43 protein-coding genes and 6 pseudogenes (2 of these 49 only partly in view) are annotated in these 57,671 nt (G+C 59.6%); 28 read left to right on the top strand and 21 right to left on the bottom strand.

Annotated features, from left to right (window positions below; genetic code table 11):
* From P6U29_RS33170 to P6U29_RS33155, 4 genes are all read left to right on the top strand, one after another.
* On the top strand, nt 1-194 hold the end of the coding sequence (locus P6U29_RS33170; RefSeq protein ID WP_407114505.1) for an enoyl-CoA hydratase/isomerase family protein. Its footprint begins 571 nt before the window's first position; 194 of the gene's 765 nt are visible here — the last part of the coding sequence; its start codon lies off the left edge, out of view; its stop codon occupies nt 192-194.
* Nucleotides 195-243: 49 nt separating this feature from the next.
* Complete coding sequence (locus tag P6U29_RS33165) at nt 244-1,029, top strand: enoyl-CoA hydratase-related protein (protein ID WP_407114504.1); 786 nt, start codon at nt 244-246, stop codon at nt 1,027-1,029.
* Between the two features lie 117 nt (nt 1,030-1,146).
* On the top strand, nt 1,147-2,493 hold the full coding sequence (locus P6U29_RS33160) for an MFS transporter (RefSeq protein ID WP_407114503.1): 1,347 nt from the start codon (nt 1,147-1,149) through the stop codon (nt 2,491-2,493).
* Nucleotides 2,494-2,558: 65 nt separating this feature from the next.
* Complete coding sequence (locus P6U29_RS33155) at nt 2,559-3,710, top strand: hypothetical protein (protein WP_407114502.1); 1,152 nt, start codon at nt 2,559-2,561, stop codon at nt 3,708-3,710.
* A gap of 401 nt (nt 3,711-4,111) precedes the next feature.
* Here the strand turns inward: P6U29_RS33155 and P6U29_RS33150 are convergent, their stop codons facing one another.
* The 5 genes from P6U29_RS33150 to P6U29_RS33130 all read right to left on the bottom strand — a co-directional run bounded on the left by P6U29_RS33150 (nt 4,112) and on the right by P6U29_RS33130 (nt 9,986).
* Nucleotides 4,112-4,453, bottom strand: a complete 342-nt coding sequence (locus P6U29_RS33150) for a hypothetical protein (RefSeq protein WP_407114501.1) — start codon at nt 4,451-4,453, stop codon at nt 4,112-4,114.
* A 178-nt stretch (nt 4,454-4,631) separates the two neighbouring features.
* The gene (locus tag P6U29_RS33145) at nt 4,632-5,948 is read right to left on the bottom strand and encodes a hypothetical protein (RefSeq protein ID WP_407114500.1); all 1,317 of its coding nucleotides are present in this window, start codon (nt 5,946-5,948) and stop codon (nt 4,632-4,634) included.
* 24 nt (nt 5,949-5,972) lie between these two features.
* Nucleotides 5,973-7,124, bottom strand: coding sequence for a cupin domain-containing protein (locus tag P6U29_RS33140; protein ID WP_407114499.1), 1,152 nt, complete (start codon nt 7,122-7,124; stop codon nt 5,973-5,975).
* Between the two features lie 7 nt (nt 7,125-7,131).
* Nucleotides 7,132-8,943 carry a GMC oxidoreductase gene (locus P6U29_RS33135; protein ID WP_407114498.1) on the bottom strand — a complete coding sequence of 604 codons (1,812 nt, stop codon included), beginning with the start codon at nt 8,941-8,943 and terminating at the stop codon, nt 7,132-7,134.
* A gap of 2 nt (nt 8,944-8,945) precedes the next feature.
* Nucleotides 8,946-9,986 carry a hypothetical protein gene (locus tag P6U29_RS33130; protein ID WP_407114497.1) on the bottom strand — a complete coding sequence of 347 codons (1,041 nt, stop codon included), beginning with the start codon at nt 9,984-9,986 and terminating at the stop codon, nt 8,946-8,948.
* Nucleotides 9,987-10,082: 96 nt separating this feature from the next.
* Between P6U29_RS33130 and P6U29_RS33125 the strand changes: the two genes are divergently transcribed.
* The gene (locus P6U29_RS33125; protein ID WP_407114496.1) at nt 10,083-12,023 is read left to right on the top strand and encodes an alpha amylase C-terminal domain-containing protein; all 1,941 of its coding nucleotides are present in this window, start codon (nt 10,083-10,085) and stop codon (nt 12,021-12,023) included.
* A 91-nt stretch (nt 12,024-12,114) separates the two neighbouring features.
* Here the strand turns inward: P6U29_RS33125 and P6U29_RS33120 are convergent, their stop codons facing one another.
* The 5 genes from P6U29_RS33120 to P6U29_RS33100 form a co-directional block, all read right to left on the bottom strand.
* Nucleotides 12,115-13,185 carry a ferritin-like domain-containing protein gene (locus tag P6U29_RS33120; protein WP_407114495.1) on the bottom strand — a complete coding sequence of 357 codons (1,071 nt, stop codon included), beginning with the start codon at nt 13,183-13,185 and terminating at the stop codon, nt 12,115-12,117.
* A gap of 212 nt (nt 13,186-13,397) precedes the next feature.
* Nucleotides 13,398-14,144 carry a DUF2182 domain-containing protein gene (locus P6U29_RS33115; RefSeq protein WP_407119475.1) on the bottom strand — a complete coding sequence of 249 codons (747 nt, stop codon included), beginning with the start codon at nt 14,142-14,144 and terminating at the stop codon, nt 13,398-13,400.
* Nucleotides 14,145-14,177: 33 nt separating this feature from the next.
* A complete protein-coding gene (locus P6U29_RS33110) occupies nt 14,178-15,746 on the bottom strand; it encodes a tyrosinase family protein (protein ID WP_407114494.1) in 1,569 nt (522 codons plus the stop codon).
* A gap of 51 nt (nt 15,747-15,797) precedes the next feature.
* Nucleotides 15,798-16,442, bottom strand: a complete 645-nt coding sequence (locus P6U29_RS33105; protein WP_407114493.1) for a hypothetical protein — start codon at nt 16,440-16,442, stop codon at nt 15,798-15,800.
* A gap of 41 nt (nt 16,443-16,483) precedes the next feature.
* Nucleotides 16,484-17,719, bottom strand: a complete 1,236-nt coding sequence (locus tag P6U29_RS33100; RefSeq protein ID WP_407114492.1) for a hypothetical protein — start codon at nt 17,717-17,719, stop codon at nt 16,484-16,486.
* Nucleotides 17,720-17,966: 247 nt separating this feature from the next.
* Here P6U29_RS33100 and P6U29_RS33095 point away from each other — a divergent pair, with 247 nt between their 5' ends.
* Nucleotides 17,967-18,965, top strand: a complete 999-nt coding sequence (locus tag P6U29_RS33095) for a hypothetical protein (RefSeq protein ID WP_407114491.1) — start codon at nt 17,967-17,969, stop codon at nt 18,963-18,965.
* Nucleotides 18,966-19,281: 316 nt separating this feature from the next.
* On the opposite strand, the pseudogene istA reads toward P6U29_RS33095, so the two are convergent.
* From istA to P6U29_RS33075, 4 genes and pseudogenes are all read right to left on the bottom strand, one after another.
* A pseudogene (gene istA / locus P6U29_RS33090) lies at nt 19,282-20,551 on the bottom strand (IS21 family transposase); the annotation flags it as partial.
* A gap of 186 nt (nt 20,552-20,737) precedes the next feature.
* Entirely contained in the window at nt 20,738-22,432 is a 1,695-nt protein-coding gene (locus tag P6U29_RS33085; protein ID WP_407114490.1) for an outer membrane beta-barrel protein, read from the bottom strand.
* A 925-nt stretch (nt 22,433-23,357) separates the two neighbouring features.
* A complete protein-coding gene (locus tag P6U29_RS33080) occupies nt 23,358-25,055 on the bottom strand; it encodes an outer membrane beta-barrel protein (RefSeq protein ID WP_407114489.1) in 1,698 nt (565 codons plus the stop codon).
* A 1,900-nt stretch (nt 25,056-26,955) separates the two neighbouring features.
* On the bottom strand, nt 26,956-27,771 hold the full coding sequence (locus tag P6U29_RS33075) for a YopT-type cysteine protease domain-containing protein (protein ID WP_407114488.1): 816 nt from the start codon (nt 27,769-27,771) through the stop codon (nt 26,956-26,958).
* A 327-nt stretch (nt 27,772-28,098) separates the two neighbouring features.
* On the opposite strand from P6U29_RS33075, the gene P6U29_RS33070 reads away from it, so the two are divergent.
* From P6U29_RS33070 to P6U29_RS33060, 3 genes are all read left to right on the top strand, one after another.
* Nucleotides 28,099-28,512 (top strand): hypothetical protein, encoded by a 414-nt coding sequence (locus tag P6U29_RS33070; protein WP_407114487.1) that lies wholly within the window; start codon nt 28,099-28,101, stop codon nt 28,510-28,512.
* Nucleotides 28,513-28,567: 55 nt separating this feature from the next.
* Entirely contained in the window at nt 28,568-29,119 is a 552-nt protein-coding gene (locus P6U29_RS33065; RefSeq protein ID WP_407114486.1) for a prolyl oligopeptidase family serine peptidase, read from the top strand.
* A gap of 208 nt (nt 29,120-29,327) precedes the next feature.
* A protein-coding gene (locus P6U29_RS33060) for an IS630 family transposase (RefSeq protein WP_407114485.1) occupies nt 29,328-30,267 on the top strand; the annotation gives its coding sequence in 2 pieces (ribosomal slippage) (nt 29,328-29,663 and nt 29,665-30,267; 939 coding nt in all).
* Between the two features lie 12 nt (nt 30,268-30,279).
* Here P6U29_RS33060 and P6U29_RS33055 read toward each other — a convergent pair.
* The gene (locus P6U29_RS33055; RefSeq protein ID WP_407114484.1) at nt 30,280-30,744 is read right to left on the bottom strand and encodes an Lrp/AsnC family transcriptional regulator; all 465 of its coding nucleotides are present in this window, start codon (nt 30,742-30,744) and stop codon (nt 30,280-30,282) included.
* 190 nt (nt 30,745-30,934) lie between these two features.
* Between P6U29_RS33055 and P6U29_RS33050 the strand changes: the two genes are divergently transcribed.
* The 4 genes from P6U29_RS33050 (at nt 30,935) to P6U29_RS33035 (ending at nt 36,786) form a co-directional block, all read left to right on the top strand.
* Nucleotides 30,935-31,639: an aspartate/glutamate racemase family protein gene (locus tag P6U29_RS33050; RefSeq protein ID WP_407119474.1), complete on the top strand. Its 705-nt coding sequence runs from the start codon at nt 30,935-30,937 to the stop codon at nt 31,637-31,639.
* Between the two features lie 1,480 nt (nt 31,640-33,119).
* Nucleotides 33,120-33,416, top strand: coding sequence for a hypothetical protein (locus tag P6U29_RS33045; RefSeq protein ID WP_407114483.1), 297 nt, complete (start codon nt 33,120-33,122; stop codon nt 33,414-33,416).
* 795 nt (nt 33,417-34,211) lie between these two features.
* Nucleotides 34,212-35,510 carry a glycoside hydrolase family 28 protein gene (locus tag P6U29_RS33040; protein ID WP_407114482.1) on the top strand — a complete coding sequence of 433 codons (1,299 nt, stop codon included), beginning with the start codon at nt 34,212-34,214 and terminating at the stop codon, nt 35,508-35,510.
* A 238-nt stretch (nt 35,511-35,748) separates the two neighbouring features.
* On the top strand, nt 35,749-36,786 hold the full coding sequence (locus P6U29_RS33035; RefSeq protein ID WP_407114481.1) for a pectinesterase family protein: 1,038 nt from the start codon (nt 35,749-35,751) through the stop codon (nt 36,784-36,786).
* Nucleotides 36,787-37,141: 355 nt separating this feature from the next.
* Here the strand turns inward: P6U29_RS33035 and P6U29_RS33030 are convergent, their stop codons facing one another.
* Both P6U29_RS33030 and P6U29_RS33025 read right to left on the bottom strand, forming a co-directional pair.
* Nucleotides 37,142-38,404: a type II toxin-antitoxin system HipA family toxin gene (locus P6U29_RS33030; RefSeq protein WP_407114480.1), complete on the bottom strand. Its 1,263-nt coding sequence runs from the start codon at nt 38,402-38,404 to the stop codon at nt 37,142-37,144.
* Nucleotides 38,394-38,750: an XRE family transcriptional regulator gene (locus P6U29_RS33025; RefSeq protein WP_407114479.1), complete on the bottom strand. Its 357-nt coding sequence runs from the start codon at nt 38,748-38,750 to the stop codon at nt 38,394-38,396. Before P6U29_RS33025 ends, P6U29_RS33030 begins: the two co-directional genes overlap by 11 nt.
* 305 nt (nt 38,751-39,055) lie before the next feature.
* On the opposite strand from P6U29_RS33025, the gene P6U29_RS33020 reads away from it, so the two are divergent.
* On the top strand, nt 39,056-39,256 hold the full coding sequence (locus P6U29_RS33020; protein ID WP_407114478.1) for a hypothetical protein: 201 nt from the start codon (nt 39,056-39,058) through the stop codon (nt 39,254-39,256).
* 167 nt (nt 39,257-39,423) lie between these two features.
* Here P6U29_RS33020 and P6U29_RS33015 read toward each other — a convergent pair whose 3' ends face one another.
* Nucleotides 39,424-39,657, bottom strand: coding sequence for a hypothetical protein (locus tag P6U29_RS33015; RefSeq protein ID WP_407114477.1), 234 nt, complete (start codon nt 39,655-39,657; stop codon nt 39,424-39,426).
* 812 nt (nt 39,658-40,469) lie between these two features.
* Between P6U29_RS33015 and P6U29_RS33010 the strand changes: the two genes are divergently transcribed.
* The 6 genes and pseudogenes from P6U29_RS33010 to P6U29_RS32985 all read left to right on the top strand — a co-directional run bounded on the left by P6U29_RS33010 (nt 40,470) and on the right by P6U29_RS32985 (nt 46,929).
* Nucleotides 40,470-42,362 (top strand): NEL-type E3 ubiquitin ligase domain-containing protein, encoded by a 1,893-nt coding sequence (locus P6U29_RS33010; RefSeq protein ID WP_407119473.1) that lies wholly within the window; start codon nt 40,470-40,472, stop codon nt 42,360-42,362.
* 438 nt (nt 42,363-42,800) lie between these two features.
* Nucleotides 42,801-43,195: pseudogene (locus P6U29_RS33005) on the top strand (SDR family NAD(P)-dependent oxidoreductase); the annotation flags it as partial.
* A gap of 83 nt (nt 43,196-43,278) precedes the next feature.
* Nucleotides 43,279-43,485 (top strand): hypothetical protein, encoded by a 207-nt coding sequence (locus P6U29_RS33000; protein WP_407114476.1) that lies wholly within the window; start codon nt 43,279-43,281, stop codon nt 43,483-43,485.
* 247 nt (nt 43,486-43,732) lie between these two features.
* On the top strand, nt 43,733-43,999 hold the full coding sequence (locus P6U29_RS32995; protein ID WP_407119472.1) for a hypothetical protein: 267 nt from the start codon (nt 43,733-43,735) through the stop codon (nt 43,997-43,999).
* A pseudogene (locus P6U29_RS32990) lies at nt 43,999-44,807 on the top strand (ATP-binding protein). The gene P6U29_RS32995 and the pseudogene P6U29_RS32990 overlap by 1 nt, the downstream one beginning before the upstream one ends.
* Nucleotides 44,808-45,438: 631 nt before the next feature.
* On the top strand, nt 45,439-46,929 hold the full coding sequence (locus P6U29_RS32985) for an NEL-type E3 ubiquitin ligase domain-containing protein (protein WP_407119471.1): 1,491 nt from the start codon (nt 45,439-45,441) through the stop codon (nt 46,927-46,929).
* A gap of 166 nt (nt 46,930-47,095) precedes the next feature.
* Here the strand turns inward: P6U29_RS32985 and P6U29_RS32980 are convergent, their stop codons facing one another.
* Nucleotides 47,096-48,196 carry an IS4 family transposase gene (locus P6U29_RS32980; RefSeq protein ID WP_407112594.1) on the bottom strand — a complete coding sequence of 367 codons (1,101 nt, stop codon included), beginning with the start codon at nt 48,194-48,196 and terminating at the stop codon, nt 47,096-47,098.
* 56 nt (nt 48,197-48,252) lie between these two features.
* Here P6U29_RS32980 and P6U29_RS32975 point away from each other — a divergent pair.
* The 7 genes and pseudogenes from P6U29_RS32975 to P6U29_RS32945 form a co-directional block, all read left to right on the top strand.
* Nucleotides 48,253-48,498: pseudogene (locus P6U29_RS32975) on the top strand (E3 ubiquitin--protein ligase); the annotation flags it as partial.
* Between the two features lie 407 nt (nt 48,499-48,905).
* Complete coding sequence (tnpA, locus tag P6U29_RS32970; RefSeq protein WP_407114475.1) at nt 48,906-49,307, top strand: IS66-like element accessory protein TnpA; 402 nt, start codon at nt 48,906-48,908, stop codon at nt 49,305-49,307.
* Entirely contained in the window at nt 49,304-49,651 is a 348-nt protein-coding gene (gene tnpB / locus P6U29_RS32965) for an IS66 family insertion sequence element accessory protein TnpB (RefSeq protein WP_407114474.1), read from the top strand. The genes tnpA and tnpB overlap by 4 nt, the downstream gene beginning before the upstream one ends.
* 47 nt (nt 49,652-49,698) lie before the next feature.
* Entirely contained in the window at nt 49,699-51,372 is a 1,674-nt protein-coding gene (gene tnpC / locus P6U29_RS32960) for an IS66 family transposase (protein WP_407114473.1), read from the top strand.
* 693 nt (nt 51,373-52,065) lie between these two features.
* Nucleotides 52,066-52,188, top strand: coding sequence for a hypothetical protein (locus tag P6U29_RS32955; RefSeq protein ID WP_407114472.1), 123 nt, complete (start codon nt 52,066-52,068; stop codon nt 52,186-52,188).
* 303 nt (nt 52,189-52,491) lie between these two features.
* Nucleotides 52,492-54,741: a hypothetical protein gene (locus P6U29_RS32950; RefSeq protein WP_407114471.1), complete on the top strand. Its 2,250-nt coding sequence runs from the start codon at nt 52,492-52,494 to the stop codon at nt 54,739-54,741.
* A gap of 670 nt (nt 54,742-55,411) precedes the next feature.
* Entirely contained in the window at nt 55,412-55,789 is a 378-nt protein-coding gene (locus tag P6U29_RS32945; protein ID WP_407119470.1) for a TIGR02301 family protein, read from the top strand.
* Between the two features lie 320 nt (nt 55,790-56,109).
* Here P6U29_RS32945 and P6U29_RS32940 read toward each other — a convergent pair.
* A pseudogene (locus tag P6U29_RS32940) lies at nt 56,110-56,371 on the bottom strand (ISNCY family transposase); the annotation flags it as partial.
* Nucleotides 56,372-56,516: 145 nt separating this feature from the next.
* On the bottom strand, nt 56,517-57,314 hold the full coding sequence (gene istB, locus P6U29_RS32935) for an IS21-like element helper ATPase IstB (protein WP_407114470.1): 798 nt from the start codon (nt 57,312-57,314) through the stop codon (nt 56,517-56,519).
* Nucleotides 57,315-57,362: 48 nt separating this feature from the next.
* On the opposite strand from istB, the pseudogene P6U29_RS32930 reads away from it, so the two are divergent.
* Nucleotides 57,363-57,671, top strand: a pseudogene (locus tag P6U29_RS32930) (IS21 family transposase); its annotated part runs 42 nt beyond the window's last position; the annotation flags it as partial.

Below are 57,671 nucleotides of genomic sequence, written 5' to 3'. Positions count from 1 at the left end.
GCTACGCCAAAGGCCTAGCGGCAATGCCGCCTCATGCCGTGCTGACCACGAAACAATTTTTCTCCACTTCGGTAACCGCGAGGGCAGAAGTCATGGATGATCTGGCAAACCGCTACTTTGCCCAGGACATCCTTCACGAGACCGCACGAGCAAATATGCAACGCTTCCTTCCGAAGCAGGCCGCCGGCGCCTAGCCTCCAGGACCGGAAAGGCGCTTTTCGCGGATCGTTTTCAGGGAATGATATGAACCACCTCAACCGATCCCTCGTCGTCGTTGAGCGGCCTGACCCAGCCATACTCCTGCTACGGCTCAACCGTCCGAGACAACGAAATGCGCTGAGTGCAGCCCTGCTGGGGCAGCTTGCCGATGCGCTTGGTGCGGCTCGTTCCGATGATTCTGTGCGATGCGTCGTTCTCAGTGGCGATGAACGCGCCTTTTCCGCTGGTGCTGACATCAAGGAGATGCAGCAGCACGGCTTCGAGGCGCTGAGCGATCCCACACGGCAGGATGCATGGAATGTCATCGCCACCTTCCCCAAGCCGCTCATTGCGGCCGTGCGAGGCGTGTGTCTGGGCGGCGGCCTCGAACTCGCGATGCTCGCTGACATCTTGCTGGTGGCGGAAGACAGCGTACTCGCGCAGCCGGAAATCACGATCGGGATCATGCCTGGAGACGGCGCTACCCAACGGTTGACGCGGATTGTTGGCAAGTCCCTGGCCATGCAGATGGTATTGACTGGTGAGCCAATCAGCGCGGAACGGGCAGTGGCTGCGGGACTCGCATCCGAAATACTGCCCGCCTCCGAGTTGATGGGACGCGCGCTTGCGATAGCGCGCGTCATCTCGAACCGTGCGCCGATCGCTGCCCAGTTAGCCAAGGAATCGATTCAGGCAGCTTACGAAACCCCATTGTCGGCCGGCTTGGCGATTGAGCGGCGCGCGATCCGATACGCGTTCACCACTGATGATCAAAAGGAGGGCATGGCTGCCTTCGTCGAAAAGCGGCAGCCCGTATTCTCCGGACGTTGACGGGAGAAACTAAGATCCCCTCGTGACTTAGCGGTCGCCCGCAATGCGGCAGTACTCAAGCGGTGCTGCCGCGCGGAAATGTAAACGTTTTCATCATAAACACAACGGAGGGAATGAATGACGACTATTATTGAACCCATCGCTCCAGCCACGCCGCAAGCCATGGCGCCAGCCGCGTCCCATGAAAAACAAGTTGCCACTAAGAGCATGACCATAGCTTTAGGCGGTGGCGTAGCTCTTGAGTGGTACGACTGGACTGTCTACGGAATGATGGCTTCTTTTCTGTCGCCACTCTTCTTTCCTTCCACTGACCCGACGACGTCCCTGCTCGCCGCACTTGCCGTGTACGGCGCGGGCTTCTTCGCACGACCGGTAGGCGCAGCGATACTCGGTCCTATTGCCGATCGCATCAGCCACAAGCGGGTGATGATGATCTCCGTCACCGCGATGGCATTGTGCTCCCTGCTGATTTCCGTCTTGCCGGGTTACAAGGAGCTTGGCGTTGCGGCGGCCGTGATATTGCTGCTCGTCCGGCTCATCCAAGGGCTCGCCACAGGCGCTGAAGCGGGTGTCGCCAATGCCATTGCAATCGAACTTGCACCGCCCCGCCAGGAGGGGCGATACCTTGGTCTGATCAGTGGCACATTCATCCAGCTCGGTGTCTTCGCATCCAGTCTAGTTGCCTTTTTCGTGAGTGCGTCGGTCGCTCCCGAGACAATGCACGAATGGGCTTGGCGGCTGCCCTTTGCCGTCGGCGGAGCGCTCGGCCTGCTGATCATCTATTTGCGCAGCAAACTGCCAGAGACCTTAATCAAGAACGTCATGCATCGCGATGAACTGTCGCGCACTCAGGAGACCACAGGCGGCGTGTGGAAGACGCTCTGGGGCGTACGGCTTTCGCTGCTCGCGGTCATCCTGGTCGTCGGAGCGGTGCAGATCGCGAACTACGCCTGGAATGCTGGTTTACCCAACCTGGCGAACGGCGTGTTCAAGGAGAACAGCACGTGGGTGTACGGGATTACGACTCTTATGGGCGTGATCTGGATCGTCACGGCGCCCTTCGTGGGCGCCTTCGCAGACAAGATCAGACCTTCGCGCGCATTTACGTTGCTCCGGCTGCTGCTCGTGGCGTGCTTCTTCCTCACGTTGGTTTATTCCGAGAAGAGCATTTCCACGTTCTTCTTTGTGATGGTGTTCGGAGGCGCGGTCGTCGGCTTCAACATGGCTCTCTACAACTTCATCGCAACCACCCTAATGCCGCGCGCGGTGCGTACGACGGGTATCGCTGTCGGATATGCGCTCGGGGTATCACTGTTTGGCGGGACGTCACCCTATTTGCTGGTGTGGTTGCAGCATGCTCAGATGGCCTGGATGTTTCCCGTGTATGGATCTCTGATCGCGGTGCTGAGCGTGGTCGTTTATCATGTCGCAAAGAAGCGCGGTCACGTCTACATCGGCGACTGACGCCAAAGCCCTGTCGCTACACAACTCTGGTCGCTTGGAGCCCAAAAGCTTTCTTGGGAGAAAACATGTCGAGCAATGACTTCTTCGCCGCGCGCGAGCGCATGCTGATGCGCATTGCGCAAACGCGGGATGTTTCCGTAGCTGGCCTGCCACATTGGGCTCGCGCCGAGGATGGAAACTGGACGTTGACGTCGGATGGTGATTGGACCGGCGGAGCCTTCGTCGGCGAACTCTGGCTCGCCCATCTCGTCGATCCGCAGCGCTTCCCGATATCTGACGCGCATGCCGGGCTGGCCCGGATGCTGCCTCGAGCCCAACTCCGGACGGCATTCAAGGGGTTTGGCTTCTACCACGGTGCGGCGCTCGGAAGCATCCTCTTCGGGGATGAAATGGCACGCGACGCTGCGCTCACGGCAGCGAGGTCGCTGGCGCAGATGTTCGACCCGAGACTGGGCTTAATCCCGCTAGGCCAGGATGCCGAGGAGGCTAACGCTGTCGGTGCAGCCGAAAGCAGTATCGACTCCCTCCAAGCCACCGGCCTGCTTTACTGGGCCGCGGACCGGCTGGGTGACTCGTACCTGGAGGAGGTCGCTAACTCCCACATGCGGAGGGTATTGGAAATCCATGTGCGAGCCGATAACTCGGTGATCCAATCATCCACACTCGACCCGCAAACCGGTAAGGTGCTGAGAACGCACACGCATAAAGGATACAGCGATGTGAGCACTTGGGGACGTGCGCAGGGTTGGGCGATGCTCTATACCGCTCATGCGGCAATGGTTCGTCCGAAGGAGCCGTTGTGGCGCGAATATGCGGTGCGCGTGCTCGACTGGTGGATCGACCACGTCCCCACGGACTTGGTTGCGTACTGGGACTTTGATGATCCTGCAATTCCGAGTACCAGCAGGGACACCGCGGCCACTGCTATCGCCGCGGCAGCATCCTTGCGGCTCGCGTCCGCACTCGGCTGCACTGGTGGGGCCAAGTATCAAGACTTCGCGGAACGCACCGCAACCCAGCTGGTCTCGCGCTACCTGACGCCCACCGACCCAGGCGATCTGCGTCCGATCGGAATGCTCACCGGAGGATGCTTCACCCGAAAAGCCGTGGCACGGGACATCGACACAGTGCAAGATGCAGAACTGATATTTGGTAGTTACTTCCTGTTTGAGTGTCTTGTGATTCTCACCGGCCTCATGACCGTGGGTCGGATCTGACCCTATGTTCGCCCTTGAGGAACCTGGCGCGCGCCGAATGAGTCGCGCGGAGCCCGAGGCTGGGAAACGCTGTCAATCGGCCTGCAAATATTGCAGGCCGAATGACAGCGTACGGCTGGTTTACATCTTGGGGCCGGACGGCCCCTCCCGTTCGCCCGGGATCAATCAGCAGACGCGATCGGAACGAAACCGATTTGAAATCCGAAATGCGCGCCCGATCGTGGCGAAGGTCTCGCCGTCGGATTTGCAGCACCGCGCTCGATGTCGTCGACCTGGCGAGTCGTCGGATTGTATTTCGCAAACTCGACTTGAGTGAGGCCGAAATCTCTGGTGGCCATTGGCAAAGCCGGCTCGATGTCAGGGCTTCAGTCCGAAAGGGCTTCAGTCCGAAGATCCTCGCTCTACGACGAAAACGAAATTAGGAAATTTCTTCTACGGGAAATGGGATCCGCCAACAGGATCTCAGGCGCGTCGGGCATCGTCGTCTGAAATTGGATGGAGATCTCTTGGTCTGGATTGTTGACGGTCGACTCCCATTCAAAATCGACCTCGAAGCTCGTGCCGTTCCGGGTCAGTGGGAAATCCGCTTGCTTAGCGACCATGCCCGAGTAGCGGAATCGTTCGGTGATGTGCAACGTCGCGCCTGTTATCCGCGAAGCATCGGGAGGATGAACCACGACCTTCACAGGGGCCGCCTTGTAGAAGCCTGCCCGCGATCCGAGAAAATGGAAGGTCCAGTCCATTTGGATCGTGGTCCCGTCAGTCCAAGAGCTGGTTCCCCCCGAAACGAGAGACGCGGACCGCTCCTTTGTGATCACATCTCCCGAACTCATCACTGAAGACCTTCGGCTAGGCTCGGCGTCTTCGCCGATTGTATGGTCGCGGGCGCCGGCCGGCTTGAACGTGTGCTTGGAAATTCGCCTAGTCGTAGCCGCCGAACATGAAGAGCAGCAAGTTCTCGTCAAGAAGATTGACGAGAGCGTGAAACTGCCCTGGCTTCACCAAGGACAGATCGCCCGGCCTCATGATCCGGAGCTCGACGGCACGGTCGCGAGACGGGAATTGCTCCCAATCACCCATCACCATGAGCCCTCGACCCTCCATCAGCAGAAAGACTTCCTGGTTGTCGCGATGCCGATGCATTCCGATGATCGCAGCACGCTTCAGTATATGGAGATCCATATAGTCGACGGCGAAGAAATCTTCGCGGCCCTTTTTCGAAGGCTTTTGATGGTCGGCATCGAACTGCCAGTCTCTCATCACCCGACCGAGTTCTGGGGTCCATGAGGCGCCCAATTCCCCCCTCCGCTGGCTCTCGTGACCGAAATAGTTCGAATAGAGATTCCGGTATTCCAGACCGCCAACGCCGCCATGGGGGTTTTGACTTTCACCGATCGCGAAATAGCTACCCCACCCGCGAATAGCCATCGAGAATTCGTAGACGTAGTTTCTGCCCTTCGCGTTGTCCCACTTCGCGGCTGCGGCATCTGTCCAAGCCAGCTCAAGTCGCAACGGCCGGACGGGATGCATCGTGTGATTGGGAGAGCGGGCCATCATGTCTACGCCTTGCCCGGCAGCCTGAGCGGTTGCGCGGGCCTGGTCAAACAGGGGGCCGACGAATTCGTTGAGTTCTCCGTGCACTAGATCGGGACGCGCGACAAGGGAGCCGCGGGCGATGGCATCTTTTCCGCGCGGTCCCAGTTGCGCTGCCAAGTCTCCCCCGGCGTAGCCCCACAGCTCGATTTCATAGCGAGCGGATTCGATGTTGTAGGGAACGATTAAATAGTCGGATCCGGTCTCGCTCTCCCCGACTCTAAGATAGAGCCGCACGGAATCGCCCGGGAAAACGCCGTCCGGACCGACCAACGGCGCACGCGGAACGTAAGCGATGCGAAGAAAACTGCCGATCCAATTGCCGGCTTGCGCGAAGCCGCGCGTTATCTCGGTACCCGTTAACACGAAGTCGTAGAGGTTCTGCTTTTGAAAGTCCTCTTTGACGTCCTGCAAACGAGGGTCCTTATGGTCCCTATCATCTCCGGAGGGGCCAAGAAGAGCCAAGCTTTCCAGTCCGAACAGGTGCTGGAGCGTTTCCGGAAGATAGTGCTCGCGGTCGGCCTGAGGGTTGACGGCCTCGAGGATCTTTACGAGTTTCCAGATAGGATTGTTTTGATCGTAATTGGGCCGGACGTTTGGTGGAAACGTCCTTACGTTGGCGATTTCCTCATCGACAATGGACATGATCCGGCAATCTCCGAACTTCAATCATGTACTATGATAAAGGAAGGCGACGAACCGAAGTGGTTCGTCGTAAGGATTCTCGATCCCGTGAATGCCGCCGCTCTTGGTGTAGATCACGCTCCCCGGAGCTACATCTAGCTTCTTGCATGGCCTCGGATCGAGGCCGAAGATCTTACGTTCTACAACAGGGATGGTCGGATCGTCGGCAAGTGCCGGGTCGTCTCCGGCTCCCATGTACGCGATACCGCGGCCCTCGAACACGTAGTAGAGCTCTTCGCTCCCGATATGCTGATGAGTACCCTCGACTGTGTGCGGAGGGATCGTTACTTCGTGGAAGAAAACGACGGTGCCGCCAAATTCCTGCTGTAGCACCCACCTCATTTCGATGATGTTGGCTTCTCCCGCGTCCGGATTTCCCGCTTCCATCATGCCATTGCGGTACCGAACAGGCGGTATGTCGCGAACTTTTTTTACAAACCAGCCGCGTTGGAAGTCGACGCCGTAGCGGTCCTGGCGCACGGTATTTTGGTCGCTGCTCGGCTGTTGGGTGTTGGGCACCTGGACATTTCGTTGATAATAGTTGTCCCAGGCGACATCGGCGTCCGGAATGGTAGACCGGGACGGGTACGTGACATCGTTTTCGCGGAAAGCCAGGTCTACCCGTTTGAGTTTGTCGAGATCGGCAAGTGCGTCCGCGAACTTCGGTACTTTGGTGATGGGGCCATGATAACCCATCATGTCCAGCACCTGGTAGTCATGCTGCTTGCCGGCCGGCGCGTCGAGAGTTTCCCACAACTCAACCTGGAAGGCGTGAATCCACGGACAGAAATGCATCCGTACCAGCGCGTCTACCCTATTGTCGTCGACCGTCGTGAGACCGACATTGGCCATGATGTCCGGGCCCATGAACCGCCCTTTCTCCCGGACGACTTCGGCTAGGCGCCCGCCGCGAGCCTCGATCCGCAGGAAATTGCAGATCTGTAGTCCGTCAATGAATACGAAGCCTTTTAAGATGTTGCTCTCGGACTTTCCGCGTACCTCCTGCACGACATAACGATAGCGACTGCTTCGCGTCGCGTTCAGATACTGCGCGTGGTAGACGCGATCCGGAAAAAATACGACCTCGAAGATCGAATTAGTCGGATCGGCGGCGATATCGTTGAATCTCGGGTCCATCCGATCCTCAGATCGTCTTCAAATGGGAAGCTACACGGAATGCGTTTGCCTGGATCGTCAACGTTGGATTGGCGCCCCCCGATGTCGGCATGAACGAGCCGTCGGTGACATAGAGATTATCGGCATCCCAGACCCGACAATTCGGATCTAGCACTCCAAGCTCTCGGCTCGAGGCGAACCGGGCGCCGCCTAGGATGTGATTGGCGATGCGAACTGCATTGCCATAAACCGATCCCCACCCGAGTTCGGTGTACTCGGGCACGCCCTTGACCATGATCTGGTGACATACCTCGGCGAACGACTTCATCACCTGCTCGTCGTGCGGGTGAAAATTCTTGATGATGTGCCCGCACTTCCGGTTCCACTTATCCCGGACGTCCGAATGAAGCTCTATCCGATTTTCGAAGCGAGGTATCTGGTTGGCCATGAAAGCTGCAGACAGACGCGAGCCGAAGGCTCCGTTGAGCCATTGTAGTGCGGCCTCCGACGTGTGGTCCTGGGCACCCATGAACCCGCCCCAAAAGAAGTCGAGATCGGTATCGCCCTCGGTTCGCGCCATCGTGATGGGTAGGCACTGGTCAGAGGTATTGTTGTAGATGGCGCCTCCGGCCCACAATCCGTGTTCGGCCAGAAAGGCCTCCGAAGCACAAGAGTCGGTCGCGTAATCGCTATCCAGCGAGATCGACTTGTCGAACCTTTGCCCTTTGATTTGCACCTCAGCTCCGCCGAAGGCGTGTGTGAGAAAGAAGCGGCCGAGAAGGCTGCCATCCTCCTGGTAACGTACGAGTGGTGCGAAATTGTCTCGATTTTCCTCGGCCGAAAGCATCAGAAGCCGAACCGACTCGATTGCGGAGCAGGCGACGATCACGATCTTGCCGCTGACGGTGCGGAGGTCGCCGCTCGGATCGCGGTAATGGACCTTCGAGATGGTACGGCCGCTGGCTTCCAGATGAGTGACCACACAATTTGGACGAAGCTCGAGATCGTGACCTTCACGTATCGTAGGCCGGAGCAACGAGACCCAAGTATTCGATTTGTATCCGAGAGGGTCCCCGTAACGATTGACGTAGCCTACCTTAGGGTCCCCGGCCGTGCGCCCGCTGGGCGCATGGTTCTCGGTGATCACCGCGAGTGGCGTGCGATAAGTCTGTAGTCCAAGCCTCTCCATTCCCAGCCGCGCGAACTCGCTGATGGGATTGGGCGGTCGGGGAGTCTGATAGTTATCTCGGGAAAACTTCTTTGCCTGTCCAGCCACCGTGCCGTTTATGCCGATGAGATACTCGGCCTTTACATAAAAAGGCTCCAGGGCGTCGTAGTCGAATGGCCAATCGATCACGTGCTTGAGGGCGTCGCTGCCCGGATCGCCCTTGAGCTCCCGACCCTCGTTCGCCGTATTGAGCTTGAAGTCTCGTTCGGCAAAACGCAGGGAAACCGCACCGTATAATTGCGTTCCGCCGCCGACGACTTGGGCGGTGTAACCTTCGATCGTGATCTTGGACCCGTCTTCCGGACGATCTACGTTCGTGAAGACGTGAGGTTCATCGTTGAGATCGGGTTCGACGTGACTGGTGAAGAAACTTGCGCCGGTGTTGACCATGCCCGGTGTAGTGATGATCCGTTCCGGGCCGGCATTGAACATCTCGTCGCGCTTGAAATCGCTCAGCCTGCCGGGACCGCGTTCGTCCTGAGTACGTAGGAGGGGACCCTTTTCGAGCACCAGAACTGATCTGTTCGCCCTTGCGAGTTCGTAAGCGATCGGCGCGCCGCCGGCGCCGCTGCCGATCACCACCACGTCGAATTGATCGCGTAACTCGGCCATGTCTAGCCTCGATATTCGCCGCTGCTGCCCAAGGGCTTCTCGATTGCGCGAGCCCAATCGAACGCGGAGACGGTCGGATCGGCGGTGGTACGATAGGTCTCACCCAAGAATGCCCAGCCGAGGCCTCCCGGATTCCCGCCGTATTTCGGATGCGAAAACGCCCCGGTCCAGGTATGCCGCCGAAGGATATAGAGAAAGTAACCTGGGTTGCCGTACGTGCTCAGATCCCAACCGTCCTTAGCTAGGTCGGGTGAGTTGCTCTTCATGTCGTCGAAGAGCTTTTTGTAGCTCGGATCGTTGACGTCGGCCGGTTCGATATTGGGATAACGTCGTTTGATGACCCTATAAATCATCGGCAGGCATAACTTGTATGAATGAAGATGGTGACGCTCTTCACGCGCTAGAATATTGTCGATGTAATTGGCGACGCCGACCGGAATGTCCAACCGGAAGAAGTGCGCCACGTTGCCGTCGTTCAGGCCTCGTTCGATGAGATTGCGCGTCTCTCGCCCTTGAAAGGGTAACAGCGCCGAGGTCATGCGGCCGATCAGCGCCATTTCCCAGCGCTCGAGGTTGATCGGTTCGTTGTAGGTCCATGTCCAAAAGCACGACCACGACTCGTTTTGAGGGGTGGTCATGACCTGCGGATTGATCGGGTCGAGTTGCGCTTGATTGCCAACGATGAACCGATAGCGGTGTCGGCGCCCCCTTGGCACTCTTATCGTCAAAGAAAGATAGTCGCTGTCGCCGACAGGCTTTAGCGCCGTCGGCATATGTAGACCAAGACAGGGGGTCAGAAGCCGGACGGTAACGTCCCGCCCTCGATATACAAAAGTGACATGATTGTGCTCGGAGGCATCCTTGTCGCCGCTATCGTCCGCGTCGACGATCGGAAAGCGCCAGGATTCGCTTATGCGGGCTCTGGGAAGTCCCGCATCCAAACCGAAGAAGCTGTGGCGGTCGTCGATGTTGTCCCGTGCCAGGTATTTGGCGCAGTGGTTGAGAACCCAGTCGGACTCTTTGTCGACGACAATGGCCAGCATGATCTCATCTCCGCCGAAAATAATCACACAATGTTTGGTTCTCGTCTAGGTAGCGAATTTGTGTAAGACTAAATACTCTTCCGAGTGGAGGCCGTGATGACAGCGAGCCAGATGCACATCGGTCCGGGTACGCCGATGGGGTCTACTTTGGTCGGCGGGGGATGCGCCTTCCGCATTTGGGCACCGCGCGCTCGAGAAGTTTACGTGCTCGGCGATTTCAATGACTGGCAGAAATCGGACGCCGCTTTGCTCGTCAATAATCAAGGCCATTGGACCGGCTTCCTCCCCAACGCGCGGAAAGGCCAACATTATAAGTATTGGGTCGTAGGCCCGGGCTCCACGGGGTTCAAGCGAGATCCCTATGCGCGCGAACTCGAAGGAGTCTTCTGGAACTGTGTGATTTGCGATCCGCTGGACTATCCATGGCATGATGCCGGATTTCGGCCTCCCGCGTTCGAAGAGCTGATCATCTATCAGTTTCATGTCGGGACGTACTACGCGACCAACGAGCATCGTGTTGATGCGAGGGCGGGCAGGGGAGCTCGTTTCCTAGACGTGCTCGACCGGGTGGAATATCTGGCCGAGCTTGGCGTGACTGCAGTGCAGCCTCTGCCCATCGTTGAATTCGTGACGAGATTTAGCCAGGGGTACAACGGCACCGACTACTTCTCTCCCGAATTTGCCTACAGCGTCGCCGACGACGAATTGGACCGGTATTTGGCGATCGCGAATAAGTTGTTGGCGGCGCGTGGGAAATCGCCGTTGAAGCGTGAAAACCTTGAAGGAGGCGCCAGCCAGCTCCGTGTGCTGGTCGATGTTCTGCATGTGTACGGCATCGCCGTGATTTTGGACGTCGTCTATAACCATGCCGGCGGTGAGTTTGGCGACGAGAGCTTGTTTTTCGTCGATCGGCTTCCCTATGGAGACAACAACAACAGCCTCTATTTCACGGATCAGGGGTGGGCCGGCGGCCTGGTTTTCGCGTACTGGAACGACGGTGTCAGGCAATTCCTGATCGACAATGCCAGGTTCTTCATGGAGGAATTCCATATCGACGGCTTCCGTTACGATGAGGTGAGCGTCATCGATCGGTTTGGAGGCTGGTCATTCTGCCAATCGCTGACTCAGACATTGAAGTTCGCAAAGCCATCGGCGATCCAGATCGCCGAGTTCTGGAACCCGCACAAGGAGTTTGCGGTAAAGTCCGTGGGGGACGGCGGCGCGGGCTTCGACTTGGTCTGGGATGATCGGATTCGCGACGCCGTGCGCTCCGCGCTGGGACAGGCCACTGCGGGGCGGGACGCGCCGTTTTCCTGGTCGGACGTCGCGGCGGCTCTCGCGTCCGCACCGGGCTTCGACCACCCCTGGCGAGCCGTGGCTATGATCGAGAACCACGACCTTCTGCTGGCGTCCCACTCGGAGGGAGACAAAAAGCCGAGGATTGCGGCGACCGCCGATCCCAGTAATTCCCGATCTTGGTACGCTCGCAGCCGGGCCCGGGTGGCAGCGGGACTACTCATGACTGGGCCGGGCGTCCCGATGCTCTTCATGGGGCAGGAATTTCTGGAAGACAAATATTGGAGCGACTCCACGGAGCAGCCCAATCTTCTAATCTGGTGGGACGGCCTGGCGGCGGATCGGGCCATGTCGGACTATCTGCGCTTCATGCGGGACCTGATCGCTCAGCGGCGACACGAGGTCGCACTTCGGCGGGGCCGGATAAATGTCTATCACTCCTCTGATGCGACCCGCGTTCTCGCCTTTCATCGATGGATAGATGGTTCGGGCGAGGACGTGGTGGTGGTAGCCTCCCTGAGCGAGGTCACCTACTACCGCTACAAGGTGGGTTTTCCACGGGCCGGCCGCTGGACCGAAACCTTCAATTCCGACGTTTACGACGGCTGGGTCAATCCGATGACGGCGGGCAATGGAGGCGCCATCGAAGCATATGATGGTGGCATGCACGGTCTGCCCGCCAGCGCCGATCTCGTGGTGCCGGCCAATGGATTTCTTATCTTCAGGTTCTCCGCGGCCTGACCCTGCGCTAAACTGGCCACTCACCGCTGAGCCGACTTGGATTTTCCGAGCAGAAAGTTTTGATCAGCGTGAGCGAGGACCGCTGGTCGCTTCAACACAAGGTACATGGACCGGTGTCGAACTGCTTGCACGCGGGAGCGCCTTGATACCAGGGATCCTTCGGTACCTCGCGGGTTGGGTCAGGGTTCTGTTTGAAGGCGGAGTAAAGAGTAACGAACCTGTCAAAGTGCGCATCATTGCCCGCGCCGAAACCCTCTCCCTGCGATGTCAGATCGGCGATGCCCTTCAGCGCTTCTTCCCGGGTTGTGACGGACCCAACCAAAACGTCCGACAACTGATTTTTCCAGGGCTCCCCACCTTCGCGGTCGGCCGGATTGGTCACCGGAAATGGCCGGACGTGCCAATCCTTCGGGCATTCCTTGATGACGTCTTCGAAGGGAAAGTCGCGCCACGGCTCATTCGGAAGCGGCTCGTCGGTCGGGCGCAGTAGCCAATAGATCTTCGTATACAACAATCCGACCCGCGCGGGTGTCACGCCGGCCGACTTGCGAGCCGCATCGAGTATTTCCGGGAGCAAGGGCCGCTCCTCGGGATCGACGTGTTCGTCGTCCGGCCTTTCGCAGGCGGTGAATTTGGCGATTACCTCAGCGGTGACTTTTTCGAGCTTGAAAGGAAAGGGATCGAACAATCGGTCGAGATTGGCGTCGTAACGGCCCAAGTGAATAGGAGCATCGAGAGCCGTCAGCAGATTGAGCACCGTCAGGAGGTGTCCCATCTCCTCGATCGCGATCGAACTCAATTCGTCCCGAGATTTCTTTGCTTCGTAGGAAGCATAGAGATACTGAACCATCAAGCCGTGCTCGACGGTGACGGCGAACTTGACCAATCCTTTCAGGTCGTCGAGAGGTGTCTTCGCGCCGACGATGCTCGGAAGTCCCAGTAAACGAATTGCTTCTTTAAGTGAGTATGTCTCCGGGACGGCAGCGGGCTCGACCGAGAACGTCCGTGGCTGGACTTCCGCTGGAAGCGGGCGGCCGGCCATGGGACGAAAATCGAGCGTCAAGGCGGAAGATAGGCGGTCGGCGAATGTCGGTTCGCGGAGCTGGGGACGGCGCCACGCCGATTGCACGTTGTTACGATAAAGCTCGCGATCTTCATCCATTCAACCGATAGTAGAGCGGGTGTGGCTCGCTTGTCCAGAAAGGCGGCCATCCGAAAACAATGCGTTTGCTGCGTCCAGATGCCGCGGCGCACAAGCAGCGTTGGTTTTGCAGTGCATCGCCTTCGAAAAATTGGACCCTGTCCCAACATCCCGGAGTTGAGAAAGGCCGGAGATCGGCGCGTCGCAGGTACACGCTTGTGGCGCGGACTCGCTTAGCCGTAGGTGTGCGGCGCGCCCGAGGCGCCGGCGGCGAGCCTATATCTAAGTAGGCGAAAGAATGCCGATGGCAATCGGACGGTCCATATGGGCTCTTGAGGCCTATTCAGGCGCTCAGCGTACAAGAATACGCTGAGCACCGCCATTGCTACGATATGTTCGGTCTGTACGGCCAAAGAGATCATCATTATGGCCCAGCAGGCTCCGCAGCACCAAATGCCCTGCATGACCCCGAATCTGAAAACGGATAGATCTGCAGCTACGCCGTTCGGGACGAGCGGCGGTTGAGTGTGGCAGCCGTTTAGACAAAGTTGTTTCGCCGGCGAGCATTGCCAAGTGAAAGCGATGACTAACACGATCGCGACGGTCACATTCGGCGTGGAGAATGCGGTACGGATAGCGACTATTGTCGCTGCGATAGGCAATCCGAAGACGATCCAAACCAAGCAATAACCGATCAGGAAGACCGCGACCGCGCGGAGGCGTCGGTACGGGAGGCTTCTTGCTCTCACGTGAGCAGTCGGCCCGCCAAGCATCGGCGCCATCATAGCTACCACCATCAATACCCATTCCCAGAGAAGGGCAGGAAAACCGGCCGCGGCTGCGACCGAGAAGCGATCTAGCGAAAACGCCGACCAAGTCGCAGCGCTGCAGATTTCTAGAATGTCTGAGGGGCGGGATCCCAACAAAAGGATCGCCCAGGCAACAATCGATGCGATGACTAGCGGGATGCGGGACCGCATCCGCTCCCGAGCCGCAGGCGTCACGGCAGCCCCTCATTCCCCTTGTCGCACGATACTTATCCGGCCTACCTTTACTTCGGCCGAAGCTTTGACCGGAGCGACAGGCTCCAGGCGAACGCCAATCTTGGTAAGATCGGTGTCGACCGAACTAGCGGCCTCTGAAAAGGCCTTTGTGATGTTCAGAACATAAGAGAGACCATTGCCGACGTGTCCGGCCTCCGGCTCAGTTGCTTTCGTGACTCCGAACAATCCGATACTGCCGACAGGCCGCTCGATGGCGGTTGTGCCGCTCTTCGCCGGAAATTGAACGTACACCTGCAGGACAGTCGCGTCCGAATAGCCCCTGACATTCTCCAAATTGAGCAAGACCTTCTCGGCCTTCGCTCCGGGCGCCGGACCGGCAGCCAATTTTCCGGCCACCTTTGCACCCATGGTGGGGTCAAGGTCGACCGATGTCTCTGCTCCGCTCCCGGTAACAGGAAGCGGCAGTTGGCTGGCACCTACAAGTTCGACCGAGCCTCGGCTGCTTCCTTTGGACTGCGCCATTGCACCCGCTCCCGTAGCACCGCCGCCACCGGGTGGCGGCCCACCGGCAGGACCAGCCGCCATGCCGGCAGTCCCTCCGGCAGGCGCGCCTGCCGGTGTAAAGTCGTCGTAAGTATACTCCAATTCCTGGAAGTCTGACATTTCGCCGGGCGTAAATTCCCACGGCGTACCGTCCGGACGCGGCACGACGAAAGCGTGTTGTCCCAAACTAGCTGGACCATCTCGCCAACTCGCCTCTTCTGGATCTTGGTTGTTGGGGTCTGTGCGCCTCCAAACCTCCCACAGCCGATCGATGTTGGCGTGATGCAGCCAAAATATAGGGTCGAGACCCGCCGTCTGCGGCGCAGACATTAGCCCTGGCAGAGGTCTGGGGTTCCCCGGGAATTCCTTCTCGCCTCCGACGAGGCCGTGAACCTGGTCGTGCGGTTGACCCTCGAGATCGCCGTGTACGTCGCCGTTATGCTCGAAACCCGTATCGACCCCACCAAAGCCAGGATCGCCGCCGCTTGCCACGCCGGTGAACTCGGAAATCGTGAGCGCATCCAAATTGACTGCTTGAAGCGGGATGAAGACTCTTCCCGGGTGCCGCGGATCGGGGCCCCAACGTTGCTCCACGAACAGCGGGTTTGTTCCGTTCCCATCTGGCCAGTTGGGACTAGCGAATGCGGGCGGAAGGTTGTTCTGGCCGGGTTTAAAGTAATTCCAGTAAGGCAAAGTCCAATCTTCGGGACCACCAAGCCCTTTGATGGTGGCTCTGATGAGCTGCTCGAAGCCGATCAGATAACCGCGGTGCCACGGAAGGAAGTACCAACTTCCGTGTTGGCATTGTAGCCAATAGCGATCGAAATCCGCTTCGGCCGGCACTTCCTCATTGTTAGCCTTGTATCGGTAAAATTCCCAAAGGCCTTCGTGATATCCGTGCATCCCCGCCCAGAAACGCCAACTGGTGCGATCGGTCAATCCTTTCAGCCTCAACGCTGCAACTGCTCGCGCGTACCAAAGAATTGTAGGAGCCCAATCATTTCCGAGCTCCCAGACGTTGCGCCGGATGTTCATGCCGTCTTTCCCCTGTCTGACTCACAAAGTACCGGTTCGTTGTTTGGATGTTTAATCGAGCTTGATCGTCCGCTGATCCACGGTGCGGCTCTGAAATCCTGCATTCTGCGTAACGCGTACTTCCAGCTCCGAGGCGCCCGGAAACTGGTTTTTGTCGACGACGAAGTCCGGGGTTGGTTGTCCCACTGCAAGCGTTTGCCACTGGTCGGCATTATCGGGCTTTGCCTGAACCATGTAACTGACGCCCGCACGGCTATCGATGCTGGTCGTCCCAACCGAAAGCTTGCTAGAGTCTCCGGGCAGAGGAAGGCCAAAGGTTGCGGTCTCACGGAACTGGTGATCAACCGCCTCCTGCGCGCCGGCGTGGAAGGTGTCGACTGCCTTCCCCTGGTATTCGAGTTCGATCTCGGATAACGCGTCGCTCACCACGATATCCTGCTGAATAATAGCTCGATGAGGCTGTTCGTTTTCTAGGCAAGCCTCGAATCTTAGCTCCGGCTGCACCCGTCCGATTTCTTTTCCAGCGGCATCTTTGAGCACTAATCTGACTTGTTTGTCCGCCGCATCGGGCCCTGCCTGCTCGACGGAGCTAGTGCGCTTTTTCGCCGGAAGCACGTAGCGAATTCGCCCCTCGCCAGTCGCGGTGTCGATATTTGCGACGACATGGGCAAACTTGTCGATCTCGGTCTCAGCCATTGCGATGTCCCTTTCTGCAAGTCACCACGGTGCCCAACGCATCAGCCGACAGGCGCAAATTGCTCGTCTTCTTCTTTCAACCGGATCCGGATCGCCTCGAAGGTGTAGGCACAAAGCCACTGCCTGTCGGCATAAGTCATCACATCGTGATGACCGACGCCCGCAAGGGCCTGCAGTGGCATGCCCAAGGCGGGATCGCCCAGATCGTAGCCAACGAATTTTCGGTCAGCATTCGATAGTTGGCCATTCTGAAAAGGGAACGCAGGGTCGGATGCGTCTTGCTGTCCCGGAGGATAGCCTGGGTGATAACGCCCAAAAGTATGCCCTAGTTCATGGGCGCCGTACCAATCGGCATACGAAAGGTCGGCGTCGCCAGCGAAGCCCTTCGGCACCCCACACGGTGCGGAAGCGACGGTATCGGGCTGCGGGGTCGCTGGGATTCCCATCGCGCGCCCCCGCATGAAGTTTGCGCCGTTGGCGTCGTCAACCAGTGCGACGTAATGCGTGCGTGGATCGGTGCCGCTGTTGATTTCGGTGCTCCGAATAGCGGCGATCTGCATGTTGGCGTCTAAGACCGTGTCGTTGTTGAACGGTGCAGTGAAGTTGGCGTCCACCACGATCTGAGACCAGATGACCGATGGTACAGGATAAGCTCGCTCGAGATAAGATCGGAAATACGCGAAATGCACGGCGTCGGGTGTATAAGTCTTCCCGGCACCGTCGCGGTATCGCAATCCGATGCACCGGATTCGCAGAGGCGGAGCCGGAACGAACTTGATCGGGACCGTGCGAGTGCCGGTAAGGGGCAGATCGTCGCCCCCCGCTTGCGTGACCCGATTGACTTCAATGATCAGAGAGCCGGCACGAGTGGCTGAATCAGGCAGGCGGAAGTTGAGGCTCTTCGTGATCGTCTCACGTTTGTCGGCGATTGCCGCCCCATCTGTTGGATCGAGTATGAGCTCATTCATTGCCGGTACGAACGTTGCCGGTCCTTGCCCGCTCGTCCTCAGGGTAATCTCGCCGCGCAATCTGGTCTCGGAGGCAACGCCTGATTGGGCGATATAGACCCTTACCATCGTAGCCTTGTTAGCAATGAGCGTGACGGAATTGTCGACGCTTTGGATGGCTTGACAGACTTCTATCGCTTCGACGGCCAGCGCGGCTGGTCCGGGTCCGGCGAACGCGATTGTCGGCGGCGCATCTGATTGAACTCTGGCATAAGGATGGTCGGATTTGCGCGACGTCTTGTCCTGCGGCATCCCCAGCTTCCTGGTCATGGCCAACTTCCCCCTTGCAAACCGTCACGGGAGAAAGTTTACTATACATCCTAATGATTGTGTAGAGAATTTACTGCACGCGGTCCGCTGAGTACTTTTTGTCCGAAATGAATTGTTCTCGCGTAGGTCATCGACATCCAGCTTCCCTGTTTGAATCATCTGCCGATAAGTCAGTGATTGGTACATAAATAAAAGTTATCGATAGGCGCTTCTCAGCGGCGCACTCTCATAAGTAACGATTGAGTTGATGAACTCTGACAAAGCTGATCCGTGCATCGCCGACTTTGCCGAGCACACTCGACACCTCTTTGTCGATGTGGCGCAAGCGAGCGATATCGCTAAGGGCGCGCGACCTGCCCGTAGAGCGGTCTTCCGAAAGACTCACGGGATTGCATCTGCTCGAATGATACTTGACCCATCGAGACCTTACGAAGTGCGCGCGGGCATCTTCATCGGCGACGCGTACGACTTGTGGGTTCGTTTTTCCAGCGATGTAGCGCCGGATTCGGACGATGCGGAGAACGGTACGATCGGAATTGGCATGAAGCTATTCGGAGTTAGTCCGCCGTCGCTCGCCGCTATTGATCCGAATGCACCCACGGCAGACATTCTATTGCAAAATCACGATGTATTCTTCGTCGACACTGGCCACGACATGTGCGTTTTCACCGATCTCGCCTTAAAGGGCAGAATCGATGACTGGTTTAAGGATCATCCCGAAACGAAGCAGATATTGGTCGATATGGCCAAGCACGAAGAGAGTGTGCTTACGGCCACCTACTGGAGTGTTTTGCCCTATGATTGTGGAAGTGCAGGGCCGGTAAAATATCGGCTCCGGCCGTTGCAAGCAGAGCCGAGTAGGGCGCCGGCTGACGACCCGAACCGCCTGCGCAAGGATCTCGCCGAGCGGCTTCTCGCTGGGACCGCGGCGTTTTCGTTCGATATCCAGATGCCAAAAGCCGGGACAACCCTTCCGACGGACAGAGCGACGATGCGTTGGGAAGAAGCCGACGCTCCCTTTCTGTCCATTGGCTGCATTGAGTTTCCAAGACAAGATATCCGGGCGGAGGGGCAGGCGAGCTACGGCGACAATCTGACCTTCGCTCCCTGGCGCGTTCCGGTCGCAAACCAACCTCTAGGGTCCATCGCGGAGTCCAGGCGATCGGCATACCCCTCGTCGGCCGCCGCACGCCACTTCGTCAACGGTGTACCTGACTCCGAACCGCACGAACCGAGGAGGGCCTGAGCTTTACGACCATTTGGGGGCGCAATGCCACAGAAGCCGATCGAATCCATCAAGACTTAGCCGCCGTTGGGCATCGCCCGCGTGGGCAATGCCCCGGGACCGGACGACTATGTCGTCGGTCCCGAGGTCATCGGGGCGCCAGCAACGCTACAGGAGATGCGCGCCTGCGGCCGTCAAAACCTGACAATCGCAGCCGATCTCTTCAAGCAGGCGGTTGCCGGAGAGCTGCAATCGCGCCATGTCGAGCCGATCGATTGGTGCTTCGGTTTGTGCGCGCCATCAGAGGCTCCCTCAGATCGCTGCTTCGTATTCGAAACAGAGGACGCAACAACGACGGCAGCGGAGAAGGCGCCGGCACTGTCGGTGTCGCGTTTGCCGGTCGGCAGACCGCACCACTGCGACCGGCAACCCCGTCGAGGTGAGCGGAATCGACGATCCGCAGCCGGCGCCCCTCCGATTGTTTGCGGACCGCAACCTCGCGCATGCCGTGGCGGATGCGCACCTCGCCGGCTGCAACCGTCACCGCCACGCGCGCGTCGATCAGCCGTCACGGCACCGAGTAGCTGTTCGTGTCGATCTCGACGGCACATCCTTGCCGACGACGCGGGTCAGTTCGCGCAACGATCCGAACGACGGCTGCCCGCCGAGCGGCTTCAACCGGTGTGCCTCGTCACGCGCAAAGCGAGCCCATCGGCGCCTTGCCGGTCGTGCCGTGGATACGCACGTTCGTCACCTCACGCTCCCACTCAGCGAGATGCGCCTCGAATGCTTCCCAGCTCTCGAAGCAATGCCCCGCGATCGCGTTCTTCTTCACGTAGCCGATGCTATTGCCCGTCTTGCCCTTCGTACGCGCCCGATATGGCGCGCAGGCGCGAGGCGGAAGCCCCAGTGCTTCGCGAACGCGATGAGCTTGTCGTTAAACTGAACCGACCGGCTCACCGCGTCATGGCGCACGAGAGCGCGTGGATTGTCCATCAGCACGTCCTCCGGTACGCCGCCGAAGGTCGGGAATGCACTCTCCAGCCCGGCGAACCAGTGCTCTTGCTTCCCGGCCCGGAACGCACGCACATGCAGCCGCCGCGAATGCCCGAGCGTCGCCACGAACACGAATGCTTTGATCTTCACTCCGCCGATCTCGACCAGACGCTCGCCGAATTCGATCTGCAGCTGCCGGCCCGGGGGCGTCTCGAACCGCGTCGTCGCCAGCGCTTCGGCCTTCAGCGCCTGACGATGGGGCTGCACGGCACGCTGCAGCGTTCGCCGGCTGACTGCCACGCTTTCCTCGGCCAAAAGGTCTTGGCGCACCACGTCCGCATTGCCGCGATGCCGAATGAACCTCTCGCGCAGCAGCCTTCAAGGCCATCGAGCCGCTTGTCCCGCTCAGGCGACTTGAACGGCTTCATCCCGCCCGCCGCCACATAGCCCGTGCACCGTGTGGTGGTTGCAGCCGAGCTGCCCCGCAATCCGCTTCACCCCGACCCGCACGCACTCAGGCGCAACATCTCGGCCACGTCATCCGGCGTCTTCATCACTTGCTCCCGTGGATCAATCCACGACGAGCCTTCCGTGATTTGTTCCTCGTTCATTCGCTCTCTCCTCGGCTATCCAAGGAGGGGGCAATTCCTCGTGACGCCGAGCAGGCGGTTTTCCATGGCGCGCGACAATCCGGTCACATTAATGACGTCGGCGCCAGATTTGGCGCCGACGTCGATGCTCACCTCTAGGCCTGGATGGCTCGAGCGGCAGTGTTGAGCTGGCCAGGACACAGCCTGTCAATCGAATTTGTAGGAGGCCTGGAAGAACGTACCCCAGCGATCCATGCTGTACTTCGCAAATGCCGGCGGGCCATCCACGCAGTTGCTGTCGCTACCTCTGCACAGAGACTCGCCCCGTCCTTTGGTCCACATGGCCCAATAGCGGCCACCGACGCCGACGCTGATGTTGTTGGTGATGAAGTAGGACAGCACGCCTTCAATCTGGATTCCGCCGCCACCATTGTCGCGTTGTTCAGCAAAGGTGGTGTCGTCGCGCAAGAGGTGATAGTCGCGGCCCTTGAAATCGGTCCAAGGCAGGTAGGCGATATCAGCGCTCACGCGCCAACGCTCGGTCAACATCGTTTCGGCGCTCAGGCCGATCCGAGGCGCATTCCATTGAGTATCCTCGCCGCCGATGACCCTGTTGTCACCCGGCCTAAGACATGAAGCAAGGGGGGGTGCCATCTGCACGCATCCCCTCGAGTCCGAGCTCTGGCCGTAATACGTCCAGCCTATAAATGCGCCGACCTTGTAGTCGGTACCGCGCAGGAAATCGTAACCGACGTCGGCCGTGTAATATGTGAACCTTCCGTTTGCTTGCCCTGATACGGTGTTGAAATACGCGCCGCCCCAATCCTCATCGTTCATGTTTCCTTTGTTGAACTGCCCGAGGCCAATATTGCTCTTGAGGAACACTCCCCAAGGGCTATCAACGCGGCCGAATAACTCTCCCGAAAGTCCGTCCAGTCCGTGATAAGTGAGCCTCGATGAGAGCATGCTGGGCTCCTGCGGCCAGCCATAGGGCACTGCGCTGTGGTCCCATTGGAATCGTCCTCGGCTGAGCCAGAGCCGCGAGCCACCTTCGAAGGACCAGCCGGTCGCGTAGGGAATGGGCGGCACCCTGGCGGGTGCCTTCGTGTATGGCGACGTAGCGTGCCATTGTGCGGCCTGCCGGTCTGCGCCAAAATGGTAGTTCAGACCAATCTTTCCGATGTGATAGTTGCTGGACAGGTTGGTCGTGTTCGGCGGCAGAATCGCAGACGGGAACTGGACTGTTGCCGCGGTCGCGACACCTGGCCCGCCAAAATGCAGATAGTCATACTCGACGTTCATCGACCATGCAGGTGTAAGGGCTTGCTCGACGCCCAGCCCGATGACGCCACCGAGACGACCATCGTCGAAATGGGTTTTCTCCTGTGGCAAGCCGCCGCCTTCATGGTTGTTGACCACATCGCCCCGATTGTTTTGCCAGGCTAGGCCTGCTTTGAGATAGGCCAGGGTGTGGCCGAGTGCACCAAAGGCGTAACCGACGCGACCGGTTCCGGTGGCAAAGAGATTCGGACCTGCCTTGCAGTTTGCGCTTACAACGAAGCCCGAAGGGGCAAGGCATGTATTTGTGCCCTCGGAGACAGCACCGCTGGCATCCAGCTCGATGCCAAACACCCAGCCGTTGTTCTGCCAGTTGTAACCGATCTGGCCACCTGCAAGGAATGCCGGGGTATCGACGATGCCGCCATAGATTGATGGACCGTATGGATTGCTGAAGGAGGTTCGGCCGTAACCCCCGCCGACGTGCCCGCCAATGTAGCCTCCAGACCAGTTCCAGACCGCCTGTGGCAGTTTAAGTTGTGGCTCAAGGTCCGCCGGCTTGGCTGCGCTGCTTGAGAGGAGCGCAATTGTTGTCGCACCACAAAAAATAATTCTCGATCGCATCAAAGTTTGTCCTGCACTTCCCAGTTCACGATCCGCCTCAAGTATCGCCGCACGACAAATCGTCGGAGCAGACCAGGCACGCGGTAACGCGCGCCAACGCCGTCCCGAAGATCACCGCACGACGATTGGTGATGATGTCCCGAACGAAGCAAACCGCGTGCCGAACTGAATTCGTATATTCTGCAGGAGTTTCCTAAGAGCGTGTCGCGTCAACTTCCTGACACTGGTCTCAAGGCTGACAGTCGAAGCGTCGATGAGAAGCACGGTCGCAGCAGATCTGGCTCGCTGTTCTGCCAACACAGAGGTCGCCCATCCGGTTTTCGTCATCTCAGGGATGAAGCACCGGACGGCGATCCCGATGGCGTATTTTCCGGGATGCGCTTGCGCGTTAGATATTGATCTTAACGGACAGCGGATCCTCAAAGAACGGCCAGCGCGACAGGTCTAGCGTTTCGCTCCGCGGATCGGAGCTGGAACATGGCCTCCTAATGGTATTCTAGGGTCGCAACGCTCGGGACTCACACCGTCGTTCGCCTGCCGCCTAGCCTTGCGGCGAGAAGGATCGGCCCGTGTTCATCCGGCGCATTGCGGAGATTCTCAATCAGCCCACCGCAGCTCCTCGTGCAATGAAAAGCCGTTGATCGACAGATTGCCGAGGATTCTGTTGTCCGTCGCGATGGTTTTTGGAACGAGTGCAGGCGCTGCTGCGCTCGCGTGCTCATGCTGTGATCAAGCTCGGGTCTCCACTCTCGCGCTCGATGCTGGGCAGTGTGTTTCGGCTAGGGACGCGCCCGACGACTACGCGCGTCCCAAGCTCGTCGCGCGATACCAATGGCATCGGCGCCAATTCTGGCACCGATGTCGTTACTCACGAGCGGCTTCAGATGGGCCGAGAGGAGTCTAGAGCTTGGCTTTGGTGGACCTTTCAATCGAACTTGTAGGAGGCCTGAAAGAACGTACCCCAGCGCTCCATGCTGTGCTTCCCAAATACGGACGGCTCACCCATGCAGCCGCTGCTGCTGCACAGAGAGTCGCCCCGTTTTTTGGTCCACATGGCCCAATAGCGGCCACCGACGCCGACGCTGATGTTCTGGGTGAGGAAGTAGGACAACACGCCCTCAATCTGGACTCCGCCACCATTGCCGCGTTGTTCGTCAAAGGTGGTGTTGGGGCGCAAGAGATGATAGTCGCGGCCCTTGAAATCGGTCCATGGCAGGTAGGCGACGTCGGCGCTCAAACGCCAACGCTCGGTCAGCATGGTTTCGGCGCTCAGGCCGATCCGAGGCGCATTCCATTGAGTATCCTCGCTGCCAACGATCCTGTTGTCACCCGGCTTCAGACATCGATTCCGCGGATTAGCGAACTCAACGCAACCGATCGAGTCCGAGCTCTGGCCGTAATAGGTCCATCCTATAAATCCACCGACTTTGTAGCTGGTGCTGCGCAGGAAATCGTAACCGACGTCGGCCGTGTAATATGTGAACCTTCCATTTGACTGACCTGAAAGGGTGTTCTGGTACGACCGTCCCTTGTGTGGCAGCCAATCTTCATCGTTGTGCTTCCCTTTGTTGAAGCCCCCGATACCCAGATTGCTCTTCAGGAACACTCCCCAGGGACTGTCAACACGGCCGAATAACTCTCCCGAAAGTCCGTCCTGTCCGTGATAAGTGAGCCTCGATATCAGTGTGCTGGGATCTTCAGGCCAGCCATACGGAAGTGCGCTGTGATCCCACTGGAATCGCCCCCGGCTCAGCCAGAGCCGCGAGCCGCCTTCGAACGACCAGCCGGGCGCGTAGGGAATGGGCGGCACGCTGGCGGATGCCTTCGCGTATGGCGACGTAGCGTGCCATTGTGCGGCCTCTTGGTCCGCACCAAAGTGGTAGTTCAGGGCAATCTTTCCGATGTGATAGTTGCTGGTCAGGCTGGCTGTGTTCGGCGGCAGAATCGCAGACGGGAACTGGACTGTTGCCGCGGTCGCGACACCTGGTCCGCCAAAATGCAGATAGTCATACTCGACGTTCACCGACCAAGCAGGCGTAAGGGCTTGCTCGACGCCCAGCCCGATGACGCCACCGATCCGACCATAGTCGAAATGGGTTTTCTCCTGTGGCAAGCCGCCGCCTTCAAAGTTGTTGACGACGTCGCCCCGATTGTTTTGCCAGGCCACGCCTGCTTTGAGATAGGCCAGGGTGTGGCCGAGTGCACCAAAAGCGTAACCGACGCGACCGGTCCCGGTGGCAAAGAGATTCGGACCTGCCTTGCAGTTTGCGCTTACAACGAAGCCCGAAGGGGCAAGGCATGTATTTGTGCCCTCGGAGACAGCACCGCTGGCATCCAGCTCGATGCCAAACACCCAGCCGTTGTTCTGCCAGTTGTAACCGATCTGGCCACCTGCAAGGAATGCCGGGGTATCGACGATGCCGCCATAGATTGATGGACCGTACGGATTGCTGAAGGAGGTTCGGCCGTAACCACCGCCGACGTGCCCGCCAATGTAGCCTCCAGACCAGTTCCACACCGCCTGTGGCAGTTTAAGTTGTGGCTCAAGGTCCGCCGGCTTGGCTGCGCTGCTTGAAACGAGCGCAATCGTTGTCGCACCACAACAAATAATTCTCGATCGCATCAAAGTTTGTCCTGCACTTCCCAGTTCACGATCCGCCTCCTTAAGTATCGCCGCACGACAAATCGTCGGAGCAGACCAGGCACGCGGTAACGCGCGCCAACGCCGTCCCGAAGATCACCGCACGACGATTGGTGATGATGTCCCGAACGAAGCAAACCGCGTGCCGAACTGAATTCGTATATTCTGCAGGAGTTTCGTAAGAGTGTGTCGCGTCAGCTTCCTGACACTGGTCGCAAGGCTGACAATCGAAGCGTGCGAACGAGAAACACGATCGCAGCAGCTACTCGGCAGGCTTGGATTGCAAGAGATACACAGGCGACGTCAAAATCGGTTCGGCCCGCCCAGTTTCGCGAAGACGGCTTTCCTGCGCGTATGCTTCCGTTTTACGAAGATCCGGCCCACCAGCAGGAAGCGCTCGGCATCTGCGTCTTGCGGCTTACCGCGAATTCCCTTGCAGTAAATGGCAATCGGCTTTCGGCTTTACCGTCGTGAGTTTTTGTACGTGGCCGTAATAGTTGATCAACGCTGCGGCTCTCTCATAGTGCGACCATGAACTTGGTTGCGGCGAGCGCGGCGACGACGGCGTTGATGAGGGACATGGAAGGCTCGGTCTCGCGCAGCGCCTCCACCGGCTCACCATAGATCGGGGCGCGGCCCGCCCTTTCGGCGTCAGTGCTCAGGTATGTTCGACATCGCACGGATCGAGAGCATTCAGGCAGTGCAGGCTGCCGCCGCCCCAGCCATGGGACGCAGATGCGTCCGCCGTAGACGCCTTCCTCCGGTGCGTCCGCGGCGAGATCGATATAGGACTCCTGACAATCGATTTTCTAAAGCCGGCGGTCCTGGACGACTGCTTCACCTTATCGCGGTCCGGCAGGAGGTAAGGGGCGCGTCAATTGCCTTGCTGCAGGAATGCAGGCGAAGTGACGATCTCCTCGTCACGCCGCGTGTACGCGTGGCGTTTAGTCTCGACGCATCCCTACATCGCTGCGACTCGCCGTCGAAGAGCATAGGTCAGCTCCTCCTTATTCACACTGTGACCTTCCAGCCCTAATGAAATCAAAGGATGAGCGTTCTGTTGCGATATCGCCAAACCAGTGTTCAGCATCCCATCATACCAGCGCCCGTATGCCTGGACCACGGAGTAGGCGAGCGAGCTCCTTGACGACCTAACGACTACCTCTGCCGACACGGGGATGTCGCTAACGTGAGTCCGTACTTTCTCGGCAGTATCGTCCTGATCAAGAATCCCTGGCGGCACAGACCGACGTGGTCGACGGCCAGCAGCGCCTTACGACCATAACGATCCTCCTCTGCGTCCTCCGGACTTGGCGGGTGCGAAAATCGGGCAGGCCATGCATAACTACATCTGCCAGACCGGCGACCCGATCATGAAAACTACCGACGTCTGTCGCTTAACGCCCAGAGAGCGCGATACTGAGCTCTTCCGCTCGACGATCCAGAATCGCATGGCAAACGCGGAGCCTGCTCGATCCCCGGCTGCTTGTGAGGGGCACATCTTGGCTGAATCATTTCGATGCGTCAGTTTTCCGTGCTTCGAACGAAAGCGGATGCCGTGGAAGGTCATACCTGCGCACAGTCGGTCTGGATCAACCGCGTGGTTCGATAGCGGACCGCATGGATTGTCGCCGAAGCAATTGTTTCTTGGCGACGTCAGTTGAGAGAAACCGCAGGCGGTCATTTCGAAACAGAATTGCAATTTGTGCCGGCCGTCTTGGATAGCGGGGGGCCGGCGCCCCCCGCTTTCGATGCCGGCACACTCGCCAGCCGGCACGCAGCCGGTTATCCGCCGCAGATTTGGCCCCCGACGCCACGACCGAACGCGAGCGCCGGCCGACGCATCGGAAGGGGTCAATCACCACCGGCCTGAAGGCCCAACTCACTGCATCCTTTGCGTCGTGATTGTCGATAAATGCCGCCCGTTGGGATTCCGGTAACGATTGGCGAGGCTTTGTAACAATGAAGCCATCTGGTCCGGATCTGATCGAACAGTAAATTCTCCATAGTTAGGGTCGAAAAGCGTGGTCGTTCCATTCGAGGCCGACGTCGCCACTGTGTGTGCGCCGCCTTCGGCGAAATACAAGCTGAGCAAATGGTTCGATCCATCTTCGTTGATTTCGTTCACCATGCGCCTGACGTTCGAAGCCTTGCCGAATGCGAATCTCTTCTCCTCTCCAGCCGGCTCCAAGCCTGCGTCCTCCAGAATTGTATTTTGTGCCTGAAGGTCGGCCTGAGAAGATCCTGCTCCCCTGCTCCGCAACTGATCCTTGAGATTTTGATATTGCTGCTGCCGTTCAGCCGCTGAGGCGTGCGTTCGCGATCCGGGTGTGAGCGCACTCATTCGGGTTGATGGGCTGTTGTTAAGATTGCGGAACCACTCCGCAGTCAGCCCAACGCAGATGCCATCCACATTCGCATCACGCAGGTCGGCCGTTCTGTATTCAAACAAGGAGCTGGCCGCACTCTCTGGAGAGGAGGTACTGGGGTCGGAGGCGCTAGAAGTTTGAACGTTTGCATCCGAGGTATGTGGCTTGCTGCAGCAGGCCCCCATCTTGTCAGGCAACTCCCCCGGTTGTGAGCTCCACTGAGGCGCGAGATCTGCAAGTGTTTCCGTAAAGCTGCCGCTATCCACCGACTGACTCGGTTCGTCAGCTTGTCTAGTGCATGTGGATGAGCCACTGATTCGATCATACATGACGATTCACCTTTCTGTGCTGCGCTAGTCTCTAGGCATCAATTCGGGCTGCTTAGGCCCTGCTGCGAGGATACCCAGACAAGCTGATGGCGAGCTGACGGGCAGCTGTTGTCCAGCTTAGAAAGCGTTCCTTTGTCGGACTTCTGACAATGTCTGATGCGGCGCGGCGTAGCGCTGTGTCAGATCCTCCCGCGCGTCGGCTGACAGATTCCGGAACGCCGCCGACCGGCTATTGCTGCGATGCTCTCGCGGCACGCCTTGTGAAACTGGACGAAGACTGGATCCGCTCCGGCGATGCCAGCTTCAAGGCCGGCTCGATGATCTCGTATGATTTGGCCGAATGGAAGCAGGATCCGTTGCGTGCGAAACCCTCTCGTTTTCCAGCCCAACTGTCGGCAGGCACTCCGCAGATTTGGCAGCACCGGGAATTTCCTGGTCCTGACGATTCTTGACAACGTTCAAACCAGGGCGTTCGTCTACAGGTACGATCAAGGTGCGTGGCATGCCACACCAGTCCCGCTGCCGAAGAATGCGACCGTAAGCCTATCAGCCACTTCCGCGCAGGCGGGTGAAATGACGTTTACCGTCTCTAACTATCTCACGCCAACGTCGCTTTGGTACTTTGATGCCGAAAGCAAACGGCTCGAGTTCTTGAAGACGGCACCTGCGATATTCGATGCATCGAAGCATGTCGTGGAGCAGCTCAAGGAGACTTCGGGCGATGGCACACGGATTCCGTAGTTGCTGGTGCGACCCAGGAGCGCAAGATTTGACGGGTCGACCCTGACGCTTCTGTATGGTTATGGCGGGTTTCAGGTTCCGCTTCTCCCTCCTATGGAGGAGCTTTCGGTCGACTATGGCTCGAACACGGCAATGCATACGTCGTTGCCAATCTGCGCGGAGGCGGCGAGTTCGCTCAGCATGGCACCGGGCGGGCCAGGGAGCCACGAAGCAAAGCACATGGGATGATTTCATCGCGGTCGCCGACGATCTGATCCGTCGGAAAGTCACAAGTCCGCGTCGGCTCGGCGTGATCGGCGGCAGCCAAGGGGGGCTGCTGGTCGGCACTGCAATCACCCAGCGCCCCGAGCTTTTCAACGCTGCGATCATTAAAGTGCCGCTGTTCGACATGCTTCGATTCACTCAGTTAGGGGCGGGCGCGTCCTGGAGCGCCGAGTATGGCGACCCGACCATTTCCTACTTGCCGTACCAAAAGCCGGTTCCGGGCAGGGCCTCCCCGGAGCCTTTCATTTTTCACCTCCACCAACCACGATCGCGTCCATCCTGCGCACGGCCGCAAGGCCGCCGCGAAGCTCGCTGCACTGGGCCAGTCTTATTTTTGCTTTGAGAACATCGATGGGGGGCACAGCGCCGCCGCCAATCTCGTCGAACGTGCGCGCCGGCTGGTGCTGGAATACACTTGTGCATCCAGGCGGCTTTGCCCCGAGCCACTGGAAGGCGCACCCTAGAGCGAGTTGGGGTCGACTTGAATCGTAGGGATTCCCAAAGGGAGCGAACCGTGATTCATCCTTGAGGCCGGAAGGAGGCCGGCAGGGATGGCGCATGGAGAGGCTCTTCGCATTCGGGTGATCAAGGCCGTCGTTGAGGATGGTCTTTCGCGGAATGAAGCGGCCCGGGTATTCCGGGTCGGGATCGCAAGCGCGATCCGCTGGGTGAAGGCGTTTGAGGAAACGCAGCGCACGGCGGCTTTGCCGACCGGCGGGGACCGGCGCTCGGTGCTGAAGCCGCATCGGGAGTGGCTGCTGGAACTTCGGCGCAAGGAGAACGATCTGACGCTCGATGCGATCGCCGAGCGACTGCTTCGCAGGCATGGCGTCGAAGCCGACAAGTCGATGCTGTCGCGCTTCTTTGCCGGTGAGGGCATCAGCTTCAAAAAAAACCGTGTACGCCAGCGAGCAGGATCGTCCCGACGTCGTTGAGCGCCGGCAAGCGTGGCGGTGCGCGCAACCCAGCCTTGGCGGTCGGCTCATCTTCCTCGACGAGACCTGGACGACGACGGCGATGACGCGTCGTTACGCCTGGGCTGGGGTCGGCGAACGTGCCCTGGGCCATGCGCCGCACGGACATTGGAAGACGACGACGTTCCTTGCCGGCCTGACCCGCGAGGGGCTGATCGCGCCCTTTGTGCTCGATGGGCCTATCAACGCCGAGTGCTTCTTCGCCTACGTCGAGCAAATCCTCGTTCCGGTACTGCGCGCCGGCGACACAGTGATCCTCGACAACCTGTCGAGCCATAAGAATGAGGCGGCTGGGCGTCTCATCGCCGACGCCGGCGCGAGCCTCCTGTTCCTGCCGCCCTACAGTCCTGATCTCAATCCGATCGAGATGGCCTTCGCCAAACTCAAAGAATTGTTGCGACAAGCCCAGGCAAGAACCGTCGACGCACTCTGGGATCTCATCGGCCGCTCTCTGAGCCTCTTTACCCCCGAAGAATGCGCTAATTACATCCGCCATTGCGGGTACAATCCGTTTTGATCGCAACTCGCTCTAAACATAGGTCAACGGTACCCTTGTCGTAAACTTCAGCTCTTCCATGCTAATGAACGAGCTGACGTCAGCAAAGTCCAGGCGGGTGATCAGCTTCTTGTAGACCGCGTCATAGACCTCAACCCCCGGCACTACGAGGCGGAGCAGATAATCGGTTTCGCCGGTCAAGCGATAGGCTTCGACGATTTCCGGAATGTCTGCAATGGCACGGCGGAAGTCTTCGAGCCACGCCATCGAGTGACGCGACGTGCGTACACCCATGAACACAGTCATTGGTACGTTGGCTTTGCGTCGGTCAACCAGGACGACGCGCTGACGGATCAGGCCACTGTCCTCCATGTGCTTGATGCGCCGCCAACAAGCCGACACCGAAAGATTGGTCGATTCAGCAAGCGCTGTGACGGGAATTGCAGCGTCGAGCTGCAACTTGTCCAGAATCTTCAGGTCGCGATCGTCCAACGCCATGTCCTTTCAGCCGGCTTCGGAGCTCGGGTGAGAAGAGTTTTTGCTATCGCAGAGATAAGGCCTTTGATTTGCACTTTCTAGAGAGATTGCGCGAAACAACGCCGAGATTTGCCGCCGAAGGCGCGGTAAACCTGTGTCGGTATGAAGTGGAGATCTCAAGGTGCAGCGGACGATTGGGCTGATCGGAGGGATGAGCTGGGAAAGCACAGCCATCTATTACAAGGAAATCAACGAAATCGTCCGTCAGCGCCGCGGTGGTCTCGCCTCGGCAGACATCTTGCTGCGCTCGGTTGACTTCGGGTATATCGTCAGCCTTCAAAAGGCAGGAGATTGGCGGCAAGCCGCTGATTATCTAACGAGGATAGCCCGGCAGTTGGTCGACGCGGGCGCCAGCTGCATCCTGATCTGCACCAATACGATGCATGTGATTGCCGACATTGTTGCTGCCAAGCTGAGTGTGCCGCTCATCCATATCGTCGATGTGACCGCTGCGGCTCTTCTCGCCGCTTCCTTCAAGCGACCCCTGTTGCTCGCGACGCGCTATACGATGGAGCAGCCATTCTATTGTGATCGCCTGCGGCAACGCTTTGGCCTTTCAGCTGTCATACCGGTCGACGGCGAACGGATCCGGATCCACGATGTCATCTTCGATGAGCTGTGCTGCGGAGTTATCTCTGATCATTCGCGCCAGGAATTGATTGACATCATCACGCGCGGTCGTGCACGGGGCGCCGACGCGCTCATCCTCGGCTGCACGGAGATTGGGCTTCTCATCGGCCCCGAACATACAGAATTGCCGGTGTTCGATTCGGCGAGGCTGCACGCCAGGGCGGCAGCTGATTTCGCTGAGGGTAAGCTGTCAGCTGGTGCTGTCTCCATAGACGCGCGGCGATGATCGCCTCGCCGATCGGCACTTGATCTCGTCCTCGGGGCTGATGCCGAACTCCGCCTTAGCCGGGGTCTCAGAACGCCGCTGTACCTGGCCATGTCGGGCAGCGCGGTAGCGTATGAAGGGCAATTGTCAACTTGTCACAAGATCAAATGATGGTCGATCGCGCTCGACCTTCAAGCATCTCTTTCTCCGAGGAGTGAACCTAAGCTCGTTGTAGCGAGATTCGGCGTCGCCTCGGCGTGCTTAGCGCGAGGGCGCTCGAGGCTCAGGCTGAAGCATCGCTCATGCTTGCAATGGGAGGTCTGTTCGCCAAAAGCTGCAAGCGCAGTACAAGAAGGGCCGCGTAGACGGCTTGCCGATCGATAGGCCAATCCAGATATCGACGGCGCCGAGGTCAGTTTTTGGCCCCGCACGCAACTGAGCGCTGCAACCCATAGCTCCATGCGCAGCGAGGGCCGTACCAGGGCTCTGTCCGCCGCACCACATGCTTCCGCCGCGAGCGGACCCACCGCCGAGATCACACCGGCTGCGAAGGTCTACGCCGACCGACAAGATCATGCGCAAGCGCGGCTGCCCCACTGCCTCAGGGCCGATGTGGCCGATCCAGGCCAGATCCTTCGCCATCATCGCGATCTGTCCAAGCTGCGTGAGCGCGATAGGTGTCGCGAGTGTTGCAGTTGCGGCGAGTTCGTCGGTGAGTTGGTGGCCAGCCACCCATTTCGCCAACCGACGCGGCCAGGATGCAGGCGTTTCTCTGCTGTTTCCTCATTGAACAGCTGCCCCGGATTGCGCGCTTCAGCTATCCGTAGCCTCGTTGACACGATCTTATCGCTGCGGTCGCGTTCGCGTCGTCGGCGCCATAACTAGCGATAGCATGTTCTCACACAACAACGCGCCGCTCAAAAATGGTGAGAGCATTCTGGCCGACCTCTGCAAATCTTCTCTTTATTGAGCTGCCATGGTGAGCGCTGCTATGGACGTCGTGGTTGCGGCTTTGGCGTCTCGTTCAAGACGTCGGTTGTTTCAGGTGCGACAACTACGGACGCCTGCAACTAGGTAGTGCGGGAAAACCTACATGGTTTCTTCATAAAAACCCTCAAGCGGCATTGGCATGCTGGTTGCTTGAATACCTGACGAAACCACTTGTGGCCATGATGCTCGTTCAGCACCCGATCCAGTATTCAGATGAAACTTGCCCGCTTCGTCGATGGCAGGGGTCTCCTGATGCGCTTTCCAAACCGCGCGCCCGCGACGCAAATCCGTTTTCGGATCGCGCTTCGGTTTGCCGGCCAGAATCCGATTGTCTTGTAAATCGCTCGCGACGAATGGCGGTCCACAACAGGATGGCGCACACCAAGGTAAAGACGTTATACCTCAGGACGATCGTTTGCGTCACTTTTGGCCGGTGGCTCAAGCGCGGGCACCTGCGAGATGCCGAGCCGGTTCTTGAAACTGAGCGCCGGCCATGCATCGGTGCTTGCAGATGGTCAATGAGCTGATGCCGCACGATTGGGATCCTGAGAAAATACTCAGACAACAGGACGAGCTCAAGGTCAAGCTGCTTCGCGCCCAATCGGTTGTCGCCGAATGTAAGGCAGGATTGGCGGAGCTGGAGCGGAGGCTTGAGCGTCGAGCAGTCTCATCGCCGATCGATGAACGCCAGCGCAACTCTGCGGCAAGCAATTCACGTAACGCACGACCGCGCAAATCGCGAAGCGTCGATAATCCTGTTGATCAAAATGCTGCCGTGGCGTTCTCGAGTCGATTATGGGACCGTTGAAAGCTGCCGCCGCTCACGTTAACCGCGAGAGGTTTTGTCACGGACCTCACGAAGATCTCGAAGCGCATCGCGTTGCGAACGCGGCGGGCGAACCGCGGGTGCGGCCCTGCCGATAGGCTCGGCTTTTTGGTTGATCGCGGTGCGTTGGCCAGGGCATGCGCGCAGAGTAGCACCACATAAGGGGAGGTATCCCCTCGTTTTTGACTAGAGCCTCCTGTTCGGGGGCTGCTCACGCTGATGTCCTGGATCGAATATCAAAGAGCTCTCCACCTTGACCCCGAGCCAGTTCGGTCGTCGTCCGTCTTCAAGTCGTTCAAATTACCCGTAGACATGTCTGGGGGGGCGCGATGGGGCGCGTTCAATGATCACGATGGTAAGGCCGTGGGGCAAGGCAAGCGACGTCCCGGGCGGTGCTGACTCCGGAAGCCGACCATCCCCACATCCGGGCATCGCATGGATGATGACGAGAACTGGCTGACTATGTCCTGCAAGCGATCACAATGCGAACCGGAAGAGGGCGGGTAACGGCAGTCACCGAAGTTGGTCAGACGCCAGGAAGAGAGTTCGCGGTGCGAATTCGATCCGGTACCGGCCACAGCCTCGTCAGCTTCTCGAAAGCTTGCTCGAATACGGAATAACCCACTGTTCCTCGACGAGAGGCTGGCGTGGACTCGCACAATTTCGACATATCGAATGCAGCACCTCCGCCATCGGTACAGCACGCCGTTCTCGATGATCAGCAACTGACCAGGCGCAACAAGACGCCTTTGAGCATCAATTAGCACGAGGAGGTCGATGACAAAGCGTTTTCGCAACTGGGCCCTATTGTCGATACTCACCTCCATGGTTGTCTGCCCCGCAGCAAAAGCGCAAGACCGCCGGATTATCACCGAACCTGTTGCACCTCATATGGTGTGCGACCGCCCCGTGCCGTCTGGCAAGCAAGATACGGCCACGTTGCAAGAGGCCATCGACCAATGCCCTTCCGGGGCCGCCGTGTATTTAGCGCGTGGCGAGTTCCGGTCGGGTCCACTCGAGATGAAATCGGGCGTGACCTTATGGATCGGACGCGGCGCGGCGCTGATCGCCATCCCCGAACCAGCTGCTTACGACAAGGGCCGCGGACAGTGTGGTCGTATCGCAGGTAAGGGCGACGGTTGCCGGCCATTCATCAGCTTTTCCAGAACGCGTGGCGGCGGCATCTACGGGGAGGGCGTCATCGATGGTCAGGGCGGCGCAATTATGGGCGGCGGCGCCGAAACCTGGTGGCAGCTGGCCCGCCGCGCGCAAGCCGAGGGCGGCAACCAGAACGCCCCGCGCTTGATCCAGATCGATCATGCGCAGGACATCACGTTCTCTGGTGTCACCTTGCGCAATGCGCCCAATTTTCATGTCGCGATGAACCGGGTCGAAGGTGCTACGTTTTGGGGCCTCACGATCGATGCACCGGCTGATGCCCGCAATACCGACGGCATCGACCCTGGCGCAAGTCAGGATGTGACCATCACCCGCAGCTTCATCCGCACAGGAGACGACAACGTCGCAATCAAGGCCGGCGACAATGGCTCAAGTAGCCATATCTCCATCATTGATAATTATTTCGGCTGGGGGCACGGCATGTCGATCGGCAGCGAGGTGAATTCCGGGGCCAGCGACATACTGGTGCGTAATCTGACGCTGGACGGTACGACGTCTGGCCTGCGTATCAAGAGCGATGTTAGTCGAGGCGGTCTGGTCGAGCGCGTGACTTATGAGAACGTGTGCCTGAGGGGTAACCGGTGGCCGGTGGCGTTCGATGCAAAATATGATCCGCGCGCACAAGGCACGAGGATTCCGGTCTATCGGCAGATCGTTCTGCGCCATGTGCGTGGCGACAAAGGTGTGCTTCTGATGCGCGGCGTAGACGAGCGGCATGCCCTTGACGTGACACTCGAGGATGTCCGATTTGCCAATTCCGCGACTTGGCAACTCGAACACGCGAACGTGACCGCAAATCACTCTGACGTATCGCCGCCACTGTCGGGACGAGCTACAGAACCGCTGCCGCGCGGATCGGAGGCATGTTCCAGGGCATTCCGCGACGGCAATCGGTAAGCACTACACCCGGCGCCGAATCCGGGTGGTGGGCGGGCCTAAATTGCTGGTGTTGCGGAAGGTCAGCCTCATGTCCGGTGCTTCGTTGCAGGCTTTGCAGGGCCAAAATTGCGAAAGTTATGTGCAGGTTCTGGTTTTGCGAGGAAAATGTGTTGACCATGCGCGGCGGCTATCCCGAGGCGGTACCTTATGTCGACTGCGCCCCGCGGGCCGCGAACTCAACGAAGAGTAAGATCACATGCGAATTTTCGAGCCGTCTGCTGCGCTTCTGGCCGGATGTTTCTGCATCCCGGCAGCGTACGCTCAGCCACTGTTGGTGTCGCATGCCGGAAATGCAGACTATCACTCCGTGCAGCAAGCCATCGACGCATTGCCGGCGGAAGGCGGAAATGTCCGGATCGCGCCGGGCATCTATCGCGAGAAGGTCAAAATCTCCAAATCCGGTGTTCATCTCGAAGGGACTGGCAGGAAGCCGGAGGATACGGTCATTGTGTATGGCGACGGCGCGATCAATGTAGGAGGAACCGCCCGTTCGGCGACGCTGGATGCCGCTGGCGATCACTTCCGGCTCGAGAATCTGACCATCCAGAACGACTACGCCCTCAATCCGGCCAATCCACCCTCGCAGGCGGTCGCGCTGTCCATTACCGGAGACAGGGACGTCGTTACGCGCGTCCGCCTGCTCGGCGCCCAGGACACGCTGTTTGCCGGCAAGGGACCAAACGGCAGAATGTCACGACAATACTTCTCGAACTGCTACATCGAAGGGCATGTCGATTTCATCTTTGGCAGCGCCAAGGCCTGGTTCCGGCAATGTGAGTTGCACGGCATCGCCAATCAAGCGGTGATCTATACCGCTCAGAGCAAGGCAGCGCCGGATGAGGACAGTGGCTATGTTTTTGATCATTGCAGGCTAACTGCCGACCCTGCCGCGCGCTATATCGCGCTTGGCCGCCCCTGGCGCCCCTACGCCACAGTGGTCTTCCTGTCGACCAAGATAGACGCACAGGTCATTGCGGAAGGCTGGCGCGAATGGGCACCGGGCGAGACCAACAAGTTGAGCACGAGCTATTATGCCGAATATAGATCCTTCGGCGTCGGGGCTAACCCCTCAGGCCGCGAGCCTCACTCGCATCAACTGACAGATGGCGAAGCCGCGAGATGGTCGCTGAATGTGTTCTTCGGGGGTGCCACAGATTGGCTGCCAACCAACCATCACGATGGAACACAGAGCAAGGTTCACGGTGAAGGGGGGGCGACGGCGATCCTCGGATGAATGACGGCAGAAGAGGCTGGTGTGATGGCTAGTCGTGTGCAGCGACCAATTTGCCTGTGATCTCCCGTATGCCTTGCAAACTCGATACCCTATATAACGTGGCCGAATCCTAGCGGCTCTTCAGGTACTGGTTCACAGAGTCGAAGCGCGTCCGATCAAGCAACGTGTCGAGCTTCATGTCGCTGTGTATGCCGCCGGCGAAGTTCTCGCCGTAGGACGGCACAGCTTCTTCAGCGAAAGACTGATAAGTCCCTCTGTCCCAACCTGCGGCATAAGAAAGCAACCCCGGGGCTGACACTCGTTGAGATGCGGTCCATCTACCGCGCATAGAGAGGCACGACAGTGTACCGTCACTCTATTCCGTCAGAAAGCCCGGGTATACGAAGGCGCCCTTGATCGTTTCGGCGTCTTTCTCGCTGACGCCTTGACCGCGAACAACATCGTACCACGAGGCGCGCACTTGTTCGGTCATGCTCGCGACAATCGCTTTGGCCTCTTGGGCATCCAGCAGAAAGCGGGCATGTTGCGACAACACGTTCTTTGCATTCGCAAATCGCCCTTGGTCGCCAACCTCCAGGGCTAGATCACGATGTTCCTGCGAAATAACCGGGGAGGGCGTCAGATCATAAGCTGGCGAAAGCTGCCAAGTCCGCTCTTTGGCTATCAGCGCGTGGTTGCGAGGATGATCATCCAGGTTGGAAATCAGCGCATTGAACGTCATGCGCCGGAAAAGTTCTTTGGCATCCCTTTCCGGCTCCTCCGTGACCCGGCGCATCTCCTCCGCCATCAATACATAGGACCAGCGATCGCGCATCTCGACCACTTCATCAGCTCGCAAAACGGTTAGTCCGCTGATCATCCGTGAACGCATATATCCCTTGTCGGTCTTCGTGCGATCGAAGCGCTTGACGAGAAGAACGTCCTTCGCTCCGACGCTGATGACACGGCTCTCAACGACGCGAAGACCGCAAGCCTTGGCCAACTCAAGCATCGCGCGCTCGACGCGCGTGTTGTTCCAGCGGTCGTCCGGGCGGTTGAATTTTGCGATCCAAAGTCCCTCGTCGTCCTCTACCGCAACTTTCGGACGGGCTCCGCCCATGGAGGTGCCAAGCAGCATCAAGTCTTGAACCTGTGCGGCTTCCTCGGTTTTTACATCTTCCTCACGCATCAAGGCTTCGGCGATTTCCTGAAGCTTTGCGAGTTCGAGCGTCTTGTTGAATTTGCGACGGGGTGCCGGAGGTTGTCGACCTAGTCCAAAACCAAGCGCCCCGGCGCGGTCGTCTGCTGAATTCAGCAAGTAATCGAGTTCACCAAGCTGAGGAACGCTGGCATGCTTCTCGATGACACGACGACCCCAATAGTCCGGGCCTGCATCGCGCAAAGCGCCAAAGACGCCATTCAGCCGGCCTGTTTCGTAAGTCTCGCCCGATAGTTTAAGCTCGACAGGGTCAATCGCCACCGCTTCTCCCCGTGAGAGATACGACTTGCCGTAGACGAAGCGGCCCAACGCATTGCCACGGCGATCCCTGGCGAGCTGGAATCGGCCGGCGGTTACGGCTTCGGTCTGACCGGGCAGCGTGATGTAGACGAAACATTCGGTGTTGCCTTTAGAAGTCATTGTCGAGCCCCCCGGGTCTGCGTGCCCGCTTGCGCTCCCGCCTCGCTTGCAGGGCAATTCCTTCCTTGTCCTTTGAGGGGTCAGCGAGTTCTTCGAGCGGCTGGAGCATATCGTAGAGCCACAGCAGCCCGGCATAGACCACGATACCCGTCGATGCTTTGCCCTTTTCGGCGTCCATAACAGCGCGCAGGCCCGTTCCGATTCTGCTGGCTGCGTCCTCCATAGTCATGTTGCGGCGGATGCGTGCGGTACGCAGATCCGCTCCCAATTGCGTGAGAGCCCGCGACACGTGGTAAGGCGGCGCCTTTTGAAGTTTGTTGGTGGCTACCATGCTCTTAAAGGCCATATATGTGGATTATAACGCCCTTAAGAGCATGCATCACTTCCCTATACTTTGCAATGAAGCGCTCTTGAAGGCTTGTAAGATAATATAACTTGCTCTTAAGAGCATTTTCTAGATTTGGTTCCTTTGAAAAGTACCTTTAGAGTCACCGTTTGGTTTTATTTGGCGCCAAGGTGCAGCTATGAGTTGTGGCGCGAAATGTTCTATTTGGGAAGCGTCTTTTGGCTCGGCCGCGGCAGGCATACCCCAGACCAGCACCGAGGGCTGCCATCAGTCACGAATCACCAGACGGGTCGGAATCCAGAAACATGTCTGACGCCACCAGCGAACAGCTTCGCCCGCCGCCGAGCTGGGACAAATTTGAGGAAATCCGCGCTGATCTTTTTCGCGCACTGGAAGGACAATCAACTGTCCGCTACGGCCGCCGAGGCAAAGACAACGCGGCATCGACATCTATGGCAAGGATAGCGGAGCTGGCGCGGCCGTTCAGCGCAAACGGCACCCGCTAGCTCGAGTCGAGCGACGCCGGGTGCTAGGTTCGCGCTCCGCTGCAGTCGCTGCACATCATGCGAATTTTCTCGGCCACCGAGCGCCGCACCAGAGGGAAACTGCAATCGCCTCCTGGAGCAAAAGCGGTTTCACAGTTTGAGGCCGTGATCATTGGGCACCTTGTCTCTTAGAGCGCCCTGATCTCACGGGCGATTTCTTTACGAACTGCGCAGGCAACGGGTTCGAGCACCGCATGCCTTGGTGAGCGCAGTAAGGCGAATTTGTCGGGGGTGACGGTTGCGGGCGGCGGATTGGCGGGCGTCGCTGCAGCCGCCGAGCGATCGGGGGCTGCCGACACGATGCAGCGTGGATGCATGGACGAGACAAGGACCATCGCAGTGACAGGGGTGATACGTTTCAATCGTCGCGACGCCTATAACGCTCGCGTCGACGAGTTCTGCAAGCTGATCTTTGAAGCGGCCGATCAGTCCGCCGAGTATTGGATTACGAAGAAGCCATCGAAGGCAGAAGCCGGCACCGGAGATCAAGGCGAAGCTTGCGCTCGTGGAAAGCAAGCTCGAAGGGTACCGCCTTAAGATAAATTTCTTTCATGTTCTGATCCGGGAGCCGCTCGTGGACCTCCAAGCATGATCAGATCGTCGCCAACGTGGCGGATTTCCTGAATGCTATGACGGCCGGAGACTTCGGTGCGGAGTTGCGGCAGCCCGATCCGACCCGGGCTCGTCTTGTCTACACGACAGCTGCAGAACTGCTCGGGATCTTGCGCGCAACGAAACCGATGTTCACCGCCACCTCATCGTCAGAGGTGGACATACGTCTTACGCTGCAGCTTCGAGAGACGTCGATGGTTTCCATCGGCGCATTATGAGTCTTCCGAGACTCGTCAGTTTATCGACAGCTAAGTCTAATAGGATGGGGTACTGTCTAGCTGGACTGTAGAGGTCCGGCTTGATCTGCTGCAGACGAGAATGGGATGGATTGCTCTAACAAAATAGCCCTTTCGGAGATTCCGTCCCGACGTACTACGTTTGGCTGCAACTCCCTTGTGGGCGAATAGCACAGCGTGTTCGCCGGCTCTGGGTGGCAACCGCGCTGTGTGATCGCCTGTATCCTCGCCAGTCGGTGATCACCATCGATGGCGACAGCCACCGGCTTCGAGAAGCGGCGCTCCGGCACATTCCCTTTCATTTAGCTACCGAAGAGACGGCATCGATGAATGCAGAACGGGCCCAGCTTGGGGCTGGCACTCCTTCCGAGACTTCCGAATCCGAAACCTCCGAACCAGGGTCCCGGGGGGCGGCTCAGTGGGCCGAAGCCTTGACGGAGGTGGACACGTCCGCCGCTGATTCCGCCTCCTCGCAGGACCAGGTCCTTGCTGCCTGGGCTGCCGAAGAGGGGCAAGCCCAAGATGAGCGTCCACAACGGGACGTAAGCCGAACGCGGGCTTGGCAAGAGGCGGCCAACGTCAATCAGCCGCTTGATCTGTCGTCCTTGTCCCTGACCGCCTTGTCTGCCCCCCTCCCGCCTGAGCTGCGGCGACTGAACGTTGAGAGAAATCAGCTCACCAGCCTACCTGAGTTGCCAGCCGATCTGCAGCGGCTCAACGCCAGCAACAATCGCCTGACTAGCTTGCCCGAACTTCCAGCCGGGCTCCGGCGGCTCTCCGCTATCACGAACCGGCTGACCAGTCTGCCTGCAGATCTGCCGCCCGGCCTTCGGCGCCTGAGCGTCGACAATAACCAGCTGACCAGTCTGCCCGGTAACCTTCCCGCAACGCTCCGGGAGCTGGATGCCAGCGGCAACCAGCTAACCACCTTGCCTGAGCTTCCAGCTGGGCTCCAGCGCCTGAACGTCGACTACAATCAGCTGACCAATCTGCCCGATCCCCTCCCGGCTGAGCTCGAATGGCTCAGCGCCACGAACAACCAGCTGACCAGCCTGCCCGACCCAGTGCCCGCCGACCTGCTATGGCTCGGCGCCAGCAACAATCAGCTGACCAGCGTGCCCGAGACCCTGCTGACGCAGCTGGGCCGCGAGTCCAGCGTTGATCTGGAGAATAATCCGCTGCCCGAGTGGTTGCAGACCAATCTGCTGACAGCCATGCATGCCGGGGACTATGCCGGCCCGCGAATATTTTTGCCTATGACCCAAGCAGTGGTGGAGATGGGCGGAGGAGCGGTGGAAGTCGAGCCGCGGCCGTTGCATGAAGTTGTCGCGGACTGGCTTGAGGGCGACCCGGAGACGGTGGCTGCCTGGCGGGGTTTCGCCCAAGAGCCGGGAGCCCAGGACTACGCAGGCTTTCTGGAAAGGCTGCGGGGCACCGTGAACTATAGCAATGACGTGTTCCGGCACGCGGTCGCCGAGGATCTGCGGCAGGCGGCGGCAAGGCCGCGACTGCGTGAGCAATTTTTCACGCACGCCTCCGAAGCGACCGCGAGCTGCGAGGATCGCATCACTTTGACTTGGAACAGCATGCAGACCGCACGCGTGAACGCTGATGTCGAGGCCGGGGCCTATGACGGGCGGCTCGACGAACTGCTCCAGCAGGGCCGTGTCATGTTCCGCTTGGAGGCGCTGGACAGGATCGCGCGCGAGACGGTCAACTCGCTCCGCGACGCCGACGCGGACGCCGATATCGACGCCGACGCGGACACCGACGCGGACACGGATGCGGACGCCGATGTGGACGAGATCGAAGTCTATCTTGCCTACCAGACTGAGCTGCGCGAGCCGCTGGAACTATGGCACATCGCCCCGAACATGCGCTTCTTAAACGTCTCTCACGTGACGCAAGACGACCTTGCCAGGGCCGCGACGTCGGTGCGGGACCAGGAGGCGACGGGATTCAGGGACTATCTGCTAACGCGCTGGCAGCCTTGGGAAACGGTGCTGGCGCGCATCAGGCCGGAAATCGAGGAGCAGCTCGTCGATGCGATGGGCGAGGAGTTTCAAGCTCGCCTGGACCGGGCTCTCGCCGAGCACGGCCTGACAGGCGACCCCGATGCCGAGCGGGAGCTCGGAGCCCAGATCCGCAGCGACATCGCCCGCGACATCAGGGGTGCGGTGACACGCGAGGTGCTCAAACCGTACGGCCTGGAGCTGTAAAGCGGCCGTTCATGCGAGGCGTGTCAATCCTCCACTCGGCCGCCGCCATGCTGGATTGAGCGATCGCGATGAGACCCGCCCGCCGGCTCCGCCGCGAAGCAAATGGCGCTATCCGTAGTTCGACGTAAGGCGGTAAGGCCGCCGGTTCGTACCGTTGCTGCTCGCGTCACCTTCAAAGGCGCGAAGGGATACTGTGATCAATGTTTCGCCTGCAATGCCACTCGCTTACCGGAAGTGCCGTACATGCGCGACTCAAAAATCGGCTTGTGCACCAACCTTTGCTTCTGTCCGAAAGCAAACGCGCATTATGTAGGGAAGCAGCCAAGCTGTTGCGAACGCGAGATTGGGCCGCAAAACGTGCGAGCGTTCCTCTGCATGGCACTGGCCCAAATCCTGCGGCGCGTTCACGGGCGAGGGCAAGAGAATTTGGAGGCGCGTTTGAGTCTCGAGCTGAGAAGCGACGAAGAGGCACCATCGGCGAGCGGCGCGGGCTGTCCGTTTCACTCCGATAGAGGAACAGAAGACGTTGGTGCTAACCGGCGCGTCGCGCGGCATTGGTCGCGCTACTGGAAAGCTGTTTTCGGAAGCGGTCTGGCGCATCATTTCTTGCGCCCGCCAACCGTTCGATGGCGGGCGGCTGCCCGTGGGAGTCAGAGGCCGACAACCATGTTCAGATCGACCTGAGCAATCATCGCATTCTGCCGCGGGCGATCGCCGAGGTCAACGAGCGCCTCGCAGGCGCGCCATTAGACGCCTTGATCAACAATGCCGGCATTTCACCGAAGACGCCGAATGGCGTACGACTGCCAGCGTTGACGACGTCAATCGAAACATGAAGTGTTCCGCCTCACTCGCCCGACAAGGAACATTCCGCAACGAACGGCAAGAGAGCTGGTTCGATGGCCTGGAAAGCGCGTTGGTGACGTTCGGTGGCATGCCCGAAGAGGTGCTGTTTGATAATGCGCGTGCCTTCGTCGTGGAGCACGATGCCGCGACGCGCACCGTCGTGTTCAACCACAAGCTGACCGTGTTCGCCAAGCACTGGAGCTTCCGGCCGCGCTCCTGCGGAGCCGTATCGAGCCCGAACCCAAGGGCAAGACCGAGCACGGCGTTGGCTACGTAAAACCGAATGCGATCGCTGGCCGCGCCTTCCCGAGCTGGGAAGCCCTTGAGGCGCATCTCGAGGCTTGGACACGGGATCGCCGACCGGCGCCAGCATGGCACCACTAGCGAGCCACCGATTGAGCGGTTCAGACACAGCGAGGCGCAAGCCCTGAGGCCGATCGGCGCTAGGCCGCCCTTCCAGGCCGCACGGATCCGGCGTATGCAGGCCGACTGTTGCCGTCGAGATTGATGGCAATGCCTACTTGGTGCCCTGGCGGCTGATCGGCGAGGTGGTGCGAACGACGATCGCCGACGGCGTGGTGCGCATCCACCACGAGATCCATGAGGTTGCAGTTCATCCGATCTGCGTCGGTCGGCGACGTCGCGTCATTGCCCCTCAACACTTTGAGGGCCTGGCTGGCTTTACACCGAGCCGCGCCGACGAGCTCGCATTATCGCCTGCGGCGCCCTCGTGGCCAGCGCTGCTGCGTCCGCTCGGCGAGTACGAGGCGATTGTGGGTGGGGGCTTCTGATGCGAGTCGCTATGTTCGATCGCCTGAGCGATATGCTGACGCGCCTGAACCTGACCGCCGTCCGCGACCAGCTGGATGGGCTCGCAGCCACCACAGTCGTTTCGCAGCTTGCCAAAGCTCACAGCGAGGGCAGGCTCGAGGAGCGGCTCGCGCAATTTGCGAAGCCCAAGCTCTTGATCATCGACGAGCTCGGATATCAGCCCTTGAGCCCAATGCCGCGCATCTGTTCTTCCAGCTCGTTAGCCGTCGTTACGAGCGAGGCGCGATCCTGCTTACCAGCAACCGCAGCGTCGGCGAGTGGGGCTCGGTCTTCAGCGACGTCGTGGTCGTCACCGCGATCCTTGATCGTCTGCTGCACCACAGCCACGTCATCACTATCCGCGGCGACAGCTATCGGTTGAAGGAGAAGCGTCGCAGCGGGCTGCTGCAGAAGCCCGCCGTGCCAGACGCCAAATCGGAGAAGAAATCAGTGACGCAAGCCGCTCGCTATCTACAGCGCTCTGGAGGGCGCGCTTCGCGAGCGGCTTGCTTGCACTCGCGGCAGCTGATTCAGGAGACACTAGGGTGCGCTTCGGTAACATTGTCATCTGAGGCAGTATGCGGGGTCAAATCCGAAAGTCGCTTGACAGGAGTTTGCTGCATAGCCTGTCACGACTGCGTCCCACTGCGCCGTCGCCAGGTTTTCCCGGCCCTCTTGTTCGGAGGATGCCGGGAGGGATGCGAGCGCCGCGCTGAATCTGTCCTGCTTCAAAAGGATCCATCCCCCCTTACGAAACTGAGCCGACTCAGTCCACGAGACACGCCCTAGAACTAGGACCTTAGCTTTCGATAAGCTGCCTGCCGTAGGGTGGCAACGATGGCATCTAAGCCAGCATAACCGTCGTCAACGATACAGTGACTCGATCACGGCCGAAGCTAAGTTATCTTCCGGCCTACATGTTTGGGCGGATAACCAACGCAGGAGCGGCTTAAGCATCGAGCCAGCCCGGCGGTGGTGTCTCAACGGCGGGCAGTCGAGCCTTTTCGGCCGAGGGTGTGGAAACGAAGACCGGCAGGCGCTCGAACGCCCAACTTCGCGGTGGCCTCACGTGAAGGCAATCAGTGCCATGCTGGTCTTTCCCACTGGTGGCAAACCGAACGACTTGGGTGTTCTGCAGCGACACTCGTCAGCTGATCGACAGGTGGGCCCGCTAAGGGCAGAACGCTGCCACGTTGATGGTCCTCCGGCCTTATCTGGTCAACGAAATGGCAGAAAGCTCGCAGCAGTATCGATCTATTTGCCGCACTTGGGCTTGTGTGAACCTGTGCCAACCAGAGCCGGGCGGCAGCCGCAGCGCACGTGCACAGGCTCTCGAATGATCATTGCTCTGCGCAACCACCTGCTTCGCGACCTTGAGAAGCGGCGGGCGTACTCTTTAGTTCTGATGATGGAGAAATTGATGGACACAGGACAAGCACAGCGGAGCGCAGGTTCCTCCGCGGACGCTTTTGAAGAGGGGGAGCAGGAAAGCTACCTCGGCGGCTTCAACCGAGCCGTGGCGGATTGGGTCGAAGTCTTGACAGGGTATCGCACCCCCGCCTCCTCGCGCGCGCGGATCCTGGAAAACTGGGCTGCCGAAGAGGGGCAGGGCGAAGCCGAGAATCGGCGACAGGGGCGCTCGCGAATTAGGGCTGCGGACAACACGGGCTCGCGCTCGGTAGATTTGTCATCCCTGTCCTTAACCGCTTTGCCCGCCGCCCTGCCGCCGAGGCTGCGGGAACTCCGCGCCCGGCACAACGAGCTCAGCAGGCTGCCCGCTAGCCTCCCACCCGGTCTCAACGAACTTCTTCTTAGCCACAACCGGTTGACCAGTTTGCCGGACGCGCTTCCGGCGAGCCTGTTTCACCTTGAGGTGAACGATAACAGGTTGACCAGTCTACCAGACAACCTCCCGGCGGGGCTAGGGATACTGCACGCAAACCATAACCGACTCAGTAGCCTGCCCCACGCTCTCCCGAGCAGCCTCACCTCGCTCGCGGTTGGTGGCAATCAGCTGACCGAACTTCCCGAGTCCCTCCCATCGGGTCTCATTGAACTCGATGTCAGCAGCAATCAATTGACCAACCTCCCCGAACCCCTTCCGAGCTGGCTTCAATCGCTCAATCTCAGCGGTAACCGGCTGACCAGCCTGCCCGAGGATCTCTTATCAGGGAGTTTTAGCTATCCGCATTTGGAAAACCTCGCGTTCGGCGATAACCCATTCCCGGACGAGGTCCGCGCTCACCTCGCGGCACCGCATCTTGAGCAGCTGCCTCTGCACGAGGCTGCCGCGCACTGGCTCGGGGACGATCCGGCGGCAGTAGCCGAATGGCAGCACTTTGCGGATGAGCCAGGCGCCCAAGACTACGCTCGGTTCCTAGAAAGGCTACGAGGGACGGTCAACTATGGCAATGACGAGTTTCGGCGGGCCGTGGCTGATGATCTGCGGCAGGCGGCGATCAATCGGAGATTGCGCGAGCAGTTTTTCACACAGGCTTCCGAGGCCAATGCGAGCTGCGAGGATCGTGTTACTCTGCACTGGAACGGTATGCAGACCGCGCGCCTTAATGCTGACGTCGAGGATGGGTTGTATGATCATAGGCTTGGCGAGCTGATCCAGCGCGGCCGCGTTGCGTTCCGCCTGGAGGCGCTGGACGGGATCGCGCGCGACAGGGTCAACTCGCTCCTCAGCGTCGACCCGAACATAGACGACGTCGAAATCTACTTGGCCTATCAACATTTGCTGCGCGAGCCGCTAGAGCTCAGTCACGTCGCCCCTGACATGCGCTTCCTGATGGTCTCTCACGTAACCCCGGATGACGCTGCGCAGGCGCTGAACCTGGTTCGGGAGCAGGAAGCGAACCAATTCACCGACTACATGGCAACCCGGTGGCAACCCCATAGGCGTTAAGGTAGCGCGAGCATCGATTGATACGGACGTTTTCGAGGAGGCTCGCGCAGGTGCCGCCCAAGCGCTCGCTTTCTGCGGCGGAAGCAACGGATGGTTGGTTGTGGAATGATCGCTTGTAGCAAGGATGCAACGAGTTGTTGCAAAACACGCCAAGCGCCAGGTGCCGTCAGGCGGCCTGCATCCAGCGGGGAGAGTCCTCGAAGTCGCGGGCAAGCGGCTCGAGCAGCAGGATGATCAAGAGGTGTGCCAGCAAGTAGGGCTTGGCGGAGCGCGGATCGGTTCCAGGTGGCGTCTTGAGACCAATCAGACTCTTCAGTCGCTTGAAGCCAAGTTCGATGCGCCATCGCAGTCGATAGAGCGCGAGTACATCCTTGGTGGAGAACTCGTCCCGTGCGAGCGACGTGACCAGAATGACCCAATCCGCGGCTTCCAGAGTTTCTTTGGAGATGACGCGGTTTTCGTCTTGTGCGTCGCGCCGGGCTTTACGACGCGAAGCCGCGACTGCACCGGCGGGCTTCTTGACTGCGACCAGACGCATAGCCAGAGGCGCACCGTCCTTGCGTTTGATCCAAATCCTCCGATCGATCAGTCCATGCGCCTTCGCCGCACGCAATTGGGCCATCAGATCGAACGGAAGGCCTTTGGCATCAAGCCAACGTGCGTTCTTCCAGCCCGCTCGGATCAAAACGTCTGCCCCGGCGTCGCGGACAGCGGCGATGCGGTCAGGTTGCAGATAAGCGCGGTCAGCAATGCGGATCTCGTTCTTGACCACCGGTATCCGGTCAAACGTTTCGCCCTCTTGCTGATCTGTCAGCTCGAAGTGACCAAAGCGCTCATATGGCAGATCGAATGCACTATGAACGCGCCAAAGCTCACTGTTCCTGCGCGCAGCCGGTCCTGCCTGAGGCACTGTCGTCGCATCGATAATGCGGATCAGGCGGCCTCGGCTCGCCTTCGGGGCTGCCGCAGCGAGCAAGCCCTCCACCAGCACTGCAAACCAATCGCCACATTGACGCAGGCGATAGAACAACGCCACGCTGCTGAGGTCGGCAAGGCCAACAGAAGCGGCCCACGCGGCTGTCGATCTCAACCCTCTTTCACCCAGACAATAGGCCAGCATCAGCCGAAGTAACGACACCGCATCTGGAATTTGGCGCCGCCGCACGAAAGCCTTCGTCTGGCGCGCACTTATTTCAAGCTGCGCAGCCCCGCCGAGCTGCGCAACCACTCTCGTCCAGTCCTCGTTCAGAAGCGATTCGTCTGCCATCCCGCCTTGGAATCACGTGTGATTCCAACACTCAAGAATAAACTTAACGCCTATGGTGGCAACCCTGGGAGACGGTGCTGAGACGCATCGCTCCGGACGAATATGAAACGATGCAAGACCGGCTCGTCGAAGCCATGGGCGAGGAGTTTCAAACCCGATTGGATCAGCGACTGGCCGAGCATGGTCTTCCAGGCGATCTGGATGCCGAGCGGGTGCTCGGAGCCCAAGTCCGAAACGAGATCGCTGGCGAGATCAAACGCGAGGTCATGCACCGTGTGCTCGCAGAGCGTGGCCTCGAATGAGGCTCCCAAACCGCCGCAGAGATATTTATCATTGCTCTGCGGCGGTACCTAAAGATCCATCGTGAAGCCTCGCCCATCGCTGCCAAGGTGCTTTTGCACCTTGGCAAGTGCGCTGCCGTCGATCAGGGTCTTTCGATTTTGCCGAGCGACGAAAATTCCCGCACGCGAGGCGAGGGTGTTTCAGCATCCGGTCGAAAGCCGCTTCGGGACGAGAGCTGCGTCGCTCGAAAAAATTGTTGAGGAGACCAAGGCGCGCAGCGGTGAAATCATCGCTTCCGGAGGCGCTGCCGCAGCCAACCAGCTCGGTTTGACGACGCAGCGTACGCATCCGACTGGGGCCGTCTTGCGTGACGGGTGGTAATTCGCGAAGCGTGTGGCCTTAAGTCTAGCTTTAAGGTCATCAGGCGATGCGGGTCGAGGTTTTGGGCGGGCTGGAGCGGCGGCGGCGCTGGTCGCAAGACGACAAGGCACGGATTGTCGAGGAGACGTTGGCGCCGGGCGCGAAGGTGACTGAGGTTGCGCGTCGCAACGGAGTAGCGGCCAGCCTGGTGTTTACCTGGCGTCGACAAGCACGGACATCGGAACAAGCTGTACCATCTTTTACGCCGGTGCAGATCGCCGCTGTAGCGGCATCGGCTGAGGAAACTCCGAAGCTTTTGCCTACGGTTGATGGCCGAGTTCGCTCCGTGGCAGCCGCGCGTACTGGATTGATAGAGATCGATCTCGGCAACCGACGGTGCATCCGGGTGGATGCGCACGTCGATCCGGAGGCGCTGGCGCGGGTCCTCGATGTGCTTGGACGCCGATGATTGCGATGCCGGGGAATGTGCGAGTGTGGCTCGCGACAGGCTACACGGATATGCGCAGAGGCTTTCCGTCGCTGGCACTCCAAGTGCAGGAGGTGCTGCACAAAGACCCGCTCAGCGGTCATCTGTTCGTCTTCCGCGGTCGCCGCAGCGATCTTGTGAAGATGATCTGGCACGATGGCCAGGGAGCATGCCTGTTTACCAAAAGACTCGAGAGAGGCAGGTTCATCTGGCCATCGGTTGCCGGTGAAACGGTAACGATCTCGCCGGCGCAGTTGAGCTATCTGTTGTCCGGGATCGATTGGCGCAACCCACAAGAAACCCAGCGTCCGACGCGGGTGGGATAGCCGCTTTTACGGTTTGAATCTGCTGCTTGATCTGATTCAATGGCGTCATGATATCGGAGCCGGACGATCTTCCATCGGACCTTGCGAGTGCCCTGGCGGCGCTGCAGGCCGAGCGTGAGGCGCGGCTGCGAGCTGAGGCGGTGGCTGCCAACTGGCAGGCGCAAGCCGCGAATGCGCAGGCGCAACTGTCGGATACCGAGGCGCTGATCGCGCATCTCGAGTTGCGCATCGAGAAGCTCAAACGCGAACTGTACGGGCAACGCTCCGAACGCACGGCACGGCTGCTCGAGCAGCTGGAGCTGGAGCTGGAAGAGCTCGTCACCACAGCGAGCGAGGATGAGCTTGCCGCGCAGGCCGCAGCGGCGAAGACGCATAACGTCCGCTCCTTCATGCGCAAGCGGCCGGTGCGCAAGCCCTGGCCGGACGACATCGAACACGAGCGCGTCGTCATTGAGGCTCCAACGAGCTGCGCCTGCTGTGGCGGGTCGCGGCTGGCGAAGATCGGCGAGGATGTGACCAAGACGCTGGAGGAGATTCCGCGTCGATTCAAGGTCATCGAGACAGTGCGCGAGAAGTTCACCTGCCGCGATTGCGAGAAGATCAGCCAGCCGCCTGCGCCGTTCCATGCCACGCCGCGCGGCTTCATTGGCCCACAATTGCTGGCGACGATCCTGTTCGACAAGTTCGGCATGCATATCCCGCTCAACCGCCAGAGTGCGCGCTTCAAGGCCGAGGGGATCGACCTGTCTTTGTCGACGCTGGCCGACCAGGTCGGCCACGGCACCTTCGCCGTTATGCCGCTCTTCCAATTGATCGAACGTCATGTGCTGGCTGCCGAACGTCTTCATGGCGATGACACCACCATCCGTATCCTGGCGAAGGGCAAGTGTACCACTGGACGAATCTGGACTTATGTGCGGGATGACCGGCCCTTCGCCGGGCCTGCGCCGCCGGCGGCGGTCTATTACGCCTCGAGCGACCGACGAGGCGAGCATCCCCAGAAGCATCTGGCCGCCTTCGCCGGTATCCTGCAGTGCGACTGTTACAGTGGCTTCGAGCCGCTGTTCGACCCGCAGCGGAAAGAGCTGCCGATCACGCCGGCGTTTTGCTTTGCCCATGCGCGGCGGGGCTTCTTCGAGCTGGCTGACATCGAGAAAAATGCCCGGGAAGGTAAGAAGGGCAAACCGGTCTCTCCGATCGCGCTGGAGGCGGTCAAGCGCCTCGATGCATTGTTCGAGATCGAGCGCGCCATCAACGGCCGCGACGCCGACGAGCGGCGCGCCGTGCGCCAGGAAAACAGCAAGCCGCTTCTCGAGGACATGCACGCCTGGTTGCTGCGTGAGCGCGAAACCCTCTCGCGCTCCTCCGAGGTCCTGAAGCCGATCAACTACATGCTCAGGCGCTGGGACGACTTCGGCCGCTTCCTCGAAGATGGCAGGATCTGCTTGACCAACAATTGCGCTGAGCGCGCATTGAGAGGCATCGCCTTGGGAAGGCGCAACTGGACCTTCGCTGGTAGCCAGCGTGGCGCCGACCGTGCCGCCATCATGCTAACGATGATCACGACCTATCGCCTCAACGACGTCGATCCCAAGACCTGGCTCGCCGAGGTTCTCGCCCGGATCGCCGATCTTCCCGCGTCGCGCCTGCACGAACTGCTGCCCTGGGAATGGAAGCTCCTGCGCCAGGCCGATAAGCCCGCCGGTCAGCAGGCCGCCTGACCATCACCCAACCGATCATAGAGCTCACTGTGCCCGCGCGCATGCGTCAATCAGGCGGTCTTCGTCGTATGTGTACGACGCAGCTACCTGTTCGGCAGGTCTATTTGACTTCGGATCCTTACCGCGAGTCCATCTTGGCAAGCAAGTTCTGGAGTTCAAGCATGCACCGCGTTCGCAGCATACGATGGCAAACCGTCGTGCAGGCGAGATCGTGCGCGCGCTTGATCGGGTCGGTCCCAAGACTGCACGACAAGCCTTGCGGTCCCGCAGTCAGAGACTGAGCCTGATTGAAGTGAGCGAATTGAAGTCTGCCGGATCTTCATTGCCGACTTGGCTTGCCAAGCCAGTAAGCGAAGGTGCGCGCTACCTATGCGACCCCGAGCGCCGAGAGGCGCGCGGCGTCACTGCTGCGAACTCAGGACGGCCTGCACATCGTCTCGAAAAAGAAGTTTGGGTCGTTTGATGCCTGAACGCGCTTTGTTCATCGCCACTGGGCCAGCATCTCGTCTCAAGGATAAAAAAGGCGCAGTTCGCCGTTTCCCGGAAGACGTGAATCCCATACGGCATTCGAGCGATAGCTCCGGACCTGGTGAAACACTAGCTAGCAATTCGGTCCTTCAGAACCGCACTCAGAGCAAAAAGTAGAACTCCAAGGGACGAGAACGCGTCCCGGTCTGCGCCAGGGAAAAGACGTTGTCCGTCAGCAATGAGCGCCTGCAAGATGACAAGCTCAGCGCCAAGGTTGACGCCAAGGACGACAAGATGCTCATCACGTATGATTTGAGACTGGTAGCGGCTATGTGGGCCCCGCCGTGATGCTTGGATTCGGCGCACGATCGACAGGCGCGATCCATGGTTATATCGGTGGACGAATTTCGTCGGCTCGAACAGGGGGCCGGCGAAGAGATGCGGCAAAATTGGAGTGACCCCGTCCTGTCGTCAGGCCGGTGCCGATGCGAGGCCGGTCTCGCACGCAGCAATATCCTGATCTCGTCAGCTTTTCGAAAGGTTGAAGCTACAACAATCGAGAATCTGATTCTTGCTGAATGAGCTGCTACTTGGCCGTAATCCAGGCCGTACGGATTGCTGCAGGGTCTATACAAATATGAGGAGAGCAGGATGGATCCGGTTGACCCATTCTTCGATTCAGGAGCCTGGATGCGGGAGTACGCCGCCCTGCAGGGGCGGAATGGGCAGCGAGCGGGCAGCCCAAGCGAACACGGTGACTTTGAACGGCGGCTGGAGGATTTGAATCTCGATCCGTCTGAGCAAAGGAAGTCAACTTCGCCTGATCGGGCTCCCGCAGGAGGTGGTCGAGCAGTCCGGCGGGACGATTTCGGCGGTTCGATGCGGGTGCCGCCGCCCTCCGCTTTTAGGGAGAGTGCGCTAGGCGGCACGCGCCGGAGCGTAGACATTCCCAGCTTTCAGCCTCCCGCTTCAGCAGTGCCGCAGTCCAGTTTGCGAGATGATCTGTTTAGCAGCGCACGGTACAGCTTTCCGGACGCAGAATCTGCCGCGTCGGCCAAGAGCGGAAAAAGCCGCGGATTATGGTCACGCTTCAAGTCGGGAATCGGCAAGGCCCTTGGCGGGAGCAGCGGCGAAAAGTCGTCGCGTGACGCGGGGCAATCTGACGTCTTTTCGACGAATTTACGAATTGATTACGCCAGGCAGCCAGGCCGGACGCGCGGGGTCTCTGCGGCCGATGAGGAGCTCATTGAAGATTTCCGAAGAAAGGCGGCGGGCAACCTCAGCGATGGCACGATCAAGAATGCGGCAGCCGATTTGCGCCATTTGAGTGCGCGCCTGAGCGCGGCCGGCAGGCCCTCAATTGCGGATCGAATTCGCCGGGAATTGGAAAACGCGCAGCTGGAAAATCCCGAGGTGGAAAACCACCAGCTAGAAGCTGAGCTCGATGAGGACGTCGACACCTACGCAAAGGACCGCGGCAGGCGCATCAAGGCGGCCCTGAAGAAGCTTCGTGAAGTCGGTGCCGGAAACACCTTGGCAGCCGATGTCCGCCGGCTGGCTCCTCATGCTGAAGACGCAACCCTCATCTGCATGTGGGCGGCGGCGGAAAAGGCAACAGACAGGATCGATGCAAAGACGATCGACAGGCAAACTCGCCGCATGTTCAGGCTGAGTGAGTGGCTGCAGACGCATGACAGACAGCCGATCGCCGGCCGACTTTCCACCCCTGGGCTCGCTCAGGACCTAGAGGAGTACAAGCACGAAACCGGCGACAGCAAGATCAACGCTGATCTGCTCAGGCTTGGGCGCTACCAGCAAATCCTTGAGGCGAACAGGGCAATTGGATTGCCGCCTCCTGAGGATCCGGGTCAGCCTTCTCTGGAAGTTGCTCGGCAGGCCCACTCGCCACAGGAGCTTCCCGCAACGCCAGCGACGCCGAGCGCGGGAGCTTGGGATTGGCTTGGAGAGCAAATGCACGGATCTGGCTCATCGATGCCGGCGCCGCACAGCGGTTGGCAGGCCGGCTCGTCCCAGCTGCTTCCCGGAACGCCTGCGATGCCGAGCGCCGGACCCTGGGATTGGCTTGGTGAGCAGATCCACGGACCCGCCTCACCAATGCCGGCGCCGCACTGGGGCGCGCCGGCTCATCTGCCGCTCGAGCTTCCTGCCACTCCAGCCACCCCGAGCCAGGGAGCCTGGGCCTGGCTTGGGCAACAGATGCAAGAACCCGCATCGCCGTCGTCCGTGAGGCCCCGATCGTCAAACATCTACGCCGGTCTCGACTCCTTCGTTGATCTGGATCCACCCACACCCCACGACTTGCGTGACGATGCGCGCTCGGCGCCGGCACCTGAATTCGCAGCCGCCTCGTCGTTCGCAGGACCGCCGGGGGCGGCTCCGGAGCTGCGGGATATTGGAGCGATCGTTGGCGCCAACTGGCGCCACGGCTCCCAGGCGGCTTCAGACGTGTTGATCGATGTATTGGGCAACATCAATCTGCTGCCAAACCAGTTCGGGCCAAGTCAATTTGCGATGAATGGGGAGCGCTATTCGGCGACGTTTGGACCAGGAGGCCACAGGGATATTCGCCTGATCCATCACCCGCGCGCCGGTGGGATGAACGAAGCCGGGCCATCCCGGCCGCTGCATCGCCCACTGCCAATCGTAAGCGCAAGGCAAACTGTGGAAGGTGCAGTCGATCTTGGCCATCTTATCCGGGGCGGCTGGGAGCATAGGGAGCGGTTCCTGCCGCCTTACCTCGTGCGCGTTTTGGAAGGCGAGCGCATCATGCCCGAAGTTGGACGCCCGACCTATTTCGAGATCCGCGGAGTGCCTTACAGGGGCGAGTTGGTGGAAAGCGAAGGACGCCAGCGCGTTCGCGTCTATCCCGAACCTCGGTGAGTGCAAGTTGGCGGCAATTCCAAATGCTCGGCGGGCAGCTCGCGCGAGGCGTTCTATCACGCAGCGCTTGACCGGTTATGCACCCAATCGATGCAGATTGCAGAGCTGGGGCGTGAATACACGCCTGATTTCGACGGCGGTGTTGGCTCGATCAGCTTCTCAAGCGGCAACCTTCGCTGCCCGTACATCAGGCCCCAGTCTGGCTAGGGAGGCTTCGAAACGACAGTCTCTCAAGGGAGCGCGGCGTGAACCCGATCGAGTCAAACGACCCATTCAACACGGAGGCTTGGATACAGGGGTACGCTGCCCTGCAAGTTCAGCAGCGGGTGAGACAACAATCCGGCAACATGTCTGCGGGTCAAGAGGGGTTTGAGCACCAGCTAAGCAAGTTGCAACTCAGTTCCTGTGATGAGAGCTCCGCCGAGGTGGATGGACCGATACGGCGCTCTCAATGAGAATGCCGTTGCAACCGGACTCGCGAGACAACCGCTTCAGCGGCACTCGCCACAGCGTCGACCTGCCTCTCTTCCACGCCCGCAAGCTGGTTGAACCGGCACAAAGCATCATCTCAAGCCAGGATCACTGCCATCGCCCTGGGATCAATCGGCGCCTCGTCCGCCTTGGCCAGGCCGCATTGGGGGGCCATACCACGGCGATTCCGGAACTCCTGATGATTAAACCCTTTGTCGCCATTGCGATCTTGATATCGACATGCCTTGCGACGCCCGCCCGTGCGCAGGACGCGGCTGCACCGTTCGATGGCGAGCTGCAGCGACTGGCCGAGATCCTCGGAGCCCTGCACTATCTGCGCGGCATCTGCGGCTCCAATGAAGGCGCCAAATGGCGCAAGGAGATGCAGGAGCTGATCGACGCCGAAACCCCCTCTGGCCACCGCCGCGCGCGCATGGTCGCGGGCTTTAACCGCGGCTATCAAGGCTTCGAGCTGACCTATCGGAGCTGCACGCCCGCAGCCAGAGTGACGATCAGCCGCTATATCGAGGAAGGCTTGAATATCTCACGCGACCTGACGGCGCGCTATGCCAACTGACCGCGCGATCCTCGACGCACTCTGCCGGCGGATGCCGACGGACAGATTGGTTCTCCGGACTGAGGAAGCTGCTTTGAAAGAACAGAGACTGGCGAGAGGGGTGGATTGGTCATCCGGATGATCCAGCACTTGCCCCGGCTTCCTCCTGAAGAACTCTGCTCTGCGTGAATGTGACGTCAGCCAGGACAAGAGAGGAGGCCGCGTGGAGGTGTCAGATTGCATAACGACCGGCCTCCTCCGTGCATCGTTTGCCTCATTGTGTGCTTCATCATTAGTTCGCAGTGCCGTATTCGTGGTGCTGAAACACGAGCGCGTCAGCCCGCTCGCTGCGATTTAAGTCGGCGCCGAAGCGTTCGCAGAAGGTTGTTTGTCAGGATGCCGCTGGGATGGTCGGCCAAGAGGCTCGCTGCCGGTACGCCACGGCTCAGCTTCGAACCAGGTCCTCAGTTCCGCAGTCACCCGAATGAGCGGATCGGGGCGGCGGCGTTCTTTGTTTACCTTCACGACCGATCGGTCTGTCGGCCGTACTCCGCCATCTTTCCAGGCCATTCGCAAGCTTGCCAGGAAGGGCTCGATTGACTGTGGTTCGATAGAGTTGTTGTCAAGCGACGTCCGGATGTGACCCCGCAGCGACATGAGGAAGTGACCCCCTTTTTGTTTGCAGGACTGTAGCAAGCCGCTCGCGAAGCGCGCCCGTCATAGCGCTGTAGCGAGCGAGCGGCTTGCTTCAGGACTTCTTCTCCGATTTGGCTTCTGGTGCAGCGGGCTTCTGCAGCAGTCCGCTGCGGCGCTTCTCCTTCAAGCGATAGCTGTCGCCGCGGAACGTGATGACGTGACTGTGGTGCAGCAGACGATCAAGGATCGCGGTGGCAACCACGGGGTCGCTGAAGACCGAGCCCCACTCGCCGACACTGCGGTTGCTGGTCAGCAGGATCGCGCCTCTCTCATAGCGACGGCTAACGAGCTGGAAGAACAGATGCGCGGCATTGGGTTCAAAGGGCAGATACCCGAGCTCGTCGATGATCAAGAGCTTTGGCTTGGCAAATTGCGCGAGTCGCTCCTCGAGCCGCCCTTCGCCGTGACCTTTAGCAAGCTGCGCAACGACAGTCGTGGCTGCGACGAACTGAACGGAATGCCCAGCCAGGATCGCTTCGCGACCAAGAGCGACCGCAAGATGCGTCTTGCAAACGCCAGGTGGCCCAAGCAGCAGCACGTTCTCGCCATTGGCAATCCAGCGGGCGCTCGCAAGCTCGCGTATCTGCTTGGGATCCAGCGAGGGCTGGGCCGAGAAGTCGAAGCCCGACAGATCGCGAACGAACGGGAAGCGAGCAAGTTTGAGCGTCATCTCGACGCGCCGCTCATCCTTGCGGGCGATCTCGCGCTCGCACAGCAGCACCAGGGTCTCGCGTAGGCTCAGCTCTTGCCAGCCGGCCTCATCCAACAGCCCATCCAGCTGGTCGCGGACAGCCGTCAGCTTCAGGCGCGTCAGCATATCGCTAAGGCGGTCGGGGACAATGGCTCGCATCAGAAGCCCCCTCCTGCGCGGCGGCGATCAAGGTGAGACTCCGGCGACATGGCCTCCAGCCATCGCCGCTACGCCGGCTGGACCATCGCGCGCATCCGCCAGGACGCCGCTGCGATCGGCCCGGCGGTCAGCGCGTTGTGCGACCTCATTCTCGACGAGCGCTCGCACCCCGAGCAGGGGTTCCGCGCCTGTCTCGGCATCCTCAGGCTCGCCGCATCCTACGGGCGCGAGCGCCTGGACGCGGCAGCTGCGCGGGCGATCGACATCGGCGCGCGCACCTATGGCTCGGTCAAATCGATCCTCGCCAACAACCTCGATCGGCGTCCTGCTCCCCAGCGTTCCGCGGACGACTTGCCG

The sequence above is a fragment of the Bradyrhizobium sp. LMG 9283 genome (genome assembly GCF_045571415.1).
GTDB lineage: Bacteria > Pseudomonadota > Alphaproteobacteria > Rhizobiales > Xanthobacteraceae > Bradyrhizobium.
This window is presented reverse-complemented; position numbering and strand designations above follow the sequence as displayed.

Coding starts and splice junctions, on each gene's coding strand:
- P6U29_RS33165 (WP_407114504.1), top strand. CDS start 244: ATGAACCACCTCAACCGATCCCTCGTCGTCGTTGAGCGGCCTGACCCA.
- P6U29_RS33160 (WP_407114503.1), top strand. CDS start 1,147: ATGACGACTATTATTGAACCCATCGCTCCAGCCACGCCGCAAGCCATG.
- P6U29_RS33155 (WP_407114502.1), top strand. CDS start 2,559: ATGTCGAGCAATGACTTCTTCGCCGCGCGCGAGCGCATGCTGATGCGC.
- P6U29_RS33150 (WP_407114501.1), bottom strand. CDS start 4,453: ATGGACTGGACCTTCCATTTTCTCGGATCGCGGGCAGGCTTCTACAAG.
- P6U29_RS33145 (WP_407114500.1), bottom strand. CDS start 5,948: ATGTCCATTGTCGATGAGGAAATCGCCAACGTAAGGACGTTTCCACCA.
- P6U29_RS33140 (WP_407114499.1), bottom strand. CDS start 7,124: ATGGACCCGAGATTCAACGATATCGCCGCCGATCCGACTAATTCGATC.
- P6U29_RS33135 (WP_407114498.1), bottom strand. CDS start 8,943: ATGGCCGAGTTACGCGATCAATTCGACGTGGTGGTGATCGGCAGCGGC.
- P6U29_RS33130 (WP_407114497.1), bottom strand. CDS start 9,986: ATGCTGGCCATTGTCGTCGACAAAGAGTCCGACTGGGTTCTCAACCAC.
- P6U29_RS33125 (WP_407114496.1), top strand. CDS start 10,083: ATGACAGCGAGCCAGATGCACATCGGTCCGGGTACGCCGATGGGGTCT.
- P6U29_RS33120 (WP_407114495.1), bottom strand. CDS start 13,185: ATGGATGAAGATCGCGAGCTTTATCGTAACAACGTGCAATCGGCGTGG.
- P6U29_RS33115 (WP_407119475.1), bottom strand. CDS start 14,144: ATGCGGTCCCGCATCCCGCTAGTCATCGCATCGATTGTTGCCTGGGCG.
- P6U29_RS33110 (WP_407114494.1), bottom strand. CDS start 15,746: ATGAACATCCGGCGCAACGTCTGGGAGCTCGGAAATGATTGGGCTCCT.
- P6U29_RS33105 (WP_407114493.1), bottom strand. CDS start 16,442: ATGGCTGAGACCGAGATCGACAAGTTTGCCCATGTCGTCGCAAATATC.
- P6U29_RS33100 (WP_407114492.1), bottom strand. CDS start 17,719: ATGACCAGGAAGCTGGGGATGCCGCAGGACAAGACGTCGCGCAAATCC.
- P6U29_RS33095 (WP_407114491.1), top strand. CDS start 17,967: ATGAACTCTGACAAAGCTGATCCGTGCATCGCCGACTTTGCCGAGCAC.
- P6U29_RS33085 (WP_407114490.1), bottom strand. CDS start 22,432: ATGCGATCGAGAATTATTTTTTGTGGTGCGACAACAATTGCGCTCCTC.
- P6U29_RS33080 (WP_407114489.1), bottom strand. CDS start 25,055: ATGCGATCGAGAATTATTTGTTGTGGTGCGACAACGATTGCGCTCGTT.
- P6U29_RS33075 (WP_407114488.1), bottom strand. CDS start 27,771: ATGTATGATCGAATCAGTGGCTCATCCACATGCACTAGACAAGCTGAC.
- P6U29_RS33070 (WP_407114487.1), top strand. CDS start 28,099: ATGATTTGGCCGAATGGAAGCAGGATCCGTTGCGTGCGAAACCCTCTC.
- P6U29_RS33065 (WP_407114486.1), top strand. CDS start 28,568: ATGGTTATGGCGGGTTTCAGGTTCCGCTTCTCCCTCCTATGGAGGAGC.
- P6U29_RS33055 (WP_407114484.1), bottom strand. CDS start 30,744: ATGGCGTTGGACGATCGCGACCTGAAGATTCTGGACAAGTTGCAGCTC.
- P6U29_RS33050 (WP_407119474.1), top strand. CDS start 30,935: ATGAGCTGGGAAAGCACAGCCATCTATTACAAGGAAATCAACGAAATC.
- P6U29_RS33045 (WP_407114483.1), top strand. CDS start 33,120: ATGGTCAATGAGCTGATGCCGCACGATTGGGATCCTGAGAAAATACTC.
- P6U29_RS33040 (WP_407114482.1), top strand. CDS start 34,212: ATGACAAAGCGTTTTCGCAACTGGGCCCTATTGTCGATACTCACCTCC.
- P6U29_RS33035 (WP_407114481.1), top strand. CDS start 35,749: ATGCGAATTTTCGAGCCGTCTGCTGCGCTTCTGGCCGGATGTTTCTGC.
- P6U29_RS33030 (WP_407114480.1), bottom strand. CDS start 38,404: ATGACTTCTAAAGGCAACACCGAATGTTTCGTCTACATCACGCTGCCC.
- P6U29_RS33025 (WP_407114479.1), bottom strand. CDS start 38,750: ATGGCCTTTAAGAGCATGGTAGCCACCAACAAACTTCAAAAGGCGCCG.
- P6U29_RS33020 (WP_407114478.1), top strand. CDS start 39,056: ATGTCTGACGCCACCAGCGAACAGCTTCGCCCGCCGCCGAGCTGGGAC.
- P6U29_RS33010 (WP_407119473.1), top strand. CDS start 40,470: ATGAATGCAGAACGGGCCCAGCTTGGGGCTGGCACTCCTTCCGAGACT.
- P6U29_RS32985 (WP_407119471.1), top strand. CDS start 45,439: ATGGACACAGGACAAGCACAGCGGAGCGCAGGTTCCTCCGCGGACGCT.
- P6U29_RS32980 (WP_407112594.1), bottom strand. CDS start 48,196: ATGGCAGACGAATCGCTTCTGAACGAGGACTGGACGAGAGTGGTTGCG.
- tnpA (WP_407114475.1), top strand. CDS start 48,906: ATGCGGGTCGAGGTTTTGGGCGGGCTGGAGCGGCGGCGGCGCTGGTCG.
- tnpB (WP_407114474.1), top strand. CDS start 49,304: ATGATTGCGATGCCGGGGAATGTGCGAGTGTGGCTCGCGACAGGCTAC.
- tnpC (WP_407114473.1), top strand. CDS start 49,699: ATGATATCGGAGCCGGACGATCTTCCATCGGACCTTGCGAGTGCCCTG.
- P6U29_RS32950 (WP_407114471.1), top strand. CDS start 52,492: ATGGATCCGGTTGACCCATTCTTCGATTCAGGAGCCTGGATGCGGGAG.
- P6U29_RS32945 (WP_407119470.1), top strand. CDS start 55,412: ATGATTAAACCCTTTGTCGCCATTGCGATCTTGATATCGACATGCCTT.
- istB (WP_407114470.1), bottom strand. CDS start 57,314: ATGCGAGCCATTGTCCCCGACCGCCTTAGCGATATGCTGACGCGCCTG.